Annotated in this window: 51 protein-coding genes, 1 tRNA gene and 1 riboswitch (1 of these 53 cut by a window edge); of the genes, 28 read left to right on the top strand and 24 right to left on the bottom strand. The window is 63.9% G+C overall.

Features of this window, described 5'->3' with window-relative positions; all coding sequences use genetic code 11:
• Positions 1 to 85 precede the first annotated feature (85 nt).
• Both EJ070_RS04810 and EJ070_RS04805 read left to right on the top strand, forming a co-directional pair.
• On the top strand, positions 86 to 724 hold the full coding sequence (locus EJ070_RS04810; protein ID WP_126090291.1) for an acyl-homoserine-lactone synthase: 639 nt from the start codon (positions 86 to 88) through the stop codon (positions 722 to 724).
• Between the two features lie 11 nt (positions 725 to 735).
• Complete coding sequence (locus EJ070_RS04805) at positions 736 to 1,482, top strand: enoyl-CoA hydratase-related protein (RefSeq protein WP_126090290.1); 747 nt, start codon at positions 736 to 738, stop codon at positions 1,480 to 1,482.
• A 76-nt stretch (positions 1,483 to 1,558) separates the two neighbouring features.
• Here the strand turns inward: EJ070_RS04805 and ppk2 are convergent, their stop codons facing one another.
• Positions 1,559 to 2,464 carry a polyphosphate kinase 2 gene (gene ppk2 / locus EJ070_RS04800; RefSeq protein WP_126090289.1) on the bottom strand — a complete coding sequence of 302 codons (906 nt, stop codon included), beginning with the start codon at positions 2,462 to 2,464 and terminating at the stop codon, positions 1,559 to 1,561.
• 194 nt (positions 2,465 to 2,658) lie between these two features.
• Here ppk2 and EJ070_RS04795 point away from each other — a divergent pair, with 194 nt between their 5' ends.
• From EJ070_RS04795 to EJ070_RS04785, 3 genes are all read left to right on the top strand, one after another.
• A complete protein-coding gene (locus EJ070_RS04795; protein WP_126090288.1) occupies positions 2,659 to 3,924 on the top strand; it encodes an ATP-binding protein in 1,266 nt (421 codons plus the stop codon).
• 108 nt (positions 3,925 to 4,032) lie between these two features.
• Positions 4,033 to 4,755: a phosphate signaling complex protein PhoU gene (gene phoU, locus EJ070_RS04790; protein ID WP_126090287.1), complete on the top strand. Its 723-nt coding sequence runs from the start codon at positions 4,033 to 4,035 to the stop codon at positions 4,753 to 4,755.
• A gap of 88 nt (positions 4,756 to 4,843) precedes the next feature.
• On the top strand, positions 4,844 to 5,854 hold the full coding sequence (locus tag EJ070_RS04785; RefSeq protein WP_126090286.1) for a magnesium and cobalt transport protein CorA: 1,011 nt from the start codon (positions 4,844 to 4,846) through the stop codon (positions 5,852 to 5,854).
• 188 nt (positions 5,855 to 6,042) lie between these two features.
• Here EJ070_RS04785 and EJ070_RS04780 read toward each other — a convergent pair whose 3' ends face one another.
• On the bottom strand, positions 6,043 to 6,561 hold the full coding sequence (locus tag EJ070_RS04780; RefSeq protein WP_126090285.1) for a GcrA family cell cycle regulator: 519 nt from the start codon (positions 6,559 to 6,561) through the stop codon (positions 6,043 to 6,045).
• 356 nt (positions 6,562 to 6,917) lie between these two features.
• Here EJ070_RS04780 and EJ070_RS04775 point away from each other — a divergent pair, with 356 nt between their 5' ends.
• The 3 genes from EJ070_RS04775 to EJ070_RS04765 all read left to right on the top strand — a co-directional run bounded on the left by EJ070_RS04775 (position 6,918) and on the right by EJ070_RS04765 (position 10,184).
• Complete coding sequence (locus EJ070_RS04775) at positions 6,918 to 8,117, top strand: aspartate aminotransferase family protein (protein WP_126090284.1); 1,200 nt, start codon at positions 6,918 to 6,920, stop codon at positions 8,115 to 8,117.
• A gap of 15 nt (positions 8,118 to 8,132) precedes the next feature.
• On the top strand, positions 8,133 to 9,044 hold the full coding sequence (gene argF, locus EJ070_RS04770) for an ornithine carbamoyltransferase (RefSeq protein ID WP_126090283.1): 912 nt from the start codon (positions 8,133 to 8,135) through the stop codon (positions 9,042 to 9,044).
• A gap of 108 nt (positions 9,045 to 9,152) precedes the next feature.
• Positions 9,153 to 10,184, top strand: a complete 1,032-nt coding sequence (locus tag EJ070_RS04765) for an Hsp33 family molecular chaperone (RefSeq protein ID WP_126090282.1) — start codon at positions 9,153 to 9,155, stop codon at positions 10,182 to 10,184.
• A 217-nt stretch (positions 10,185 to 10,401) separates the two neighbouring features.
• Here EJ070_RS04765 and apaG read toward each other — a convergent pair whose 3' ends face one another.
• Positions 10,402 to 10,794, bottom strand: a complete 393-nt coding sequence (gene apaG, locus EJ070_RS04760) for a Co2+/Mg2+ efflux protein ApaG (RefSeq protein WP_126090281.1) — start codon at positions 10,792 to 10,794, stop codon at positions 10,402 to 10,404.
• Positions 10,795 to 11,018: 224 nt separating this feature from the next.
• Here apaG and EJ070_RS04755 point away from each other — a divergent pair, with 224 nt between their 5' ends.
• Entirely contained in the window at positions 11,019 to 12,164 is a 1,146-nt protein-coding gene (locus tag EJ070_RS04755) for a ceramide glucosyltransferase (protein ID WP_126090280.1), read from the top strand.
• Between the two features lie 38 nt (positions 12,165 to 12,202).
• Here the strand turns inward: EJ070_RS04755 and EJ070_RS04750 are convergent, their stop codons facing one another.
• Positions 12,203 to 13,390 carry an O-succinylhomoserine sulfhydrylase gene (locus EJ070_RS04750; protein ID WP_126090279.1) on the bottom strand — a complete coding sequence of 396 codons (1,188 nt, stop codon included), beginning with the start codon at positions 13,388 to 13,390 and terminating at the stop codon, positions 12,203 to 12,205.
• Positions 13,391 to 13,464: 74 nt separating this feature from the next.
• A riboswitch (SAM riboswitch) is annotated at positions 13,465 to 13,542 on the bottom strand.
• Between the two features lie 146 nt (positions 13,543 to 13,688).
• Here EJ070_RS04750 and EJ070_RS04745 point away from each other — a divergent pair.
• The 3 genes from EJ070_RS04745 (at position 13,689) to EJ070_RS04735 (ending at position 17,292) form a co-directional block, all read left to right on the top strand.
• Positions 13,689 to 14,783, top strand: a complete 1,095-nt coding sequence (locus EJ070_RS04745; protein WP_126090278.1) for a 2'-deoxycytidine 5'-triphosphate deaminase — start codon at positions 13,689 to 13,691, stop codon at positions 14,781 to 14,783.
• Between the two features lie 93 nt (positions 14,784 to 14,876).
• Positions 14,877 to 15,644: an ABC transporter substrate-binding protein gene (locus EJ070_RS04740; protein WP_126090277.1), complete on the top strand. Its 768-nt coding sequence runs from the start codon at positions 14,877 to 14,879 to the stop codon at positions 15,642 to 15,644.
• Positions 15,645 to 15,987: 343 nt separating this feature from the next.
• Entirely contained in the window at positions 15,988 to 17,292 is a 1,305-nt protein-coding gene (locus EJ070_RS04735) for an IS4 family transposase (protein ID WP_126090276.1), read from the top strand.
• 57 nt (positions 17,293 to 17,349) lie between these two features.
• Here EJ070_RS04735 and araD1 read toward each other — a convergent pair whose 3' ends face one another.
• From araD1 to chvE, 4 genes are all read right to left on the bottom strand, one after another.
• A complete protein-coding gene (gene araD1 / locus EJ070_RS04730; protein WP_126090275.1) occupies positions 17,350 to 18,339 on the bottom strand; it encodes an AraD1 family protein in 990 nt (329 codons plus the stop codon).
• 207 nt (positions 18,340 to 18,546) lie between these two features.
• Positions 18,547 to 19,839: a multiple monosaccharide ABC transporter permease gene (gene mmsB / locus EJ070_RS04725; protein WP_126090274.1), complete on the bottom strand. Its 1,293-nt coding sequence runs from the start codon at positions 19,837 to 19,839 to the stop codon at positions 18,547 to 18,549.
• A complete protein-coding gene (gene mmsA, locus EJ070_RS04720; protein WP_126090273.1) occupies positions 19,836 to 21,371 on the bottom strand; it encodes a multiple monosaccharide ABC transporter ATP-binding protein in 1,536 nt (511 codons plus the stop codon). The genes mmsB and mmsA overlap by 4 nt, the downstream gene beginning before the upstream one ends.
• Before the next feature lie 187 nt (positions 21,372 to 21,558).
• On the bottom strand, positions 21,559 to 22,629 hold the full coding sequence (gene chvE, locus EJ070_RS04715; RefSeq protein ID WP_126090272.1) for a multiple monosaccharide ABC transporter substrate-binding protein: 1,071 nt from the start codon (positions 22,627 to 22,629) through the stop codon (positions 21,559 to 21,561).
• 293 nt (positions 22,630 to 22,922) lie between these two features.
• On the opposite strand from chvE, the gene EJ070_RS04710 reads away from it, so the two are divergent.
• Positions 22,923 to 23,912, top strand: coding sequence for a LysR family transcriptional regulator (locus tag EJ070_RS04710; RefSeq protein WP_126090271.1), 990 nt, complete (start codon positions 22,923 to 22,925; stop codon positions 23,910 to 23,912).
• Between the two features lie 103 nt (positions 23,913 to 24,015).
• Entirely contained in the window at positions 24,016 to 24,351 is a 336-nt protein-coding gene (locus tag EJ070_RS04705) for a protamine-2 (modular protein) (protein ID WP_126090270.1), read from the top strand.
• A gap of 105 nt (positions 24,352 to 24,456) precedes the next feature.
• Here the strand turns inward: EJ070_RS04705 and EJ070_RS04700 are convergent, their stop codons facing one another.
• A complete protein-coding gene (locus EJ070_RS04700; RefSeq protein WP_126090269.1) occupies positions 24,457 to 24,687 on the bottom strand; it encodes a hypothetical protein in 231 nt (76 codons plus the stop codon).
• A gap of 46 nt (positions 24,688 to 24,733) precedes the next feature.
• On the opposite strand from EJ070_RS04700, the gene EJ070_RS04695 reads away from it, so the two are divergent.
• Positions 24,734 to 25,234 carry a hypothetical protein gene (locus EJ070_RS04695; protein WP_126090268.1) on the top strand — a complete coding sequence of 167 codons (501 nt, stop codon included), beginning with the start codon at positions 24,734 to 24,736 and terminating at the stop codon, positions 25,232 to 25,234.
• 50 nt (positions 25,235 to 25,284) lie between these two features.
• Here the strand turns inward: EJ070_RS04695 and EJ070_RS04690 are convergent.
• Positions 25,285 to 25,358, bottom strand: a tRNA-Gly gene (locus EJ070_RS04690).
• A gap of 145 nt (positions 25,359 to 25,503) precedes the next feature.
• On the opposite strand from EJ070_RS04690, the gene EJ070_RS04685 reads away from it, so the two are divergent.
• Positions 25,504 to 25,767 (top strand): DUF6460 domain-containing protein, encoded by a 264-nt coding sequence (locus EJ070_RS04685; protein ID WP_126090267.1) that lies wholly within the window; start codon positions 25,504 to 25,506, stop codon positions 25,765 to 25,767.
• Positions 25,768 to 25,864: 97 nt separating this feature from the next.
• Here the strand turns inward: EJ070_RS04685 and EJ070_RS04680 are convergent, their stop codons facing one another.
• Entirely contained in the window at positions 25,865 to 26,767 is a 903-nt protein-coding gene (locus tag EJ070_RS04680) for a histone deacetylase (protein ID WP_126090266.1), read from the bottom strand.
• 138 nt (positions 26,768 to 26,905) lie between these two features.
• On the opposite strand from EJ070_RS04680, the gene EJ070_RS04675 reads away from it, so the two are divergent.
• The gene (locus tag EJ070_RS04675) at positions 26,906 to 28,243 is read left to right on the top strand and encodes an MATE family efflux transporter (protein ID WP_189350382.1); all 1,338 of its coding nucleotides are present in this window, start codon (positions 26,906 to 26,908) and stop codon (positions 28,241 to 28,243) included.
• A gap of 75 nt (positions 28,244 to 28,318) precedes the next feature.
• On the top strand, positions 28,319 to 28,843 hold the full coding sequence (locus tag EJ070_RS04670) for an STM3941 family protein (RefSeq protein ID WP_126090265.1): 525 nt from the start codon (positions 28,319 to 28,321) through the stop codon (positions 28,841 to 28,843).
• A gap of 37 nt (positions 28,844 to 28,880) precedes the next feature.
• On the opposite strand, the gene EJ070_RS04665 is transcribed toward EJ070_RS04670, so the two are convergent.
• A complete protein-coding gene (locus tag EJ070_RS04665; protein WP_126090264.1) occupies positions 28,881 to 29,957 on the bottom strand; it encodes a quinone-dependent dihydroorotate dehydrogenase in 1,077 nt (358 codons plus the stop codon).
• Entirely contained in the window at positions 29,954 to 30,304 is a 351-nt protein-coding gene (locus EJ070_RS04660; protein WP_189350380.1) for a DUF952 domain-containing protein, read from the bottom strand. Before EJ070_RS04660 ends, EJ070_RS04665 begins: the two co-directional genes overlap by 4 nt.
• A 114-nt stretch (positions 30,305 to 30,418) precedes the next feature.
• Here EJ070_RS04660 and EJ070_RS04655 point away from each other — a divergent pair, with 114 nt between their 5' ends.
• Positions 30,419 to 30,856, top strand: coding sequence for a hypothetical protein (locus tag EJ070_RS04655; RefSeq protein ID WP_126090262.1), 438 nt, complete (start codon positions 30,419 to 30,421; stop codon positions 30,854 to 30,856).
• A 327-nt stretch (positions 30,857 to 31,183) separates the two neighbouring features.
• Positions 31,184 to 31,843: a response regulator transcription factor gene (locus tag EJ070_RS04650; protein ID WP_126090261.1), complete on the top strand. Its 660-nt coding sequence runs from the start codon at positions 31,184 to 31,186 to the stop codon at positions 31,841 to 31,843.
• 15 nt (positions 31,844 to 31,858) lie between these two features.
• On the opposite strand, the gene EJ070_RS04645 is transcribed toward EJ070_RS04650, so the two are convergent.
• Positions 31,859 to 33,151 (bottom strand): MFS transporter, encoded by a 1,293-nt coding sequence (locus tag EJ070_RS04645; protein ID WP_126090260.1) that lies wholly within the window; start codon positions 33,149 to 33,151, stop codon positions 31,859 to 31,861.
• Positions 33,152 to 33,266: 115 nt separating this feature from the next.
• Positions 33,267 to 33,923, bottom strand: a complete 657-nt coding sequence (locus EJ070_RS04640) for an O-methyltransferase (RefSeq protein ID WP_126090259.1) — start codon at positions 33,921 to 33,923, stop codon at positions 33,267 to 33,269.
• A gap of 94 nt (positions 33,924 to 34,017) precedes the next feature.
• Here EJ070_RS04640 and EJ070_RS04635 point away from each other — a divergent pair, with 94 nt between their 5' ends.
• Entirely contained in the window at positions 34,018 to 34,653 is a 636-nt protein-coding gene (locus EJ070_RS04635) for a TetR family transcriptional regulator (protein ID WP_126090258.1), read from the top strand.
• Positions 34,654 to 34,665: 12 nt separating this feature from the next.
• Here the strand turns inward: EJ070_RS04635 and EJ070_RS04630 are convergent, their stop codons facing one another.
• A complete protein-coding gene (locus EJ070_RS04630) occupies positions 34,666 to 38,151 on the bottom strand; it encodes a NahK/ErcS family hybrid sensor histidine kinase/response regulator (protein ID WP_126090257.1) in 3,486 nt (1,161 codons plus the stop codon).
• A 237-nt stretch (positions 38,152 to 38,388) separates the two neighbouring features.
• On the opposite strand from EJ070_RS04630, the gene mscL reads away from it, so the two are divergent.
• Complete coding sequence (gene mscL / locus EJ070_RS04625; RefSeq protein ID WP_059185060.1) at positions 38,389 to 38,811, top strand: large conductance mechanosensitive channel protein MscL; 423 nt, start codon at positions 38,389 to 38,391, stop codon at positions 38,809 to 38,811.
• A gap of 101 nt (positions 38,812 to 38,912) precedes the next feature.
• Positions 38,913 to 40,079, top strand: a complete 1,167-nt coding sequence (locus tag EJ070_RS04620) for a pyridoxal phosphate-dependent aminotransferase (protein WP_126090256.1) — start codon at positions 38,913 to 38,915, stop codon at positions 40,077 to 40,079.
• 11 nt (positions 40,080 to 40,090) lie between these two features.
• Here the strand turns inward: EJ070_RS04620 and hemA are convergent, their stop codons facing one another.
• Positions 40,091 to 41,368 (bottom strand): 5-aminolevulinate synthase, encoded by a 1,278-nt coding sequence (gene hemA, locus EJ070_RS04615; protein ID WP_126090255.1) that lies wholly within the window; start codon positions 41,366 to 41,368, stop codon positions 40,091 to 40,093.
• A 391-nt stretch (positions 41,369 to 41,759) separates the two neighbouring features.
• On the opposite strand from hemA, the gene galE reads away from it, so the two are divergent.
• Together galE and EJ070_RS04605 are read left to right on the top strand one after the other, a co-directional pair.
• Positions 41,760 to 42,755: a UDP-glucose 4-epimerase GalE gene (gene galE, locus EJ070_RS04610; protein ID WP_126090254.1), complete on the top strand. Its 996-nt coding sequence runs from the start codon at positions 41,760 to 41,762 to the stop codon at positions 42,753 to 42,755.
• A 101-nt stretch (positions 42,756 to 42,856) separates the two neighbouring features.
• Entirely contained in the window at positions 42,857 to 44,107 is a 1,251-nt protein-coding gene (locus EJ070_RS04605; protein WP_126090253.1) for a D-amino acid dehydrogenase, read from the top strand.
• A 279-nt stretch (positions 44,108 to 44,386) separates the two neighbouring features.
• Here EJ070_RS04605 and EJ070_RS04595 read toward each other — a convergent pair whose 3' ends face one another.
• The 7 genes from EJ070_RS04595 to EJ070_RS04565 form a co-directional block, all read right to left on the bottom strand.
• Positions 44,387 to 45,745 carry an FGGY-family carbohydrate kinase gene (locus EJ070_RS04595; RefSeq protein ID WP_126090252.1) on the bottom strand — a complete coding sequence of 453 codons (1,359 nt, stop codon included), beginning with the start codon at positions 45,743 to 45,745 and terminating at the stop codon, positions 44,387 to 44,389.
• Complete coding sequence (gene rhaM, locus EJ070_RS04590; RefSeq protein WP_189350378.1) at positions 45,742 to 46,056, bottom strand: L-rhamnose mutarotase; 315 nt, start codon at positions 46,054 to 46,056, stop codon at positions 45,742 to 45,744. The genes EJ070_RS04595 and rhaM overlap by 4 nt, the downstream gene beginning before the upstream one ends.
• Positions 46,056 to 47,057, bottom strand: a complete 1,002-nt coding sequence (locus EJ070_RS04585) for an ABC transporter permease (protein WP_126090251.1) — start codon at positions 47,055 to 47,057, stop codon at positions 46,056 to 46,058. The genes rhaM and EJ070_RS04585 overlap by 1 nt, the downstream gene beginning before the upstream one ends.
• Positions 47,054 to 48,031 (bottom strand): ABC transporter permease, encoded by a 978-nt coding sequence (locus EJ070_RS04580; RefSeq protein WP_126090250.1) that lies wholly within the window; start codon positions 48,029 to 48,031, stop codon positions 47,054 to 47,056. Before EJ070_RS04580 ends, EJ070_RS04585 begins: the two co-directional genes overlap by 4 nt.
• Positions 48,028 to 49,581, bottom strand: coding sequence for a sugar ABC transporter ATP-binding protein (locus EJ070_RS04575; RefSeq protein WP_245464818.1), 1,554 nt, complete (start codon positions 49,579 to 49,581; stop codon positions 48,028 to 48,030). The genes EJ070_RS04580 and EJ070_RS04575 overlap by 4 nt, the downstream gene beginning before the upstream one ends.
• 119 nt (positions 49,582 to 49,700) lie before the next feature.
• Positions 49,701 to 50,696 carry a rhamnose ABC transporter substrate-binding protein gene (rhaS, locus tag EJ070_RS04570; RefSeq protein WP_042637283.1) on the bottom strand — a complete coding sequence of 332 codons (996 nt, stop codon included), beginning with the start codon at positions 50,694 to 50,696 and terminating at the stop codon, positions 49,701 to 49,703.
• A 55-nt stretch (positions 50,697 to 50,751) separates the two neighbouring features.
• Positions 50,752 to 51,561, bottom strand: a complete 810-nt coding sequence (locus EJ070_RS04565; RefSeq protein ID WP_126090249.1) for a DeoR/GlpR family DNA-binding transcription regulator — start codon at positions 51,559 to 51,561, stop codon at positions 50,752 to 50,754.
• A gap of 188 nt (positions 51,562 to 51,749) precedes the next feature.
• Here EJ070_RS04565 and EJ070_RS04560 point away from each other — a divergent pair, with 188 nt between their 5' ends.
• From EJ070_RS04560 to ggt, 3 genes are all read left to right on the top strand, one after another.
• Positions 51,750 to 53,852 (top strand): bifunctional rhamnulose-1-phosphate aldolase/short-chain dehydrogenase, encoded by a 2,103-nt coding sequence (locus EJ070_RS04560; RefSeq protein WP_126090248.1) that lies wholly within the window; start codon positions 51,750 to 51,752, stop codon positions 53,850 to 53,852.
• Between the two features lie 149 nt (positions 53,853 to 54,001).
• The gene (gene rhaI / locus EJ070_RS04555) at positions 54,002 to 55,294 is read left to right on the top strand and encodes an L-rhamnose catabolism isomerase (protein ID WP_126090247.1); all 1,293 of its coding nucleotides are present in this window, start codon (positions 54,002 to 54,004) and stop codon (positions 55,292 to 55,294) included.
• 235 nt (positions 55,295 to 55,529) lie between these two features.
• Positions 55,530 to 56,253 carry the 5' end (the start) of a gamma-glutamyltransferase gene (ggt, locus tag EJ070_RS04550; RefSeq protein ID WP_126090246.1) on the top strand. It continues 1,016 nt past the right edge of the window, so the window shows 724 of its 1,740 coding nt (coding positions 1–724); the start codon lies at positions 55,530 to 55,532; its stop codon lies off the right edge, out of view.

Genomic DNA, 56,253 nt, shown 5'->3' with positions numbered 1-56,253 from the left:
GGCCTAGAAATTCTTGCCTACGCGATCGCGTAATATTTTCGGGAAAGCCCGGCCGTATCTTCCTCTTAAGCCCAGGAGACGGCTAATGCTTTTTTCCCTTACCACTCAGGAATTGATGGAGCGTCCCGACCTTTGGGAAGCGGTCCATCGCCTGCGCCACAGGATCTTCGTCGAGGAGATGGGATGGACCGATCTCGATCGCCCGGACGGCCTCGAGATCGACCAGTTCGACCATGAGGAGGCCGAACATCACCTTGTCATCCGCAACGGCGAACTCGCCGGCTACCAGCGCATGCTGCCGACGACGCGGGCGCATCTTCTGACCGACGTCCTGTCGGATCTCTATGAAGGGACGCCCCCGTCGGGGCCAAATGTCTGGGAGCTTACCCGCTATGCCGTGGCGCCGGGCTTTCGCGACGGGAAGCGCGGGGTTTCGACGGTCGGCACCGAGCTGATCGCCGGCTTCGTCGAATGGGGCCTCAAGCGCGGCGTCAACCAGGTCATCATCGAATTCGAACCGATGTGGGTGCTGCGGGCGCTGCAGCTGCACTTCCTGGCGACGCCGCTCGGCTACCAGCGCACCTATGGCAACCAGCAGGTCGTGGCGACGCTGCTCACCTTCACCGAGCACACGCTGAATGTGGTGCGCCAGCGCCGCAATCACTTCCTGCCGGTGCTGAACAGGGGCTATCCCGGCCAGCTCGGATTGCGGCAGGCTTCGTGAGGGAGGTGGTCATGAGCTTCCATCCCGAACCGGAACTGCGCGGCCACACGCTGGTCGTCACGGTGTCCTCGCATGACGGCCGGCCGGTGCTGGACAGGCATGCCTATGCGAGCCTCGCCCGGACCTTCCACGAGGCCGCCGTCAATGACGACGTCCGCGTGGTCGTGCTGCGCGGCCTCGCCGGCTGCTTCTGCCTTGGCGGCGACTTCTCGGAGTTCCTCGACGCCACCAAGCACAAGCAGCTCATCGCCGCCGTCACCGACATGTTCCGCATGCTGGCGACGTTCCCCAAGCCCGTCCTTGCCTGCGTGGACGGGGATGCCGTCGGTGTCGGCTGCACCATTCTGTTCCACTGCGACATGGTGATTGCTTCGAGGGGCAGCACTTTCAGGGTGCCCTTCGTCGATTTCGGCCTCGTGCCGGATGCCGCGACCAGCATCCTGGCGCCTCAGAAGCTCGGCTATGCCGGCGCCTTCCGGTTCTTCTGCCTGGGCGACACGCTGGGCGTCGAGGACGCCAAGGCGCTTGGCCTTGTCGGCGAGATCGTGGAAGGCAGCGCGGAGGAGATGGCCCTGGCGCGGGCAAGGCAGCTCGCCAAGAAGCCGGTTGCCGCGCTGCTGCAGACGCGCGGTCTGCTCAAGGGCGATACGGACGTTCTGTGCGACCGCATCGACCATGAGATATCGCTGTTCCAGCAGGCGCTCCAGGACGACGCAACGCTGAAGCGGCTGCAGCGGATCGCCCGCCTGGCCGCCTGAGCACTCTCGTAAAAAGCTCAGCGCCGCGCACCCCAAAGATGCGCGGCGCTGTAACGTTTGGCGGGCGCCGGTAAAGTTATTTCTCCAGGAACGACGGCCCTTCGCCGATGATCTTCTTGTCCTGCTTGCCGATGGCATCGAGATCGCGCCCGTCATAAGGCAGCGACAACAGGATCCGCTGGATGACGGCAAGCCGCGCGCGGCGCTTGTCGTTGGCGCGCACGACGATCCAGGGCGCGAACTCCTTGTGGGTGCGCTCGACCATCCGGTCGCGCGCCTCGGTGTAGTCGTCCCATTTGTTGATGCCGGCGATGTCGATCGGCGAGAACTTCCAGTTCCTCAATGGCGACCAGCGGCGATCATGGAACCGTTCGAGCTGCGTCTCGCGGCCGATGTTCAGCCAGAATTTGAAGAAGTGGATGCCCTCGTTGCAGATCATGCGCTCGAAATGCGGCGTCTCGTCGAGGAATTTCTCGCACTGCTGCGGCGTGCAGAACCCCATGACCGGCTCGACGCCGGCGCGGTTGTACCAGGAACGGTCGAAGGTGACGAACTCGCCGGAGGTCGGGAAATGATCGACATAGCGCTGGTAATACCACTGCCCAAGCTCCGTCGGCGTCGGCTTGGTCAGCGCCACGTTGCGCGCCGTGCGCGGGTTCATGTACTGCCGCAGCACGAAGATCGTGCCGCCCTTGCCGGCCGCGTCGCGTCCCTCGAACAGCGCCATCACCCGCTTGCCCGTAGCCTGCAGCCAGGTCTGCGCCTTGACCAGCTCGATCTGAAGGCACTCGAGCTCCTTATCGTAGTCCTCGCTGTTCATCTTCTTGTCGTAAGGATAGCCGCCGGCGGTGAGCTTGTTGGCCTCGATCCAGTCCGGAAGCACCGGGTTGTCGATGTCGAACTCGCGGTCCTTGCCGCCGATCTTGATCTTGATCGGTCCTGAGGCAGGCGCCGTTTCGGCTTGTTCCTTGGCTTTTTTCATCGAGACGAACCCTTTCCGGCTTGCGGACTCATGCTATGGAGCCTCTGCGACGCCGCGTGTCCGTCCGGACGCAATGACGCCGTAGCATGTTGATTTTGCGCATGAACCATTGCGAAAATCGATCCCGATTTTCAGGGCCATGCGCAAGGCTGGTCAAAGGCGATATCCGCTGGCCGGCTAACCGGGGGTAGCGCATGGTCGATACGGGCGCAGAGCGAAAAGGCGCGATGGAAGCCATCGTCGCCCGGCTGCGCCGCCGCCGCTGGTTGCTGGCCGCGGCCGTCGTCGCGATCTTCGCCGTCCATGCTTTCGGCGGCATCTCGGTCTATGTGCCGCTGCTGGCCGTGATCTTACTGGTCGCAGCCGCAATGCTGCCCGCCGATGCCGAACGACAGTCCGCCGACGTCGCGGCGGCGATCGAGGCTGGCGGCCTGCAGCGGCTCTCCGGCGAATATCTTGCGGCGGCCGTGGCCGATCCGCTGATCATCTTCGACCACGCCGCCACCATCGTTCACGCCAATGCGGCTGCCTTCGCCGCCTTCGGCGGGCTGGCGCCCGGCATGTCGCTGTCGCTCAAATTCCGCGCGCCGGAAATGCAGGCCTTGCTGGACGGCATCGTCTCGGGAACCGTTGCGTCCGACGTCGTCGACTACACCGAAAAGCTCCCCGTGGAGCGGACATACCGGGTGAGCGCGTCCTCGGTCGGCCATGCCACCGACCTCTATGTGCTGGTGTTCAAGGATCAGAGCGAAGCGCGCCGCATCGACCGCATGCGCGCCGACTTCATCGCCAATGCCAGCCACGAGCTGCGCACGCCGCTCGCCTCGATCGCCGGCTTCATCGAGACATTGCGCGGCCCGGCGCGCAATGATCCGGCGGCGCGCGACCAGTTCCTGCAGATCATGCAGAACCAGACGGGCCGCATGGCGCGCCTGATCGACGACCTGCTGTCGCTGTCGCGGCTGGAGATGAAACCCTATCTGAAGCCGGGAACCGAGGTCGACCTTCGCCAGACCATCGACAGCGTCATCGATTCGCTCGGACCCCTGGCCAGCGAGAACGGTCTCGTCATCGAAAGGGACTTCATCGATGGCCCGATTTCCGTGCCCGGCGACCGCGACGAGCTGTTCCAGGTTTTCGAGAATCTCCTGGAGAATGCCTGCAAATACGGCCAGTCGGGCGGACATGTTACAGTCTCCATCGCCGGCAGCGAGGACGGCCCGGACGCAGGCATCGACGTCACCATAAGAGACTATGGCCCCGGCATTGCCGAGGAACATATTCCCCGCATCACGGAGCGCTTCTACCGCGTCGATGTGGAAAACAGCCGGACCCAGAAAGGCACCGGCCTTGGCCTTTCGATCGTCAAGCATATATTGACCCGTCACAATGCAAGGCTGTCGATCAAGTCGGAAGTCGGCAAGGGCGCGGCGTTCACGGTTCATTTGCCGGCTCATTGATCCTATATTGGTTGGCAACCGGCAATTTCTTCTTTCTGTCATCCGGTTCGCGTATCAGCGACAGATTGGGGGAACGCACCAGCCGGCAGAAACCGGGAAGGCATATCCATGCAATCCGTCCACATTGTCAGTGCCTATGACGAAGAGCTGAAATTCCTGTCGAAGCGCATCGCCGCCATGGGCGGGCATGCCGAGCGCATGGTCGAGCAGGCGGTCGCCGCAATGGTCAACGCCGACCAGGGTCTCGCCCAGAAGGTCATCCAGGATGATATCGTCCTCGACGAGGGACAGCGCGAGATCGACGACAAGGCGATCGTGATCATCGCCAGGCGGCAGCCGATGGCGACGGATCTGCGTGAGATCGTCGGCGCGATCCGCATCTCGGCCGACATCGAGCGCGTCGGCGACCTCGGCAAGAACGTCGCCAAGCGCGTGGCGGCGGTCGACGGCCGCCAGCCGAACAGCCTGTTCCGCGGCCTCGAGGCACTGGCCAATCTGGCCCTGACGCAGCTCAAGGAAGTGCTCGACGTCTACGCGTCACGCTCGGTCGAGAAGATCGGCTTCGTGCGCGACCGCGATGACCAGATCGACGCCATGTACACCTCGCTGTTTCGCGAGCTCTTGACCTACATGATGGAAGATCCGCGCAACATCACACCCTGCACGCATCTGTTGTTTTGCGCCAAGAACATCGAGCGGATCGGTGACCACGCCACCAACATCGCCGAAACCATCTATTACATCGTCACCGGCGACCAGATGCCGGCCGATCGGCCGAAGGGCGACAAGACCGACCAGGTGGTGTCCCCGGGCTCGGTACCGGCTAAGTGAACAGGCGGCCCCTCGAACAGCTCGCTGATTTAGGCTAGGCTGCTCCAGGTGCGGCGATTTTGTCAGTCGCTGTCTCGGGAGGTTTGCGATGGAGCAAGTTCGAAACCTGACCCCGGTCCCGCAGCCGACATCCGGCATCATTGCCTCGAGCGTCTATTCCGCCGGCAAACGCATCGCCGACATCACGGTCGAAGAGGCCGGCGAATGGGCGACAAGGCCCGGCCATGTCGTCTGGATCGGCCTTCTCGAGCCCGACCGCAATCTGTTGCTCAGGGTGCAGGCGCAGTTTCATCTGCATGATCTGGCAATCGAGGATGCCGAGCATCCGCATCAACGGCCGAAGATCGAGCAATATGGCGACGCCTTGTTCATCGTCGCCCGCACGGCCCAACTGATCGAGGGCCGCGTCACCTTCGGCGAGACGCATCTCTTCGTCGGCACCGGCTACATCGTCAGCGTCAGGCATGGTCCCTCGACCTCCTACGCCGCAGTGCGTCAGCACTGGGAAAGCTGCCCGTCTTCGCTCGCCAAGGGCGAGGATTTCGTCCTCTATGCCATTCTCGACTTCATCGTCGACAATTACATGCCGGTTCTCGAGCAGATCGAGGACGAGGTCGAGCAGATCGAGGACAAGGTGCTGCTGAAGCCGATGACCGGCACAGACATCGAGCGCCTCTACATGCTGCGCCGCGATCTGCTCAGGCTGCGCAACGCGGCGCTGCCGCTGGTCGAGGTCTGCCGGCGGCTGACCAGCGCCGAGCTGCCGCAGATCCATCCCGCCATGCATCCGCTGTTCCGCGACGTGACCGACCACATCCGCACCGTACAGGAAAAGATCGACAGCCTGCGCGAGGTCCTGGCCTTCGCCTTCGAAGCGAGCCTTCTGGTCGGACAAAGCCAGGAAACGGCGATCTCCAAGAAGCTCGCCTCATGGGCAGCCATTCTGGCTGTGCCGACGGCCTTCGCCGGCATCTACGGCATGAACTTCACCGACATGCCTGAACTGAGGATGGAATACGGCTACCCGACCGTGCTGGTGGCGATCACGCTGATCTGCTCGTTCCTGTACTGGCGCTTCAGGAAGAATGGGTGGCTGTGAAAAAGCAAATAGCGAATAGGGAGTAGCCAATAGCGACAAAAGAAGCTTGCGCCGGGCTCCAATACCGACACTGTTCTATTCGCTATTCGCTATTCGCTATTCGCTATTCGCTATTCGCTATTCGCTATTCGCTATTCGCTATTCGCTATTCGCTATTCGCTATTCGCTATTCGCTATTCGCTATTGGCTCAGCGGCTTCTGCGCCTTTCCGCCGCCGGCTGGAACGCGACGCGGGCGTGATATTTGCAGTACGGCCCGGTCTCGGCGGCGTCGTTGCCGCAGAAGCTGAAGTCTTCCGACAGCGGATCGCCATTCGGCCACTTGCAGGTGCGCTCGGTCAGCTCGACGAGCTGCAGGTTGCGCGAGATCGGCACCACCACATTCTCGACCGGACGGATATAGTGGCGCGCCACCGGCTCCGCGTCGAACTGCACCTGCAGCGCGGTCGCGCCGATCGAGGCCGTCACATGACGTGCAGCACTTGCCGCGCGAGCCACCGATTTCTGCATCGAGGCTCCCTGCGACGCTTTCTTCTGCCGCGCCGGCGCTGCGGTCGCGCGGCCGCGGCCCGAGAGTTTCAGGCGATGCACCTTGCCGATGACGGCATTGCGGCTTACCCCGCCGAGCTGTGCGGCGATCTGGCTGGCGCTGAGACCCTCCGACCACAATTTCCTGAGAAGTTCGACCCGCTCGTCAGTCCAGTTCATGAGACCGCGCTCCTGCTGAGGCGTACGGCAGTCAGAATCCTTTCCCGACCCGACTCCCGCCGGGCAAACAACACCACATGTACCGGGTGATTAGATCCGCCGCACGAAATCTAGTTATTTCTCGACTACAAATACCTTATGCGCTGACTCGGTGACAAGAGTCCCCAGGGCAACACGATTCGGTTTTTTCGGTTTTCCCCAACTTGCCTGACCGCTCATGAGCCGGCGTGCCGTCGGAGGCTTGCCGCGCGCTTCTGCGCGACGTTTTCGTTGACTTCATGGCCGAAAAACACGATAAGCCGCAAAGGCCGCCGCTTTGGCGGCTTTTTTGATTTCCGGTTCCGGAGACGCATATAATGAGCGGTTCGGCGCTTTACGAGACTTTTGCTCGCGCACCCCTGGCTTTCGACCGCGGGGAGGGGACCTGGCTGGTCACCGACAAGGGCGAGCGATATCTCGATTTCGCCGGCGGCATCGCCGTGAACTCGCTGGGCCACAGCCATCCGCATCTGGTCGCGGCGCTCACCGAGCAGGCGGCCAAGCTGTGGCACGTCTCGAACCTCTATGAGATTCCGGAGCAGCGCCGGCTGGGCGAACGGCTGGTCGAGGCGACCTTTGCCGACAAGGTGTTCTTCACCAATTCCGGCGCCGAGGCGCTGGAATGTGCGATCAAGACGGCGCGGCGCTACCAGTTCGTCAACGGCCACTCCGAGCGCTTCCGCATCATCACCTTCGAGGGCGCCTTCCACGGCCGCACCCTGGCGACGATCGCCGCCGGCGGCCAGTACAAATATCTCGAAGGCTTCGGGCCGAAGGTCGAGGGCTTCGACCAGGTGGCGTTCGACGACATCGACGCCGCCGAAAAGGCGATCACGCCGGAGACCGCGGCGATCCTGATCGAGCCTGTGCAGGGCGAGGGCGGCATCCGCCCGGTGCCGACGCAGTCGCTGAAGCGTCTGCGCCAGCTCTGCGATCAGCACGGCCTGCTTCTGATCTTCGACGAGGTCCAGTGCGGCATCGGCCGTACCGGCAAGCTGTTCGCGCATGAATGGGCCGGCGTGACGCCTGACCTGATGGCGATCGCCAAGGGCATCGGCGGCGGCTTCCCGATAGGCGCCTGCCTCGCCACCGACGAGGCCGCAACCGGCATGACGGCTGGCGTGCACGGCACCACTTTCGGCGGCAATCCGCTGGCGATGGCGGTCGGCAACGCCGTGCTCGACGTCGTGCTGGCCGACGGCTTCCTCGAGGATGTTCAGCGCAAGGCGCTGCTTCTGAAGCAGGGCCTTGCGTCGGTCGCGGACGAATTTCCCGATGTCATTGAAGGCATCAGGGGGACGGGCCTGATGCTTGGGTTGAGATGCGCCATGCCCAACACCAAGGTCAACATGGCGCTGCGCGACCAGCACTTGCTTGCCGTGCCGGCCGGCGACAACGTCATCCGCCTCTTGCCGCCGCTCACCGTCAGCGACGCGGAGATCGGCGAGGCACTGAAGCGCATCCGTGCCGCTGCCAAGGGCTTGACCGACGCGATTGCGGCCGAAGCCGCGAAGTAATCCTGGAATTTGCCGATGAACGTTCGCCACTTCACCGACCTGTCCGCCGTTTCCGCGGGCGACCTGCGCTTGATGCTGGACGATGCGGTGGCGCGAAAGACCAGGCTCAAGGCCGGCGAGCGGACGAAACCGCTCGAGGGCAAAGTGCTGGCGATGATCTTCGACAAGCCGTCGACGCGCACGCGTGTGTCCTTCGATGTCGGCATGCGCCAGCTCGGTGGCGAGACCATCATGCTGACCGGCACCGAGATGCAACTCGGCCGTTCCGAAACCATCGCCGACACCGCCAAGGTGCTGTCGCGCTATGTCGACGCCATCATGATCCGCACCACCTCGCATGACCGGCTGCTGGAGCTCACCCAGAACGCGACCGTTCCGGTCATCAACGGGCTGACCGACGACACCCATCCCTGCCAGCTGATGGCCGACATCATGACCTTCGAGGAGCATCGCGGTCCGGTGGCCGGCAAGACCTTTGCCTGGACCGGCGACGGCAACAATGTGCTGCACTCGCTGCTGGAAGCCTCGGCGCGGTTCCGCTTCAATCTCAACGTCGCGGTGCCGGAGGGCAGCGAGCCGTTCGAGAAATATGTCGACTGGTCGAAGGCCAATGGCGGCAAGGTCAGGTTCGCGCGCTCGGCCGAAGAGGCGGTCGACCAGGCGGATTGCGTCGTCACCGACAGCTGGGTGTCGATGGGCCAGGAGCATCGCGCCCGCGGCCACAACGTCTTCCTGCCCTATCAAGTCAATGCCGCGCTTATGGCCAGAGCGAAGTCCGACGCGCTCTTCATGCATTGCCTGCCGGCGCATCGCGGCGAGGAGGTCACCGACGAGGTGATCGACGGACCGCATTCGGTGGTGTTCGACGAGGCCGAGAACCGGCTGCACGCCCAGAAGGCGGTGCTGGCCTGGTGCCTGGGCGCTTGACCGGGGCTGGCTTGATCCGGGCCAACTTGATCTGGGGATACGTGATGCCTATTTGCGGGCCATCACTGAAATCGAACGCGCTTGGACGCATGCGGCCCGTGGGGCGGCATGGCCGCGCCCTGGAGCTTTGTCATGTTGGAAACCCGTCCTTTGGCTGAACATCAACCCAGACTCGGTGAATTCGGCTATGCCGGCGACGACCATGTCGTCCCCTACGAGGTCGCGCCGCTGGACGTGCGCGGCCGCACCGTGCAGCTCGGGCCGATGCTCGACGCGATTTTGAGTCGCCACGACTATCCCGAGCCGGTCGCTCGCCTCTTGGCTGAAGCTTGCGTGCTGACCGTGCTGCTCGGCACCTCGCTGAAGTTCGAGGGCAAGTTCATCCTGCAGACCCGCACCGACGGGCCGGTCGACATGCTGGTGGCGGACTTCACCACGCCGGATGCGCTGCGCGCCTATGCGCGTTTCGACGCAGACCGGCTGCAGGCGCTGGCCGCCTCAGGCGAGATCTCGCAGGAGAAACTGCTCGGCAATGGCGTGTTGGCGCTGACCATCGATCAGGGCGCGCACACGCAGCGCTATCAGGGCATCGTCCAGCTCGACGGCACATCGCTCGAAGACGCCGCGCGCACCTATTTCCGCCAGTCGGAGCAGATCCCGACCGATCTGAGGATGTCGGTGGCCAAGCTGGTGACGCCGGGCCCCGGCGGCGCGCGCGAGCAATGGCGCGCCGGCGGCATCCTGGCGCAGTTCCTGCCGCAGTCCCCGGAGCGCATGCGCGTGCCCGACATTTCGGGCGGCGACGGCGATCCGCGCGACGTGGCGCACGAGCCGGCCGACAATTCCTGGCAGGAATTGCTGGCGCTGCTCGGCACCATCGAGCCGACGGAGCTGATCGACCCTACGGTGGGCGCCGAACGGCTGCTCTACCGGCTGTTCCACGAGCACGGCGTGCGCGTCTTCCGCAGCGTTCCTGTCGCCGACCAGTGCTCCTGCTCGCGCGACAAGATCCGCGGCATCCTCGAAGGCTTTTCGGCCGAGGAGATAGAGCAAAGCACCGAGGATGGCGGTATCCACGTCGCCTGCGAGTTCTGCTCGACGCAGTACGACTTCGATCCGGCGGATTTCGCGGCCGAGTGAATGCCCTTCCTTCTCCCCGTCACAATACGGGGAGAAGGTGCCGGCAGGCGGATGAGGGGCGGCGCCTGCATTGGCCGTACCAGCGCCCCTCGCTCTGTTCGAAAGAAAATCTCAAAAGCTTGGCGCTGCCCCTCATTGCCCTGCCAGGCATTTCTCCCCGTATAGTGACGGGGAGAAAGATGCCGTCGCGGAGGATTTCGCCAATCGCCCGACTGCCCTAGTTCACCGTACGCCTTGTCCCAGGCATGTCGAGGGAGAAGGCGGGGATGGCGACATCGAACGTCTCGCCGCGCCCGTTGCGCATCGTGTAGTGGCCGACCATGATGCCGGATGGCGTCGAGAGCGGGCATCCCGACGTGTACTGATAGCTGTCGCCGGGGTTGAGCTCCGGCTGGTCGCCGACGACGCCCGCGCCGCGCACTTCCTCGACGCGGCCGCGCCCGTCGGTGATGTGCCAGTAGCGCGACAGAAGCTGCACGAACTCGTTCGACCGGTTGTCGATCGTTACCTGATAGCCCCACACATAGCGGTTCTCGGCCGGATCGGAACGATCCTCCAGATAGAACGGCCTGACCTGCACTTCGATGTTGCGCGTCACGGCGCGATACATGGGCCACTCCGGTTGCCGCGGCAGGAAATAATTTGTCGCTCTCCGCGGTTTTAGCAACGAAGCGCCGTCTGACCTGCCGACCTTCCGACGCACGTGCAGATAAACAATGTCATTTAAGTGACACATGACAATGTTGGTGTGCGCAAACCGTGCGAGCGACTCGGCCGCGCGCTGTCGACTGATGAAACGGCCGCGGGCGGCCTGTCCGGAGTGACAAGATCTCCATGGAACTGAGTTTCGCAGCCGCCTTTGCCTCGTCAGCCCTTCTTTTCTCCAATCTCGCCAGCATCCTGCTCGCCTCGTCGCGGCTGAAGGCGCCTCGCGTCATCCCTACGCCCGCCGGCAAGCAGCCGCCGGTCTCCATCGTCGTGCCGTCACGCGGCGTCGAGCCGTTCACCGAGGAGACGCTCGAGCGCGCCTTTTCGCTCGACTGGCCGCGCTATGAGCTGATCTTCTGCGTCGCCAACGTAGAAGACCCCGTGGTCAAGCTGATCAATGCCGCCATAGGGCGTCATCCCAAAGTCCCGGCGCGGCTGTTCGTCGGCGATGACAGGATCAGCGCCAACCCCAAGCTCAACAACTGCGTCAAGGGCTGGCAGGCGGCCCGGCACGATTGGGTGGTCCTTGCCGATTCCAACGTGCTGATGCCCAAAGACTATGTCCAGCATCTGATGGCGGCCTGGCGGCCAGATACCGGACTCGTCTGCTCGACGCCGATCGGCTCGCGGCCGGACGGCTTCTGGGCCGAAGTCGAATGCGCCTTCCTCAACACGCTGCAGGCGCGCTGGCAGTACGCCGGCGAAGCGCTTGGCCTTGGCTTCGCGCAGGGCAAGAGCATGCTGTGGAACAAGCCGATGCTCGACGCAAATGGCGGTATCCAGGCTTTGGCCGCCGAGATCGCCGAGGACGCGGCCGCGACCAAGCTGATCAACGGCCTGGGACTGCGCGTCAATCTCGTCGCCTCGCCCTTCGAGCAGCCGCTCGGCCAGCGCCGGCTTGCCGAAATCTGGTCGCGCCAGGCGCGCTGGGCGCGGCTGCGCCGAGTCACCTTCCCGCTGTTCTTCGCGCCCGAAGTCCTGACCGGCGTGGTTGTGCCGCTGATTTTCGCGCTGGTCGCGGCGGCAAGCGCCGGTGTCAGCCTCCCCACCGCGGCGCTTTGCGTGCTGGCGATCGCCTATGTGCCGGAATGCCTGCTCGCCTGGTCCAAGGGCTGGTACCTGTCGCCGCGCAGCGTCACTGCGATGATCGTGCGCGACCTGATGCTTCCCGCCATCTGGGCGCGCGGCTGGCTGGGCGGCGCGGTCGAGTGGCGCGGCAACGCCATGACCATCCGCACCAAGGCGATGACCGAGCTGGAGGAGATCGCCTGAGCCGCGCCCAGGCGATCTCGTCATCAGCCTGCAATCCGCTACTTTGCCGCTTTCAGCGCCTGTTCGACGTCGGCCAGCAGATCGTCCGTATCCTCGAGGCCGACCGACAGCCTGAGCGTGCCAGGCCCGATGCCGAGTTCGGCGCGCGCCTCGTCGCTCAGGTTCTTGTGCGTCGTCGTCGCCGGATGGGTGATGAGGCTCTTGGCGTCGCCGAGATTGTTGGAGATCAGCACGATGTCGAGCGCGTTCTGGAACGCGAAGGCCGCCTGCTTGCCGCCCTTGACGTCGAGACAGATCAGCGTCGAGCCGCCCGACATCTGCTTTTTGACGATATCGGCCTGCGGATGGTCGGCCCGCCCCGGATAGATGACGCGGGCGATCTCCGGCCGGCCGGCCAGGAAATCGGCGATCTTGCCGGCGCTCTCGGTCTGCTGGCGCACACGCAGCGGCAGCGTCTCCAGGCCCTTGAGCAGCGTCCAGGCGTTGAAGGGCGACAGGCTCGGGCCGGTGTGGCGGAAATAGTCGTGCAGGTTCTCGTCGATCCACTTCTTGTCCGACAGGATGACGCCGCCCAGACAACGGCCCTGTCCGTCGATATGCTTGGTCGCCGAGTAGACGACGATGTGAGCGCCGAGCTGCAAGGGCTTCTGCTGCAGCGGCGTTGCAAAGACATTGTCGACGACCAGCCGCGCGCCGATCGAATTGGCTAAAGCGGCGACCGCGGCTATGTCGACCACCTCCAGCGTCGGATTGGTCGGGCTTTCCAGGAAGAACAGCTTGGTGTTCGGCCTGACCGCCTTTTCCCAATTGGCGATGTCGGTGCCGTCGACCAGCGTCGCTTCGATGCCGTATCTGGGCGCCAGCGTCTCGACCACCCAGCGGCAGGAGCCGAACAGCGCGCGGGCCGCCACGATGTGGTCGCCGGCCTTGACGCTGCACAGCAGCGCCGCGCTGACCGCCGCCATGCCGGAGGCGGTGGCGCGGGCGTCTTCCGCGCCTTCCAGCGCGCACATGCGCTTCTCGAACATGTCGACCGTCGGGTTGGCGTAGCGCGAATAGATGAAGCCGGGCTCCTCGCCCTTGAAACGGGCTTCGGCCGCCTGGGCCGTTTCATAGACATAGCCCTGGGTGAGATACATCGCCTCGGCGGTCTCGCCGAAGCCGGAACGCAGCGTCCCGCCATGCACGAGTGCCGTCTGAGGTTTCCAATCGCGCGTTTTGCTCATCGCCCTAATTCCACTCGCAAAGAACAGTCCAAACACAAAAAAAACCGGCCGCGATGTCGCAACCGGTCCATACGGCCTTGCGGCCAACGGTCCTTTAGCGACTTGTTTAACGTGGCTGCAAGCCGACCGGCCAAATCACCACGGGATAACGACCCTTTAGACCCGCGCCGCGCTTGCGTCAATTGCCGGCTTGATTAAGAGGTTTGTACCAGGCAGATACCGCAGACCGTTTGCGGTTTTGCGGCAAGAGCCTGCAAAAGAACCACGCACTTGCCCGGCCTTCGATCGGAGCCAGACCTTGCGGCAGACAGGCATTCTTCCGGACCAGGACATCGCGGCGCTGTTCCAATCGGGTGCGCTGAAGTCGCCGCGCGCGCTCGACACCAACCAGATCCAGCCTGCCAGCCTCGATCTCAGGCTGGGCGACACGGCCTTCCGCGTGCGCGCCTCCTTCCTGCCCGGCCCCGATCATCTGGTGGCCGACAAGCTCGACCGGCTGAAGCTGCATGAGTTCAGCCTCGCAGAGGGCGCGGTGCTGGAAACAGGCTGCGTCTACATCGTGCCGCTGCTCGAAAGCCTGGCGCTGCCGGCGCAAGTGTCCGCTTCGGCCAACCCGAAGAGCTCGACCGGACGGCTGGACATTTTCACGCGCGTCATGACCGACCGCGGCCATGAGTTCGACAAGATCGCCGCCGGTTACCATGGCCCGCTCTATCTCGAGGTCAGCCCGCGCACTTTCCCGATCGTCGTGCGCGCCGGCTCGCGCCTGTCGCAGATCCGCTTCCGCATCGGCAACGCGGTGCTGTCGGAGAAAGAACTGCGCGAGCTTCACCGGGCCGAGATGCTGGTCGCCACCGAGCCGCCCAACATTTCCGGCGGCGGCATCGCGCTCTCCATCGACCTCGACGGCGACAAGGACGGTCTGGTCGGCTATCGCGGCAAGCATCACACCGGCCTCGTCGATGTCGACAAACGCGCCGCGCAGGACGTCGTCGATTTCTGGGAGCCGATCTACAAGAGCGGCGCCGGCGAGCTGGTCCTCGACCCGGACGAATTCTACATCCTGGTCAGCCGGGAAGCGGTGCATGTGCCGCCGCTCTATGCCGCCGAGATGACGCCTTTCGATCCGCTGGTTGGCGAGTTCCGCGTCCACTATGCTGGCTTCTTCGACCCGGGCTTCGGCCATTCCGCCGCCGGCGGCAGCGGCAGCCGGGCAGTGCTCGAAGTGCGCAGCCACGAGGTGCCGTTCATCCTCGATCACGGCCAGATCGTCGGGCGCCTGGTCTACGAGCACATGCTGAAGCGGCCGCGGGCGCTCTACGGCAGCGATCTCGGCTCCAACTACCAGGCGCAGGGGCTGAAGCTCTCCAAGCATTTTCGCGCGGCGCGCTGATCCGCGCTGCGATCAGGCTGTGCTTGCTCAGCCTCGCGCGCCATGCTTGGCTGCGCTTCACCGGCTCCAGAACCTGACTGAGGGAGAACGAAAATGCAGATATCCAGATGGATCGTATCGGCAGCGGCGGCCGCCGTGCTGGCGCTTGGCGCCGGTTCCGCGATCGCAGCGGAAAAGATCAAGATCGGCACCGAGGGCGCCTATCCGCCGTTCAACACCATCACCCCTGACGGCAAGGTCGAGGGCTTCGACATCGACATCGCCAATGCGCTCTGCGCGCAGATGAAGGTCGAATGCGAGATCGTCACCCAGGACTGGGACGGCATCATTCCGGCGCTGCAGGCCAAGAAGTTCGACGCCATCATCGCCTCGATGAGCATCACCGAGGAGCGCAAGAAGCAGGTCGCCTTCACCCACAAATACTACACCACGCCGCTTGCGCTGGTTGCCCCGAAGGACAGCCCTCTCACATCCACCGATCCGGCCGCATTGGCCGGCAAGACGGTCGGCGCCCAGGCCTCGACCACCCAGGCCGACTATGCCCAGGACGCCTATGGCAAGGCCGGCGCTGAGGCCAAGCTCTACCCGACCCAGGAGGAGGCGATCACCGATCTCCAGAATGGCCGCCTCGACGCCGTCATCTCGGACAAGTTCGTGCTAGTCGACTGGCTGAAGAAGGCGAGCGACGGCTGCTGCAAGCTGGTCGGCGACGTCAAGGGCACCGAGACCGAGGCCGGCATCGCCGTGCGCCTGGAGGACACGGCACTGCGCGACAGGCTGAACGCGGCGATCGACGCCATCGTCGCCGACGGCACCTACAAGAAGATCCAGGCCAAGTATTTCGACTTCGATATTTATTGAGGTTGAAGCTGCCGCGCGCCTTACCTTCTCCCCCTGTGGAAGGTGGCCTCGCGAAGCGAGGTCGGATGAGGGGTGTTCCAGGGAACGCCAACGCTTCGCTTCGCTGGAACACCCCTCATCCGTCTCGGCGCTTACGCGCCAATCCACCTTCTCCCACAAGGGGCTAGCGTGCGCACACATTTGCTTCGTGCTGTGGTCAAGCGTGAAGAGGCGCCGTCGGAAAATGGCTTGAAGCGGTTGAATTGTATGTGATTCTGTAGCCGCCATTGTTGATTCTGGAGGTTTTGACGATGGCTTCGTTGCTTGGCTACTTCGGCGACCTGCGCCTGCAAAAAAGGGGAGCATGGTTCTGGAGCGCATGTTTGCGCGTGTCAGCACGGGCATGCGCCGGCTGGCCGACACGCGCGCCGAGAAGGTCGCATTCACACGCCTGTTTCGCAATCGCCACGTGAGCACGCAAGAGATCATCCGCACGGCGGCGGCGCGAACCGCCGAACTGGCCGCCGGCCGCCACGTGCTGATCATCGAGGACAGCAGCGAGATCAACTATGAAGCCAAGGCTTCGCGCAAGCGCGGCCTCGGTCGTGTCGGCAATGGCACCGATATCGGGCTGTTCGTGCATCCGGCGTTGGCCGTGGATGCCGTGGACGGCTCGGTCCTTGGCCTTGCAGGCGCCACGATCTGGCGGCGCGAGGCAGAGAAGGCGGATGACTACCAGGCGCTGCCGATCGAAGCCAAGGAAAGCCACAAGTGGATCGGCACCGCCAAGGCGGCATGCCAGGCGCTGACCGACGCGCCGCAGATGACGGTGATCGGCGACCGCGAGGCCGACATCTACGAAGTGTTTGCAAGGCTGCCCGACGAGCGCACCCATGTGCTCATCCGCGCTGTACGGGATCGGGCCTTGGGCACGCGGGGCGAGCGCCTGTTCGGCGCGATCGCCAAGACGCCGGAAGCCGGCCGCATTGCCTTCGAACTGCAGGCCCGACCCGGCCGGCCGGCCCGCACCGTCGAACTGGCCGTTCGCTTCACCGCGGTGAGCTTGCGCCAGCCCCGCCTTGGCGCCGACAGCCGCGATCCGCGCGAACTCACGCTCAACATGGTGGAAGTGCGTGAGATCGATCCACCTTCGGCCAAGGACGCGGTGATCTGGCGGCTGTTGACCACCCACAGCGTCGAAACGCTCGCCGATGCCTGCCGCATCGTCGACCTGTATCGCTCGCGTTGGAGCGTCGAACAGCTGTTTCGGACCGTGAAGTCGCAGGCCATCGATCTGGAGGAAAGTCTCATCGCCGACGGCGATGCACTCGAACGTCTGGCCGCCACCGCTCTGGTCGTCGCCACCAAGGTCATGCAACTCGTACACGGGCGTGGTTCGCCGGGCCAGCGCTTCCAGGCCGCACACCTCTTCGATCCCACCGAGATCACCGTCCTGGAAGTGCTCATCGCCAAGCTTGAAGGCAAGACCCAAAAGCAGAAGAACCCGCACCCCACGCACACGCTCGCCTGGGCCGCCTGGTGTATCGCCAGGCTCGGAGGCTGGAACGGCTACGAAAAGGAACGCCCGCCAGGGCCCATCACCTTCACCCACGGCCTCAGACGCTTCAACGCCATCACAGACGGCTTCGTTCTGGCCTCGCAAAAATGAGCCCGAAGCAAATGTGTGCGCACGCTAGCCCACAAGGGGAGAAGGGAAAGCCGCCCCTCACAACGCCTTCACCGACACCTTCACCGGCTTTTCGATCTCGAGCGGGTTGCGCAGCGGCAGGCCGAAATCCTTGGCCTCGATCTCGAACACGTCGCCGGCCTCTGTCCTGATGCCGTCGGCGAAGGACAGCGTCGCGGTGCCGAACATGTGCACATGCACGTCGCCGGGCTGGCGGAAGGCCGAGTACTTGAAATGATGGTGCTCGAGATTGGCGATGGTGTGCGACATGTTCGCCTCGCCCGACAGGAACGGCTTTTCCCAAAGCAGCTTGCCGCCGCGCCAGATGCGCGATGCGCCCCGGATGTCGGCCGGCAGGTCGCCGATCAGGATTTCCGGTCCGAACGAGGCATTGCGCAGCTTGGAATGGGCGAGGAACAGATAGTTCACCCGCTCGGTCACGTGGTCGGAAAACTCGTTCGATAGCGTGAAGCCGACGCGGAACGGCGCGCCGTCGTCGCCGATGACATAGATGCCGGCGATCTCGGGCTCCTCGCCGGCGTCTTGCGCGAAGGAGGGCGACATCAGCGCGGCGCCGGGCGCAATCGCCATGGTGCCGTTGCCCTTGTAGAACCATTCCGGCTGCACGCCGATCTCGCCCTTTGGCGGCTTGCCGCCTTCCAGCCCCATGCGGAACATCTTCATGGAATCGGTAAGCTGCTCTTCGCCGTCGCTGAGCTTCTTGTGCATGGAATCGCGCGTCGCGGCGGAACCGAGATGCGTCAGTCCGGTCCCGGTAAGGTGGAGATGCGCGGGATCGGGATGGTTGATCGGCGATACCAGGCGTCCCTTCTTGTAGGCGGCGTCGAGGTCGACCGTCTCGCCGTAGCCCTTGCGCTCGATCAGCGCTACGAGGCCGGTGCCGGTGCGCGCCGCCTCCATCGCCAGCGAATAGACGCTGCGCGCGCCGTTGATGACCCGGGTCTTGCCGCCGCTGCGGGCAACGACGCGGATCGTCTCGGCGTCGTCGAGGATCTGGGAAATCAGCATGATGAGCCCTCTCTCTTTTGTCTTGGCCCGGCTGCCGATGGGCAAACCCTGACCGGCGCGGCCCGGAACCGATCCGTGCCACGGTTGAAACTCTTCGTCCGGATTGCGCTCGCGAGTGTGGTCCTTCAGAGGACTTCTGACGCCGACGGGTTGCCGGCAGCTCCGCGATCTAGAACCCGTATGCCTCCTAAATCCTCGCTCCCGGCCTTAAGCCTTGTTCTTGTTGTAGACGTCGAAGATGACGGCGCCGAGCAGCACCAGGCCCTTGACCACCTGCTGCCAGTCGACATTGACGCCCATGATCGACATGCCGTTGTTCATCACGCCCATGATGAAGCCGCCGACCACGGCGCCGATCACCTGCCCGACGCCGCCCATCGCCGAGGCGCCGCCGATGAAGACGGCCGCGATCACGTCGAGCTCGCTGCCGAGGCCGGCGGCCGGCACGGCCTGGCCGAGGCGCGCCGCGATGATCAGGCCGCCGAGCGCCGACAGCACGCCCATGTTGATGAAGACCAGCAGCGTCAGCCTTTCGGTGTTGATGCCCGAAAGTTGTGCCGCCTTGGCATTGCCGCCCATCGCATAGATGCGGCGGCCGATGGTCATGCGCTTGGTGACGAAGACGAACAGCGAGATGAGCACGCCCATCACCAGCAGCACCACCGGCAGGCCCCTGTAGCTGGCGAACTGGACGACCAGGAACAGCGCCAATGCGCTGCCGACCAGCGTCTTGATGACGAACAGCGGGAAGGGCTCGGCCTCGTAGCCATGACGCTCACGCTTGCGGCGGGCCCTCAGCCCGAAATAGGCATAGGCCAGAACGGCGATGAGGCCGAGCACGATCGTCGTCATGTGCAGCGTAAGCCCGCTGCCGACGATGGTCTTGCCGGCGGCATTCACCGTCGGCGGGATCAGCGTCAGCGGCCCGATCACGTCCGGAATGAAGCCCGAGCTCAGCGCTTTGAAGCCGTCCGGAAGCGGTCCGACCGACGAGCCGCCGCCCAGCAGCGCCTGGCAGATGCCGCGGAAGATCAGCATGCCCGCCAGCGTCACGATGAAGCTCGGTATCCGGTGATAGGCGATCCAATAGCCTTGCGCCGCGCCTATGAGGGCGCCCACGATCAGGCACACGATCGAGACCACGAGCGGGTTGCTGAATATTCCGAGCGGCCAGATGACCATCATCATCGCCGCCAGCGCGCCGATGAAGCCCGCCACCGACCCGACGCTGAGGTCGATATGGCCGGAAACGATGACCAAAAGCATCCCCAGCGCCATCACGATGATGAACGAGTTCTGCTGCACCAGGTTGCTGAGGTTGACCGGTTTGAACAGCGTTCCCGAGGTCGTGTACTGGAAGAACAGCATGATGACGATCAGCGCGATGATCAGGCCGTATTCGCGCAGGTTCGTCGTCAGCGCCGAGACGGCGACGCGCGGACCCTGCTTGACGTCTTCGGCAGCGCCGGTCTGCGGTGCGGGAGCGCTTTCTGTGCTCATGATGCTTTTTTTCCTTCTCCGCGAACGATGGCTCGCATGATCTTTTCCTGGCTGGCGTCACTTGCCGCCATTTCGCCGACGATGCGCCCTTCGTTCATGACATAGATGCGGTCGGTGATGCCGAGCAATTCCGGCATTTCCGACGAGATGACGATGATCGCTTTGCCCTCGGCGGCGAGGCGGGCGATGATCGTATAGATTTCGTACTTGGCGCCGACGTCGATGCCGCGCGTCGGCTCGTCGAGGATCAGCAGCTCCGGGTCGGCGAACAGCCATTTCGACAGCACCACCTTCTGCTGGTTGCCGCCCGAGAGATTGCCGGTCAGTTGGTAGACGCTGGAGGCGCGGATGTTGGTCTTCTTGCGATAGTCGTTGGCCACGCTCATTTCGCGCATGTCGTCGATGACGCCGCGGCTCGAAACGCCGCCAAGGTTGGCGAGCGTCACATTGTGCTTGATATGATCGATGAGGTTGAGGCCGTAGGTCTTGCGGTCCTCGGTGACATAGGCGATGCCATTTGCCACCGCCTTGCTCACCGTCGAAAGATCGACGGGCTTGCCTCGGTGCAGGACCTCGCCGGTGATATGCCGGCCGTAGGAGCGCCCGAACAGGCTCATCGCGAATTCGGTTCGGCCGGCGCCCATCAATCCGGCGATGCCGACCACCTCGCCCTTGCGCACATTGAGGTTGACGTTCTTGATCACCTGCCGCTCGGCATGGATCGGGTGGAAGACCGACCAGTCCTTGACCTCGAAGACCACCTCACCGATGTTCGGCTCGCGCGGCGGGTAGCGGTCGTCGAGCGACCGACCGACCATCGAGGTGATGATGCGGTCTTCGCTGATGTCGTTCCTGGGCAGGGTCTCGATGGTGCGCCCGTCGCGGATCACCGTGACCTTGTCGGCGACGCGGTTCACCTCGTTGAGCTTGTGGGAGATCAGGATCGAGGTCATGCCCTGCCGCTTGAACTCGAGCAGGAGGTCGAGCAGCGCCTGGCTGTCCTTCTCGCTGAGCGAGGCGGTCGGCTCGTCGAGGATCAGGAGCTTCACTTCCTTGCTCAGCGCCTTGGCGATCTCGACCAGCTGCTGCTTGCCGACGCCGATATTGGTGATCAGGGTCTTGGGATCTTCCTTGAGGCCCACCTTTTTGAGCAGGGCGCCGGTTCGCTTCTCGTTGGCGTTCCAGTCGATGACGCCGTAGGTGGCGTGTTCGTTGCCGAGGAAGATGTTTTCCGCGATCGACAGCATCGGCACCAGGGCAAGCTCCTGGTGGATGATGACGATGCCGATATGCTCGCTGTCATGGATGCCCTTGAAGTGGCATTCCTGGCCGCGGAAAATGATTTCGCCCTCATAGGTTCCGGACGGATAGACGCCCGACAGCACCTTCATCAGCGTTGATTTGCCGGCGCCGTTCTCGCCGACGATGGCGTGGATTTCTCCTTCTTCGACGCTGAGGGTGACGTTCGACAGCGCCTTCACGCCGGGGAACGTCTTGGTGATGTCGCGCATCTCCAAAATCGTCGAGGCCATCAGGAATTCCACTCCCTGGCGCATGCCTTCCCTTTGGAAAGCATCATGCGCGAAATCAACATACTGCAGCCTTGTCCGCGCCGCGACGGCGCATGGCACTGCAGAAGCCGGCAAAAACAATACCGGGGTCGCTTCTGAACGAAAAGGGGCCCTGCGTCGCGCAGGACCCCTCGTTTTCCAAGCCGGATTACTTCAGCTCGTCGGCCTTGATGTAGCCGGAGTCGACGACCTGCGCCTGGTAGTTCGACTTGTCGACGTCATGCGGCGTCAACAGGATCGAGGGAACGACCTTGACGTCGTTGTTGTAGGTCTTGTCGTCGAGGCCGTCGGGCTTGCCGCCGGAGAGCACCTTGTCGACCAGCTGCACGGTGGCCTTGGCCAGCTCGCGGGTGTCCTTGAACACCGTCGAATACTGCTCGCCCGAGATGATCAGCTTGACCGAGGCGGTCTCTGCGTCCTGGCCGGTCACGATCGGCCAGGGCTGTGCGTCCGTGCCGTAACCGACGGCGCGCAGCGAGGCCGTGATGCCGCGCGACAGGCCGTCATAGGGCGACAGAACGCCATCGACGCGGCTGCCGTCCGAGTACTTGGCCGAGAGCAGGTTGTCCATGCGGGCCTGCGCGGTGGCGGCGAGCCAGCGCAGCGTGCCGACCTTGTCCATGCCCATCTGGCCGGACTTGATCTTGATCGAGCCGTCGTCGATCAGCGGCTGCAGGACGGACATCGCGCCGTTGTAGAAGAAGAAGGCGTTGTTGTCGTCGGGCGAGCCGCCGAACAGTTCGACGTTCCATGGCTTGGTGTTCGGGAAGCGCTCCTTGAGGCCCTTGACCAGGGAATTCGCCTGGATCACGCCGACGCCGAAATTGTCGAAGGTGGTGTAGTAGTCGACGTTCGGGGTCTTCTTGATCAGGCGGTCATAGGCGACGGTAACCACGCCGGCATCATTGGCCTTCTGCAGCGCATCGGCCATGGTGGTGCCGTCGATCGAGGCGATGATCAGCGCCTTCGGGCCCTTGGTGATTTCATTTTCCAGCTGGCTGAGCTGGTTCGGAATGTCGTCCTGCGCATACTGCAGGTCGACCGTGTAGCCGAGCGCTTCGAGCTGGGACTTGACGGCGTCGCCGTCGTTGATCCAGCGCTGCGAGGTCTTGGTCGGCATCAGCACGCCGACGATACCCTTGTCGGCGGCGTGTGCCGAATAGGTCATGGCAGCGACGCCAAGGGCCGCGACGGCGGCCAGTGTCTTGATGATCTTCACATTACTCTCCCTGGTTGATGGACGCGACACCTCGGGGCTTCGCGGGCCGCGCAGCCGAGCAGGAGCGCGGTCGCGCCTCTGTCGGCTTTATCGATCTCCGGTATCCTCCCAATCGGCCCCGCGACGCAGTTTCAATCGATACGATTTTGCTCGTTGCCGACCGTTGCGCCTCGGAACGCGCGAAGGGTGGGTTCCTTTGACATAACTGTCAAATGCGATCTTTGGTGGTTGCTATACCGAAACCGGTATGGTTTAGCATGCGGCAGGAAGCTGGCGAAAAGGCTGGAAGATCCATGGCAGCGTTACGCGATCCTGATGCGATTTCAGTAACTTACGAGAAGATCCCGGGAGACGGTGAGCCGCTCCTGCGCAGCGGCCTGAGCCTGCGCCATATGCGCATGATCGCCGCCCTTGACGATCACGGACGGGTGAGCGCCGCCGCCCAGGTCATGAACATCTCCCAGCCGGCCGCCTCGCGCATGATCGCCGAGATGGAGGCGGTGCTCGCGGTCAAGTTGTGCGAGCGGCTGCCGCGCGGCGTGACGCTGACCCCTTACGGCCAAGCGCTCGCCCGGCGCGCCCGCTCGATCCTGCTCGAGATGCGCGAAGCGGACCGCGAGATTTTGGAGCTCAAGGCCGGCAAGGGCGGCTCGGTGTTCCTCGGCGCCGTGACCGCGCCGGCAATCGAACTGGCCGTGCCGGCGATTCGCGAGATTCGTCGCCTCTACCCGCGCATCGAGATCACCATGCAGGTCGAGACGTCGAACGTGCTCGCCCGCGAGTTGATCGCCTCCCGCCACGACTTCATCATCGCCCGCATTCCAGACGACCTCAATCCGCGGCTGTTCGAATCGCGCGTCATCGGCATCGAGAAGGCCTGCCTGATCGTGCGCAGGGGCCATCCGCTTGCCAGCGGCAAGATGGTCGGTCTCGAGGAGACGGCCGCCTATGACTGGGTGTTCCAGTCCGGCGGCTCGCCGCTGCGCCAGGCGATGGAAAGCAATTTCCTGAACCGCAACATCCCGCTTCCCGACCGCATCCTCAACACCTCCTCGCTGCTCTTGACGCTGGTGATGGTGGCGCAGTCCGATGCCATCGCCCCGGTTTCGGTCCAGGTGGCCAAGTTCATCCAGAGCGCCGACGGACTGGCCGGCGCAATCGACGTCGTCCAGACCGAGTTCGACATCGAAGTCAGGCCCTACAGCCTGATAACGGTCAAGAACCGCGTGCTCTCGCCGGCGGCCAAGATGCTGCACGACTTCATCCTGCGCGAAGTGGGATAGGGAACGAGAATGCTACCTGCGCGTTCAAACCGATCGGCAGCGCGCTGGAGCCTGTTCCGGGTGAGGGGTGAGTTGTCGATGCTCAACAGCTCGGGAGGTTTTGATGGAACGTCGGTTGTTTCTGACTGGAATGCTTGGCGTTGCGGGGGCAGCAGCACTTGCAAGCCTCGCCGGACCAAGCAAGGCAGTCGCCGGTATTCCGGGCGGCAACGGAATCCTAGATGAGCTCGACAAGCCGGATCCAACCGTCTTCGAGGACGGGGAGGATAAAGCCGAACTGGAGCAGGTTTACCATCGTTATTGGCATCATGGGTATTACGGCCGTCGTCGCCGCAGGCGGCGGCGCGTGTGGAGACGGGTTTGCCGCCGCTATTGGCGCCATGGCTATTGGCGTCGCCGCTGCTGGCGTGAACGCGTCTGGATCGGCATCTGGCTCTAGGGGGCCATAGCGGTTCAGCCTTTTGAAAGAGGCGCTGATCCGCTCCAAGCAGTTCCAGGCAATTCCGGACGGGAAATCGCTGTTTCCTGGAATTGTCTCACCAACTCAACAGCCGGCCATCGCAAGGTGGCCGGCTTCCGTTTCACCATAATCGCGCGATTGTTCTCCTGCGGCAGCCCAGTCCGTCATGCTTGCGGCGACATGCGCTTGTTTCACGCTTTCGATGAACGTGATGGCTCCTTTCGGAATGCGGTCGAAAAGCGCCTTGATTTTCCAGAAACCCTGCTGTTGAGAGAGAGCGGGCAGTGGGCGGACCTGGAAGTTCGATGTTTTCAAAGCTGCCTGTTGTTAACCATCTCGATGTTAGCCTTGGTCTCGCTGGATGAGCGAGGCCAACAAGATGTACGCCGATCCTCAGCGGATTGGGTGGAGATTGATAGCCAGGGCGATAGCTTTATTCGCCGCTTTGCTGACAACGCTGCCCGCGGATGCGGAGACGGTGCGCGGCAGTCCCGGCGGCCAGATCATAGTTTTCGCCTTGCACGTTGCCAAACTGCGAGCCGCCGACGAGCCGGTGGCCTTCGACGGCGCGTGCGACAGCGCCTGCACGCTCTATTTGTCCCTGCCTGCCGACCGGCTCTGCGTCACCCCGCGCGCCTCCTTCGGTTTCCACCTGCCCTATGGCGTAGGCGCTGAGCAGAACGCAGTCGCCGCCGATTACCTGATCTCGCAATATCCCGACTGGGTGCGGCAGTGGATCGGAGAGCACGGCGGCCTGTCGCGCACCATCGTGCGGATGGAAGCCGACGAGGCCGCAAAGCATCTCCCCCCATGCGGGACTCTGGCACAAGCCACGACAATCGCGTTCGCCTCCAGCCGCTGAAGGACACTCTGCTCTGATCGCGGCGGGTGCGCCGGCATTGTTGTGTGGCATGGAGCGGGTAGCGGGAATCGAACCCGCGCGTTCAGCTTGGGAAGCTGACAAGCTACCATTACATCATACCCGCGCAGCAGCCTCGTTACCATGACGGCGGGGCCTCAAGCAATCGGCAAAGCTGCATCCGCGGCCGCTCTGCTTGATGCCGCACGACCGAGTGCGTATTTCTGAAGTCGCGCTGCCGAATCGGGGCAGCTTGAACCCGGAGAACGGCCTTGTCCGCACTGACACGCTTCCTCGGCGATACGCTACTCAGGGTGCTCGTGAAGCTGCTGGTGGTTTCCTTCCTCGTCGGCCTCGTCATGCACGCCTTCGGCTGGTCGCCGATGGACGTCTTCTACGGCATCCGCCAGTTCTTCATCGATTTGTGGAATCTCGGCTTCCACGCCATCGACCGCTTCCTGGGCTATATCCTGCTCGGTGCCGCGATCGTCGTGCCGGTCTTCATCCTGCTCAGGATCGCCAGCTATCGAAAATAAAGCGTGATCCCGAACCGAAGGACCGCGAAGCGAAAAGTGGTTGCCGGTTTTTGTTTCGCTGACCCCGGCCCGGAAAAGATCATGCTCCAATTGATACTCAGGCGTAGCGGGCCGCGGCCTCGAACAGGATGGCGTGACGCGCGGCAAGGGCCGGCACATCGGTCGAATAGCCGCCGCCGATGACCCCGCACAGCGGAATGCCGCGGGCCTTGAAATGGGCGATCACCATCTCGTCCCGGGCACGCAGGCCTTGGTCGGAGAGCGCCAGCCGGCCAAGCCTGTCCTCGGCATGGACATCCACGCCGGCATTGTAGAAGACGATATCCCAGCGCCTTGCTTCCGATAGTTCCGGCAGGATGGCGCCGAGCCGATCGAGATAGGCGGCATCGCCGGTGCCGTCGGGCAAGGCGACATCGAGGTCGGAGGCGATCTTGCGCAGCGGATAGTTGCGCTCGCCATGCATGGAAAAGGTGAAGGCGCGGGGTTCATCCTTCAGGATGTCCGCCGTGCCGTCGCCCTGGTGCACGTCGAGATCGACGATCAGGATGTTTTCGACGGCGCGCTCCGCAAGCAGCGCCAGCGACGCGACGGCTACGTCGTTGAAAGTGCAGAAGCCGGCGCCTTGCATGCGCCGGGCGTGATGGCTGCCGCCGGCGGCGTTGCAGGCTATGCCGTGTCTCAGCGCCAGCCTTGCGGCCAGCACCGTGCCGGCGGTGGCAAGCTGTGCCCTGAGCGAAACGCGCTGCCCGACCGGAAAACCGATCTCGCGCTCGATCTTTTCCGGCACTTCGCAAGCCAGCACCTGGTCGACATAGTCTTCAGCATGCGCCAGCTTCAGCCATGCCGGCGGCGCCGGCTCCGGCGTCGAAAGCGCGTCCTGCACGGCCAGCCCACAGTTCCGCAAAGCTTCCATGAGCAGCGGATATTTGCTCATCGGAAACCGGTGGTTGACGGCAAAGCCGGCGTCGTAGTCGGGATGGTGGACGATCTGCAAGGGCATGATGAGGGCGGCCTGCGCCAGTCTTCCTGCGCCAGTCCGGGAATTCGGTTGACCGCCGCTGGATGGCGATTGCACGGCAGCCGCAAACTGGGGCACATCGGCCGTGCGATCAAGCCGCAACGAGCGAGGCAGCAGTCCTTGGACAAGGGCGCGACCCAGATCAACGCCAGATCCTTCATCGTCACCAACCGATCGGTGCTGGCGATTGCCGGGCCGATGACGCTCGCCTATCTGACGACGCCACTGCTCGGCATCGTCGATACCGCGGTGGTCGGGCAGTTCGGCGACGCGGCCCTTCTCGGCGGCTTGGCGGCGGGAGCGCTGGTCTTCGACGTCGTGTTCACCACCTTCAACTTCCTGCGCTCCGGCACCACCGGCCTTGTTGCACAGGCCTTCGGGCGCGGCGATCCGTTGGAGGAGCAGGCGGTGCTCTGGCGGGCCGTGCTGATCGCGGTCGTCGCCGGCGTCGTGCTTGCGGCACTTGCGCCGCTCTTTGCCGTGGCCGGCCAGTGGTTCATGGGCGCCGAGCCGCGCGTCAGTGCCGCGATGTCGGTCTATATCCGCATCAGGCTGCTCGCCGCGCCCTTCTCGCTCGTCAACTACGCCATACTGGGCTACGTGCTGGGGCGCGGCGAAGGCGGGCTGGGGTTGATGCTGCAGGCGGTGCTCAACGGCATCAACATCCTGCTTTGTTTCCTGCTCGGCCTGGAGCTCGGCTGGGGCGTCGCCGGTGTTGCCTGGGCGACCGTCACCGGCGAGTTCCTGGCGATGCTGCTCGGCCTTGCCATCGTGCTTGCGCGGTTCCGCAAGCTGGAGCGGCCGTCGCGCCGGCGCATCCTCGACCTGCCGGCCTACAGGCGCATGCTGTCGCTCAACCGCGACATCATGATCCGCTCCTTCTCGCTGCTCGCCGCCTTCGCGTTGTTCACCAGGCAGGGCGCGCAGTTCGGCACGGTGACGCTCGCCGCCAACGCCGTGCTGATGAACTTCTTCCTCGTCGCCGGCTATTTCCTCGACGGTTTTGCCACCGCCGCGGAGCAGCTTGCCGGCCGCGCCATCGGCGCGCATGCGGCGACGCCCTTCCGTCAGGCCGTGCGGCTGACCTTGATCTGGGGTTTCGGTCTCGCTGGCGCCGCCAGCCTTGTTCTGCTGACCGCCGGTGCCAGCCTGGTGGCGCTGGTGACCACGGCGCCGGAGGTCCGCGCGGTCGCCGACACCTATCTGCCCTGGGCCGCCTTCACGGCGCTGAGCGGCGTGCTGGCGTTCCAGATGGACGGCGTCTTCATCGGCGCCACCTGGTCGCGCGACATGCGCAACATGATGCTCGTGTCGTTCCTCGCCTTCAGCGCCGCGCTCATCACGCTGGCGCCGGCCTTCGGCAACAGCGGCCTGTGGGCGGCACTGCATGTCTTCCTGCTGGTGCGTGGGTTGAGCCTGCTCGCGGTGCTGCGGCTCAGGGTGCGCACGGCATTTTAGCCGTTTCTGTAGAAAGGGGAGCTAGATTGTTCTATATTGCTAGAGTTGCGGGTGTCTAGCATATAGGGGGAAACAATGAGCGGGGAGCTTCAGCAAGTAGAGCCTATGATCATAAAAGGGTCACGCACGAAAGGATTTTTATGCCTCGTCCCAAGCGCAGCCTTTGTTTGGCTAGGAGCTTATTTGATCCGGGATTATATGAATAAACCAATATTCGCGGCGCTCAAAATGATTGTGGCGGGTTCGCTTGGCATATCCTTCTTTGGGCTGTGCTCACTGATTTTCGCCTGGTTGATCATCCGGCCGCACTTTTTAATCTTGGATGGCGGCGGGTTCACGGTTGGCGGCGGTCTTATTCGGACGCCATTCAAAATTGCCTGGCAGGATGTTCAGGGTTTCCATATCCGCAGGCAGAGACGATCTAAGGCGGTCGGGTTTCGCTTCGAACCTAGCGCCAAGCCCCGATCTGATGGGAGACCCAGAATTGAGGGTGGTCTCCCCCGGGGCTGGCGTCTATCAACGGAAAAGATGGTCGAGACCCTGAATTCCTACCGGCTGCAGGCGTTGCATGGTGAGCTGAGTCAGTCCTCGACCAGCTGAGTGAGTTCGCTTTGGAGATGCCGCTCGGAGCGGCTTCCTAAAGTGATCTAGCGGCCCAGGCGTCAACTCTGCTGTCGCGTAGCTCACGCAGCGAAGTCAGTCTTTCCCTTTCCACAAACCGCGCCATGCCGGCAACGATGCGGCCAGGCAGCGCCGGGCCGGCATAGATCATGCCGGTGTAGAGCTGGACCAGGTCGGCGCCGGCGCGGGTCTTCTCCAGTGCGGTTTCGGCCGAGTCGACGCCGCCGACGCCTATGATGGCCATCTCCGGGCCGAGCAGCTTGCGCATCCGGGCGAGCACCGCGGTCGAGCGCTCGAACAGCGGTTTGCCCGACAGCCCCCCGGTTTCGCCTGCAAGACTTGCGCTGCGCAATCCAGCCCGCGAGAGCGTCGTGTTGGAGACGATGACCCCGTCGATCTCTTTCTCGATGACCTCGGCGGCGACGTCCTCCAGCTCCGCCTCGGCGAGGTCCGGCGCGATCTTGAGGAAGATGGGCGGGTGCGCCGCCGCTTTCGCCCGTGCCGCCATCACTCGCGACAGGAGCTCGCCGAGCTGCTCGCGCGCCTGCATGTTGCGCAGGCCCGGCGTGTTGGGCGAGGAGATATTGACGGTGAGGTAGCTGGCGTAGGGCGCGAAGCGGGCCACCCCGCGCTCATAGTCGCCGATGCGGTCGGCGCTGTCTTTGTTCGCGCCGATGTTGACGCCGACGATACCCTCGCGCCCCTTGCGCGCCGCAAGGCGCTTTTCGGCGGCAGCGTGGCCTTCATTGTTGAAGCCCAGCCGGTTGATCACCGCTTCGTCCGCGGTCAGCCGGAAGATGCGTGGCTTCGGGTTGCCTCGCTGCGGCAGCGGCGTGATCGTGCCGACCTCGGCGAAGCCGAAGCCGAGCTTGAGCAGCGCGTCCGGCACCTCGGCATTCTTGTCGTAGCCGGCCGCCATGCCGAGCGGGTTCGGGAAATCGAGCCCGCAAAGGCTGACCATGAGCCGCGCGTCTCGCATGGGAGGTGAGGCAACCGGCAGGCCGCATCTCAGTACCGCAATCGACATGCCATGCGCGGTTTCCGGATCGAATGAGAAAAGCAGTTTCTGGCCGATCCGGTCGAGCAGGCTCATTCGCCCTCCAGCGCTGAAAATTGATGCGAGCCATCCGCGCCGAGCGGCAGCGGCTTAACCCAGAGAACGGCATCGAGGTCGAGCGGAGCGTAAAGGTGCGGGAACAGCGCGCCTCCGCGCGACACCTCGTATTTCAAGGCCGTGCCCAGCTTTGCTTCGTCGATCGCGATCAAAAGCAGATCCGCCTGGCCGGCGAAATGCTTGGCGGCGGTCTCGCGCACCTGCGCCGCGGTCGAGAAATGGATGAAGCCGTCGGCAATGTCGATCGGCGCTCCAGTGAAGCGGCCGTTCCGCTCCGCTTCGCGCCACATGGCTTCAGGAGCGATCTTGTAGATAATCTGAGACATTGTCGCGCTATAGTCCGAACGAACCATGGGGGAAAGGGTACTTCCGAACTCTTCCCCATTTCAGGCGCAAACCTGTCATATTCTTGGCTCAACGGCTCATGGAGGATAAACAACATGCGTCTGCAGCATATCGTGATTTCGGCGGCGCTTTGCTCGCTGGTTGCGGCGTCGGCCTATTCCGAGGAGACCGACCGTTACCGGCTGGAAAAGTCGGCCAACGGCTATGTCCGCATGGACACCCAGACCGGCGCCATGTCGATCTGCGAGGAGCGCTCCGGCCAGCTCGTCTGCAAGATGGCGGCCGACGAGCGCGCCGCCTTCCAGGACGAGATCGACCGGCTGCAAGGTTCGGTGAAGGCGCTCGACGAGCGCGTCGCCAAGCTCGAGAATTCGCTCTCCGCCCAGCTTGAATCCAAGCTGCCCAGCGAGGAGGATTTCAACAAGACGATGAGCTACATGGAGCGCTTCTTCCGCAGCTTCATGGACATCGTCAAGGACATGGACAAGGAGAACGGCGACGGTGGCGCCAAACCCGCTCCGCAAAAGACCTGAAATGCCCTGAGCAATTCCAGGAAAAGTGGGTAGCGGTTTTCCGTCCGGAATTGCGACAAGACAAAGAGAGCAATTCCAGGAAAAGTGCGTAGTGGTTTTCCGTCCGGAATTGCGACGACAAAGAGAGCAATTCCAGGAAAGTGCGTAGCGGTTTTCCGCCCGGAATTGCGCAAAAATCAGAGCGGTTCTGTGTTTCCGTGAAAAAGACCGCTCTGGGGAAAAATCTCCGCGCGGCCTTTGCCGCTTGAAAATGCGCCGCGCCGCCGCATAATCGTTCCGATCCCGCAAAAAGCATTATAATCAGCGATGGGATCCGGGGAGGAATATTTGCCGTCGGGCTACACTTTCGTCATTGCCGACGATCATCCGCTGTTTCGCGGCGCGCTGAAGGAGGCGCTTGCCGGCCTTGGCGACGTCGCCGCCATCCATGAGGCCGGCGATTTCGAAAGCGCCAAGGCGCTCGTCCTTGCCAATGAAGACATCGACATGGTGCTGCTCGACCTGTCGATGCCGGGCGCCAGCGGCTTGTCGGGTCTCATCTCGCTGCGCGGCATCCATCAGTCGGTGCCGCTGGTGGTGGTGTCGGCGCACGACGATCCCGTCACAATCCGCCGCGCGCTCGATCTGGGCGCTTCCGGCTTCATCTCCAAATCGGCCAGTATGGAGGAGATACGCAACGCGGTGCAGGCTGTGCTTGCCGGCGACATCGCCGCGCCCGCCGGGGTCGAGCTCGGTGTCGAGCGCGATCCGGAAATCTCCGACCTGATCAAGCGGCTGCAGGCGCTGACGCCGCAGCAGACGCGGGTGCTCGGCATGCTGGCGGAAGGCCTGCTCAACAAGCAGATCGCCTATGAACTCGGCGTCTCCGAAGCCACCATCAAGGCGCATGTCTCCGCCATCCTGCAGAAGCTCGGCGTCGACAGCCGCACCCAGGCGGTCATCCAACTCTCCAAGATCGGCGGCGACCCGCTGCAGCCGGTGGGCTGAGGCCGGACTTCGGCATCAGGATTGCTCCTCCGTTGCCGGGCTTGTTGACCAGGTCGTTGATCTCTCGGGTCCGCCGGATTCCGCATCGAAACCTGCACCCGAAAAGTTGCGCGCTCTTCCGATCGCGACGCCGAGGCCGAGCGACGCGATCGCCACCAGCGGGATGCCGGCGATCCAGGGCAGCCGCGGCGCGAGCGCATAGAGCGCGGTGCCGATCGAAGGTCCGAGCGAGTCCTTGAGGTCGACCGCCACCGACGAAGCCGCCATGTAGGAGGCGCGCCGTGCTGCGGGTGCGAGTGCATTGACGGCAGTCGGCACGAGCGGCCCGACCAGCATCTGCGCCACCGAGCAGAGGCTCACCGCGGCAATCAGCGACAGCATCGCCGGCGACGCCGCGAGCAGGACAAAGGCGGCAATGGTCGAGAGGCCCGCGCCCACCGTCAGCCAGAGCGCGGATCGCGCCTCGGCAAAGCCGCTCACCAGCATCTGCAGGCCGACCGTCAGTGCCGCCGCATAGGCAAACAGCGTGCCGACGCCGGACGGGCTGAGCGTGTCGGCATCCTGCGCATAGAGCGGGATCACGGCCTCGATCCAGTTGCCGGAAATCTCGAACAGCACGACCCAGAGGAGCAGCTTCGCCAGGCGGCCGTCGCGGAAGGCCGGCAGCAGCGCCGACAGGCCCTCTTCTTCTTCCTCGTCGTCCTGATCGCCGGCTGCGTGAGCTCCGCTGCCGATCGTCTCCGCGAGCGCTATCAGCATCACGGTGCCGCCCAGGATGAGCATGCCGCCACCGGCGAGGAACACGGTGCTGAGCGATATGAGCGCGAGCAGGGCGCCGCAGGCCGGTCCGAGGATCTGCCCGGCGCTCGAGCTCACACGCGCCATGCTGAACCAGCGCGGGTGCGCGGAAGGCTCGGTCACATCGGCGATCGCGGTGAGAATCGTCGGATGGAGCACCGACTCGCATATGCCGGTCAGGATGAGCACAACGGCAGTGGCGACAACACCATGGACGAAAAATAGGGCGATGAAGCCGCATCCGACGCCGAGCGATGAGAGAATCAGCACCGGACGGCGGCCGACCCGATCGGCAATCCCGCCGATGAGCGGCGCCGCAATCAGCTCTCCGCCCGCATAGCAACCGAACAGCAGGCCGATCGCGCCGACTGGAATGCCGGCCTCTCTGCTGGCCCAGAGCGGAAAGAACGGCACCAGCGCGCCGTCGGCGAAACCGGCGCAGAAGAAGAGGAACAGGCCGAGCAGCGCCGGGCGCGGCAGCCCGCGCCAGGAGGACGAAAATGTGGTCATGATGTCACCTACGCGTCAAAGGCCCGAAGGCCGGGATGGCGCGTTGGCTGACGTGAACGCCTACGGCCGCTCAACGAGCAGCGTGAGTAGTTGGTCTGCTTGTGCCGGGTTTTGGTCAGCCGAGCCGCATCGACAGTTCCACGTCGTCGCCGAACGACGTCGACAAGTAGTCGCCTGTCGGCGAGCGCACCCGCTCCAGATATTCGGGAGAGAAGTCGGCGTTGTCGGCGATGACCAGCGCGCCTGGCCTCAGTCGGCTCTCGACCAGGCTAAGGATCTCCGGATAGAGCGCCTTGGCGCCGTCAAGCAGCAGGAGGTCTATCCGGTCCGGCAGGTCCCTGGCCAGCGTCTCCAGCGCGTCGCCTTCGCGGATCTCGACAAGATCGAGAAGGCCGCCGTCGGCGAGATTGGCCTTGGCGCGTACCACCTTGGAGGGCTCGAACTCCGTCGTGATAAGGCGGCCGCCGCCATTGTCCCTGAGCGCCGCGGCAAGGTAGAGCGTCGAGATGCCGAACGAGGTGCCGAACTCGACGATGATGCGCGCGCCGGTGCTGCGCGCCAGCATGTAAAGCAGCGTGCCGGTCTCCGGCGAAACCGCGAGCCAGAGGTCCTTCAGGCTGCCGTAGAAATTGAGATATTCGGTCTTGCTGCCGAGGAGGCGCGCCCGTTCCTCCCGCGAGTACTGGACTATCGCGGGGCTGGTCGCCGCGGCGGCTTCGTTGAACAGGCGGGCGAGCAGCGGCGCGAGCGGGGTTCCGGTAAGGGTCGTCATGGCTGTCTCCAGTCGGGAACAAATGCTTTCTTGTGTCGTCCGAAAAAATACGAATAATCCTTCAGGTTTCCAATTCGCATTCCCGAGCGCGGCCATGATCCAACGCCCAAGCCCTTCAATTTCCACCCGAAAACAGCCCAAACAGGCCCGCGCGACGGAGCTCGTCGCGGCGATTCTGCAGGCAGCTGCTCAGGTTTTGGCGAGCGAAGGCGCGCAGCGTTTCACCACCACGCGCGTGGCCGAGAAGGCCGGCGTCAGCGTCGGCTCGCTCTATCAATATTTCCCCAACAAGGCGGCGCTTCTCTTCCGGCTGCAGAGCGACGAATGGCGGCAGACGACCGATCTTTTGTGTGACATCCTCGAGGATGTCGAAATCCCGCCGCTGGAACGGATACGCACGCTGGTGCATGCCTTCATCCGCTCCGAATGCGACGAGGCGGCGGTTCGTGGTGCGCTGGACGATGCAGCACCCCTCTATCGCGACGCGCCCGAGGCGCAGGAGGCAAGGGCCACGGCGAACGGCACGGTTGAGGCCTTCATGCGAGAGACGCTGCCCGAAGCCGCGGATGATGCCCGCGCCATGGCCGGCCAACTGATCATAAAAACTCTCAGCGCCATGGGGGCCGACTTTTCGGAAAACCCGCGAACAGAGGCTGAGATCGAAGATTATTCCGACGCCCTTGCCGACATGTTCTGTGCCTATCTCAGGAGTCTGGGGCACCAAGGATAGGCAGGAAGAGGATCACTCCGCCGCCGGCGCCAGCGCCCTGACCCTTGCCATCATCGAGCGCAGCACGGCCGGCTTCAGCGGCTTGTTGACCACCGGAACGTCGAGCCGGCCCGCAGCAGTGCGCACCTCGCTGGAACGGTCGGCGGTGACCAGCACACAAGGCAGGTCCTGGCCATAGGCGGCGCGCAGCTTGGCGATCGCGTCGAGCCCGGTGCCGCCGTCGAGATGGTAGTCGGCAAGCACGATATCGGGCCTTCGCGCGCCCGGCCGCAGCAGATCGTCCGATCCGGAGGCCGTCTCGACGCTGCAGCCCCAACCCTCGAGCAGCAGCCGCATGCCATCGAGGATGCGCGCGTCGTTGTCGATGCACAGCACGTTCAGCCCGGCAAGCGTGGAGGCCGCGCGTGCCGGCGGCTTCCCGACCTCGCGCGGTGGCGCCGCGACCGCCGCCACCGGCAGGATCACGGAGAAGCGCGTGCCCTTGCCGGGGTTCGAGTAGATGCGGATTTCGAGCCTCAGCACCCGGGCGATACGGTCGACGATGGAGAGGCCGAGGCCAAGCCCTTCCGCCTCGCGCGCACCTTCGTCCAGCCGCGTGAATTCGTGGAAGACCGTGTTCAGCTTGTCGCCGGCAATGCCGATGCCGGTGTCGATCACCTGGATCTCGGCCAACTCGCCGCGCCTTCTGACACCGACGAGGATGCGGCCCTCGCGCGTGTATTTGATGGCGTTGGAAACGAGGTTCTGGATCAGCCGCCGAAGCAAGTTGCGGTCCGTCATGACGCCGAGCGATGACGGCATGATCTCGAGTTCCAGCTTCTTTTCGGCGGCGAGCGGGCGAAAATCGTTGCCGATCTGGCTGAGCAGCCCGCCGAGGCTGAAGGCGGTGTCCTCCGGCTTCAACGCGCCGGCGTCGAGCCGCGAGATGTCGAGCACGGCGCCGAGGATGGTCTCGACCGATTCCAGCGAGGACTCGATGTTGATCGCCGCCTTGCCGGCCGGCCCCTTGCCGGCCTTCTCGATCAGCGACGAGCAATAGAGCCGGGCGGCGTTGAGCGGCTGCAGGATGTCGTGGCCGGCGGCGGCGAGGAAGCGCGTCTTGCTGAGGTTGGCTTCCTCGGCCAGCATCTGCGCCTGCGCCAGTTCCTCGTTGACGCGGGTGAGCTCCGCAGTACGGCTCCTGACCCGCTGCTCCAGCGATTCGTTCGCCCGCTTCAGCGCCAGGTCCTGCTCGACGCGGCCGGAAATGTCGGCATAGGTGGCGACGATGCCGCCGTCGGGCATCGGGTTGGAGCGCAGTTCCAGGATGCGGCCGCTGGTCTTCAGCTCCATCTGCCAGGGGCTGACGAAGCTGGTCAGCCGGTTGAGCATCGCCACGCGCTGGTCGGCGGGGATGTCGCCGCGCTCGGCGAGATGGCGCAGAATCTGGTCGAGCGAGACGCCGACCTGGCCCATCTCGTCCGGCAGGTCGAACAACGCCCGGTATTGCCGGTTCCAGCAGATCAGCCGGAAGTCCCGGTCGAAGACCGTGATCCCCTGTTCCATCTGGTCGAGCGCGATCTGCAGCAGGTCGCGATTGTGCTGCAGCGCCTCGGTGGCGTCGTCGAGCAACCGGAAGGCATCCTTGGAATCGCGATCGTTGCGGCGGAAGAGCAGCGACATGATCAGCCGCGCCGAGGACGAGCCGACCGCGCTCGCCAGCAATTGCTCCGAGAAGCGGATGACGTCCATGCTGGCCTGTTCCTTGCCATGCAGGGAGACGTTCGCGTTCTTCTCGAAGGACTGGAAGGAACGCTCGGTGCGCTCGACGCCGAGATAGCGGGAAATCGTGTCCTTGAGGTCGTTGACGGTGACGGCGGTGCGGAAGCGGCGCAGGCTCGGCATCGGGCCTGCCTCGCGCGGCACGAAGATCGCCGCCTGGATGCGCTCCAGCGGCACGGAAGCCCGGGACAGCGATCCCAGCACGAAGAACAGCGTGTTGATCGACAGGCTCCACAGCACGCCGTGGTTCAGCGGCTCGCCGACCGTGCCGAACAACGCTTGCGGCCTGAGCGCCTCGAAGCCGAACAGGCCATGGACGACGATATCGGAGCCGGGACCGACGAGCGAAGGGAGCAGCAGCGTGTAGCCCCAGACCGCGATGCCGGCGACCATGCCGAGCGCGGCGCCCCGGCCGTTGGCGCGGCGCCAGATCAGCCCGCCGATCAGCGCCGGCGCGAATTGCGCGATCGCGGCAAACGACATCAGTCCGATCGAGGACAGCCGCGCGCTGTTGGTGCTCTCCCGGTAATAGAGGAAAGCGATGAACAGCATGATGAAGATCGACGCCCGCCGCACGTTGAGGATCAGCGTCGACCAGTCCTCGTTCTGCGAAGAGGTGGTCTTGAGCAGCCGGCGCACGAACAGCGGGATGACGAGGTCGTTGGAGATCATGATCGACAGCGCCACGCTCTCGACGATGACCATTGCGGTCGCCGCCGACAGGCCGCCGATGAAAGCGGCCATGGCGAGCACATCATGGCCGCTGAGCAGCGGCAGCGACAGCACGTAGAGGTCGCTGCTCGTCTTGGTGCCCACCAGCGACAGGCCGGCAAAGGCGATCGGCAGCACGAACAGGTTGATCGCCACGAGGTAGAGCGGGAACACCCAGGTCGCGGCGCGCAGTTCCGCCTCGCTGCGGTTCTCGACGATGGTGACGTAGAACTGGCGCGGCAGCATCAGGATGGCAAAACCGCTCAAGGTTGTCAGCACCAGCCAGGTGGCCAGAGAGGTGTTGTAGCCCATGGCCTCGCGCACCTCGGCATTTGCGGCGAGCGTCGCCAGCATGTCGCCGGGGCCGCCGAAGATGAGGAAGGTCACCATCAGGCCGATGGCGAGGAAAGCGGCGAGCTTGACCACGGTTTCGACCGCCACCGCCAGCACCAGCCCATCCTGGTGCTCGGTGGCGTCGGCGTGGCGTGTGCCGAACAGCACCGCAAACAGCGCAAGCAGCATCGCGACCACCAGCGAGATGTCGCTGACGAACGGATCGAAGGAAGGCGGCGATCCGGTATAGTGTTCGATCATCAGGCTGACCGAGCCTGAGATCGCCTTCAGCTGCAGCGCGATATAGGGCACGGCGCCGATCGTGGCGATCAGCGTCGCGATCGCCGCGACGATGAAGCTCTTGCCGTAGCGGGCGCCGAGGAAGTCGGCGATCGAGGTGATCTTCTCGCTTTTCGCCAGCCGTACGATGCGGTTGAGCAGCGGGAAGCCGAACACGAAGACCAGCACCGGTCCCGTATAGATGCCGAGGAATTCGAGGCCACGCTCGGAGGAGAGGCCGACCGAGCCGAAAAAGGTCCAGGAGGTGCAGTAGATGGCGAGGCTGAGCGCATAGATGAAGGGCCGCGCCCGTCCGAGCCCGGCTGCCACCGAGCGCCGATCGCCGACGCTGGCGATGGCAAAAAGCAGCGTCACATAGGCGATCGCGATGATGACGACGAACCAGCCTTGCACGGTTCGAACTTCCTCCCTGACCGATGCTCCACACCGGTTCGGCTAGACGCAACCACAGCTTGGAGCCCGAGTCCATCGCGGCTTTCGCCGCATATGTGCCTGACGGCGCGGCTTAAACACAAACCGGGATTTCGCCCTTTTTCCGGTTTTGCAACCGGGGGTTTTTGTTATTGTGATCTTGGGTCGGCGCCGGAGAGCCGGGGCGGCAGCGCGGCCGGTCATGGCTAGGAGGGTCGAATGCTGAAAGAGTTCCAGGAATTCATTTCCAAAGGCAATGTGATGGACTTGGCCGTCGGCGTCATCATAGGCGCTGCTTTCGGCAAGATCGTCGACTCGCTGGTCAACGACATCATCATGCCGATCGTCGGGGCGATTTTCGGCGGTCTGGACTTCAACAATTATTTCTTTGGTTTGTCCTCGAACGTCCATTCGGCTGCGCTGGCCGACGCTAAGAAAGAAGGCGCCGTTTTCGCCTATGGCAGCTTCATCACCGTTGTGCTGAACTTCCTGATCCTTGCCTTCATCATCTTCCTCATGGTCAAGGCCGTGAACAATCTGCGCAAGCGCTTGGAGCGTGAGAAGCCCGCCGCTGCGGCGGCACCGCCGCCGGCCGATGTCCAGCTTCTGACCGAAATCCGTGACCTTCTCGCCAAGAAATAACCCTTACAGATACTCTGGACCAAAACCCCGGCCGCTTGCGGCTGGGGTTTTCTGTTCGGCGATCTGGTAAGAGCGCGGAAAAGACGACCACGGATTTGCCCATGACCTTGATTCAGACCCTGCGCGCCGAAGCCCGCGCCGCACCCGAAAGCGGCATTGTCGCCGTCGTCAACCATGGCCGCCTGCGCGAAGGCCTGATCCCGCTCTGGGCCGGCGAGGGTGACCTGCCGACGCCATCCTTCATCAGCGATGCCGCCGCCCGCGGTCTCGCCAATGGCGAGACCTTCTACACCTGGCAGAAGGGCATTCCCGAGCTCAGGCAGGCGCTCGCCCGCTATTACGCCAGGCATTTCGGCAAGCACTTCGCCGAGGAGGAGTTCATCGTCACCGCTTCCGGCATGCATGCCATCCAACTTGCCATCGACGCGATTGCCGGCAGCGGCGACGAAGTGATCTATCTGTCGCCGGCCTGGCCGAATTTCGCTGCTGCCGCCGGGGTCGCCGGTGCCGTCCCGGTTGCGGTCGTGCTCGATCGGTCCGGCAATGGCTGGTCCTGCGATGTCGAGAAGATCGCGTCGGCCATCACGCCGCGCACCAAGGCGCTGTTCATCAACACGCCGTCAAACCCGACCGGCTGGACCGCCGACAGGGAGACCCTTCAAGCGATCCTCGATCTCGCCCGCGCGAAGAACCTCTGGATCATCGCCGACGAGATCTATTCGCTGTTCCACTATGGCCATGGCCGGGCGCCGTCCTTCCTCGACGTCGCCACGGGCGAAGACCGCATCCTGTTCGTCAACAGCTTCTCCAAGAACTGGGCGATGACCGGCTGGCGTGTCGGCTGGATCAAGACCCATCCCGCGCTGCAGCAGGTGTTCGAGAACCTGATCCAGTATTCGACCTCCGGCGTCGCTCAGTTCATGCAACGCGGCGCGGTCGCAGCGCTTGACGAGGGCGACGGCTTCATCGTGAGCCAAGTGGAACGGGCACGCGCTGCGCGCGATCTCGTCTGCGATATCCTGGGTGCCACCGGCAAGGCACGCTTCACCGTGCCGCAAGGCGCTTTCTATCTGTTCTTCACGGTCGACGGCATCACCGATTCCCGCACCGCCGCCTTCGACATCGTCGACAACGCCAATGTCGGCCTGGCGCCCGGCACGGCCTTCGGCCCCGGCGGCGAGGCCTTCCTCAGGCTATGCTTCCACCGCCGCCTCGATCAGCTCGAGGAGGCGGCAAATCGCCTGGCGAAATGGATGAAGACGGTGTGAGGCAGGCGGCTTCAGCCGCCTGACTTCGGCACCAGCAAAGGAACGATGCGGTCGCTCTTGGCGAGGACGGGACGGCCTGAGGTGGCATAGGGAATGCCGAGCGCATCCCAGGTCTCGACCAGCGCGTCCTGCAATTCGGCGATCAGCGCGTCGGAATGGAAGGGTGTCGGCGTGATGCGCAGCCGCTCGGTGCCGCGCGGCACCGTCGGATAGTTGATCGGCTGGATGTAGATGCCGTGGACGCCGAGCAGGCGGTCGCTGGCCATCTTGCACAGCTCCGGATCGCCGACCAGCACCGGCACGATGTGGGTGGCCGATTCCATCACCGGCAGCCCGGCCGCGGCGAGCACCTGCTTGGTCCTGGCTGCCTGGCGCTGCTGCGCGTCGCGCTCGGCCTGCGAGCGCTTCAGATGCCGGATCGAGGTGGTGGCCGCCGCCGCGATCGCCGGCGGCAGCGCGGTGGTGAAGATGAAGCCCGGCGCATAGGAGCGCACGGCGTCGATGACGGCGCTGGCGCCGGCGATGTAGCCGCCCAGCGTGCCGAAGGCCTTGGCCAAGGTGCCCTCGATGATGTCGATGCGGTCGGCCAGCCCCTCGCGCTCGGTGATGCCGCCGCCGCGCGCCCCGTACATGCCCACCGCATGCACCTCGTCGATATAGGTCATGGCGTTGTAGCGCTCGGCGAGCTCGACGATCTGCCGGATCGGCGCGATGTCGCCGTCCATCGAATAGACGCTTTCGAACACGATCAGCTTGGCGCGCTCGCGGCCCGCCGCCTGCAGCAGGCTTTCCAGATGCGCGACGTCGTTGTGGCGGAAGATCTTCTTCTCGGCGCCCGAGCGCCGCACGCCCTCGATCATCGAGGCATGGTTCAACTCGTCCGAGATGATCAGGCAGTTGGGCAGGAGCCTGGCAATGGTCGAGATCGAGGCCTCGTTGGAAACGAAGCCGGAGGTGAAGACCAGCGCCGCTTCCTTGTCGTGCAGGTCGGCCAGCTCATGCTCGAGCTCGACCAGCGGGTTGGAGGTGCCGGAGATGTTGCGGGTGCCGCCGGCGCCCGAGCCCATCTTGCCGGCCGCGGTCTGGAAGGCGGTAATCACATCGCCGTTCTGGCCCATGCCGAGATAGTCGTTGGAGCACCAGACGGTGATTTCCTGGGCGCGGCCGTTCGAGCGCCAGATGGCGCGCGGGAACTTGCCCACGATGCGTTCGAGATCGGCGAAAACCCGGTAGCGCCGCTCCGCATGGAGCTGGTCGATCGCGTCTTCGAAGAACCGCTGGTAATTCATGTCGGCTTCCCAATTTTGCGCCGGATCATAGTCACCGGCCTGATGCGCGTCCACCGGACCAAACCGGTCAAAATGCCACGCCCCGGGCCTGTTCCTAACGCTGCCGGATCGTGGCCTATTCCTCCAGGATGTGTGAACGAGGGTGTGAACCAGTTTTGTTTCGGTACGATGCCTCGGGCGGGAGGAACTGTTACAGACTTAACATTCAGGGAGGCTAATGCATATCGCCCAAAAGTGCACAGCGGTTTTGGGGGAACGACATGCATCAAAACAAAACTTAAAGCGCGTCGACTGTATCCATTTCGACGCGCTTTAATGGGCTTGCGGCGGGGTTTCCAGCACGGTGGCTGTTGAGACAGTTTCCGATAAATCTTGATCAGCGAGGTGGATGATGACGGTTTTGGTAACAGGCGGTGCCGGCTATATCGGCAGCCACATGGTCTGGGAGCTTCTCGACGCCGGCGAAAGCGTCGTCGTGCTCGACCGGCTTTCCACAGGCTTCGAATGGGCGGTGGCGCCCGAGGCGAAGCTCGTCGTCGGCGACGTCGCCGACCGTGAGCTGGTCGGCCGGATCATCCGGGAAAACAAGATCGACGCCATCATCCACTTCGCGGGCTCGATCGTGGTGCCGGAATCGGTCGCCGATCCGCTCGGCTATTACGAGAACAACACCTGCAAGACCCGCACGCTGATCCAAACCGCGGTACGTGAGGGCGTGCCGCATTTCATCTTCTCTTCCACTGCCGCCGTCTATGGCGGCGCCGGGCTGGAACCGGTGCGCGAGGACGCGCGCCTGGCGCCTGAATCGCCCTATGGCCTCTCCAAGCTGATGAGCGAATGGATGCTGCGCGATGCCGCCATCGCGCACGATATCCGCTACACGGCGCTGCGCTACTTCAACGTCGCCGGCGCCGATCCGAAGGGCCGCACCGGTCAGTCGACGCCGGGCGCCACGCATCTGATCAAGGTCGCCTGCGAGACCGCGCTCGGCAAGCGGCCCTTCATGCAGGTCTTCGGCAACGACTATCCGACGCCGGACGGCACCTGCATCCGCGACTACATCCATGTCAGCGATCTCGCGGCGGCGCACCGGCTGGCGCTGCAGCGGCTGCGCGAAGGCGGCGAGAGCCTCGTCGCCAATTGCGGCTACAGCCACGGCTATTCGGTTCTCGAAGTGATCGAGAGCGTGCGCCGCGCCTTCGGCCATGATTTCGATGTCCGCATGGGTGACCGCCGTCCGGGTGATGCCGCCGCAGTCGTCGCCAATTCCGAGCTTGCCCGCAAGGAGTTCGGCTGGGCGCCGCAGCGCGACGACCTCGACCAGATCGTCAAGGATGCGCTGGCCTGGGAGCGCATCCTGACGGGCAAGAACTCCGTTCGAAACTGACCTGTTGGGCCAAGGGCTCGTCTGGTCCGTTTAGACGCGGTATTGAGGCTCATGCAGTGGTGCGTAAACGCGCGCTGTTGGAATGATCCTTGAGGGACGGCATGAAGGTTTTGGTGCTCGGGGCGGGCGTCGTTGGCACGGCGGCCGCTTACTATCTGGCTAAAGACGGCCATGAGGTGACGGTCATCGAGCGCCATGAAGCGGCGGCGCGCGGCACCAGCCAGTCGAATGCCGGTCTTGTCTCGCCAGGCGACGCCACCGCCTGGGCTTCGCCCGCGGCGCTGAAGACCTTCCTGCGGGCGCTGTGGAACCACGACCTCGGCATCAAGGTCAGGCTGCGCCTCGATCCCTATTTCTATGCCTGGAGCCTGCGTTTCCTGCGCGAATGCACGGCGACGCGCCTGCGCGCCAACACCGACGTCAAGCTCCGGCTCGCGCTCTATTCGCGCGATTGCATCAACGCGCTGTCGGACGCGACCGGCATCCAATACGACGAGCGCAAGAAAGGCATCCTCTACTTTTTCCGCTCGCAGAAGAGTTTTGACACCGGCGCCGACAATTACCGCTATCTCGGCGAGCACGGCCTGCCGATCGAGATCGTCGGCCGCGACCGTCTGGCCGAGCTGGAGCCGGGCCTCGCCGGCGTGAAGGGCAAGATCGCCGGCGGCATCTATTCGCCGATCGACCAGACGGGCGATTCCAAGCAGTTCGTCGACAAGCTTGCCGCCTACGCGGCCGAGAAGCTCGGCGTCAGATTCCTGTTCGGCACGACCGTGCAAGGCCTCGATATCGAGGGCGATCACGTGCGCGCGGTGATGACCTCGGCCGGCCCGGTTACAGGCGACGCCGTCGTCATCTCCATGGGACCGGAAAGCGGCCTCATCGGCCGCCGCTACGGCATCGACCTGCCGGTCTATCCGGTGAAGGGTTACACGGCGACCATCCCGCTGGAGGACGAGAGCAAGGGCCCGACCATGGGCGGCGCCGACGAGGACCGGCTGATCGGCTATTCGAGGCTGGGAAACCGGCTGCGGATGTCCTCGACGGCGGAATTCACCGGCTTCGACCGCGCGTTCAAGCCTCGCGATTTCAGAACCATTCTGGAGACCGGCAAGGACCTTTTCCCCGGCGCCTTCGACGAGAAGAAAGCTGTATTATGGGCAGGCCTGAGGCCGATGATGCCGAATTCCGTGCCCATCTTCGGCCAGGCGAAATACCGCAACCTCTATCTCGATACCGGCCACGGCCATCTCGGCTGGACCATGGCCTGCGGCTCGGGAAAATTCCTGGCCGACCTCGTCGCCGGCCGCAAACCTGAGATCGATCCGCAGGGGCTGCTTTACGCCAATTGAGGGCAATCATCTTAGCAGTGATAACTTGCGGCATGTTTGGCGAGTCGCCAATTGCCGAGGCAGGCGCTGCCCCTCATCCGCCTGCCGGCACCTTCTCCCCGTTAAGTGACGGGGAGAAGGGGGCTAGCCGAAACGGCTGCGCACTGTTCTGCATCGCTGGCGATTGGCGAAATCGTCGAGACAGCGTCTTTCTCCCCGTCACTATACGGGGAGAAATGCCCGGCAGGGCAATGAGGGGCGGCGCCGACCGTCAGATAATGGCAAGCATCTGGGCGCAGATCATGTCCCGACGACCTGCTGCCACGATCGCGCGTAATCGTGCCAAGCCGGATCGGCGGATGGTTCGGTCAGCTCGCCTTCGCTCATGACGTTAGCGCTATCCGATGCGAGCAGCGCCGCGCCGATGCTGGTCCCGGTCGATGTCTCCGATGCGATGACCGGCCTGCCTGTCGCTGCCGCCAGCATGCGGATGAAGAGCCGGTTCTGGGCAAAGGGCCCCTCGACCGTCGTCGGTCCGTCGCCGCCGATCAGCTCGAGGCAAGTCGCGGTCATCAGCGCCAGATAGAAGGAGATGGCGACGAAGCGCTGGCCGGCGCTCAACGCCTCGGCATTATGCCATTGCGCGGCGCGATGCGGAAACGGTCCGGAGCCCTGTTGAGTGGAAGGCAGCAGCAAGGCCTGTCGCGCAAGCACGGCGGCGACATCGTCCTCGTCCCAATCCACCGGCTGGCCCCCGGTCAACAACGAGAATTCGCGCCCGCCCATGAAGCGGGCCGAAGGCACGGGGTCGCCGAGCGCGTTGACATTGACCAGCGTGTCGCGCGCCGGGTCGAGCTCGACCTTCCTGCCGCCGACGGCCATCGACACCACCCAGGTGCCGGTCGAGACGACGGAAAAAGGCGGCCGATCGGACAAAAGATGCGGCAGCAGCGAGGCGTTGGAGTCGTGCAGGCCGCAAAAGACGGGAGTCGCGGGGTCGAGTCCGGTCTGTTGCGCGATCGCCTGCAGGATCGGCCCCAGTCGGTCTCTTGCCGGCCGCACCGGTGCCATCAGCTGGCGCCAGCCCATCTGGTCGACCAGCGACGAATAGTCGGCCTGCCAGGGGTTCCAGAGATCGGTATGGCAGCCGAGCGATGTCACTTCGTTAGCGGCGACACCGGTAAGCCGCAGCGCCCAGTACTGCGGATACATCAGGATCGCGGCGGCGCGCGCGAACTCGGCAGGAAAGCGCTTCTGCTGCCAGAAGAGCTGCGCGCCGATGTTGAGGCCGGCCGGCAGGCGCGGCGTGCCCGTCTCGGCAAAGGGCGGACGGACCGCATCATAGTTCTGCGCAAGTTCATCGGTGCCGGTGAATTCATAGTCGATCGCCGGAAGCGCAAGCCCGCCTTCGGCATCGACCAGCACCGCGGTCGCGCCATGGGTGGTGATCGAGATGGCGTCGATGGGCTGCTCGCGGTGGAGGTCGGAGAGGCTTTCGAGGATGAAGGCCCACAATCGCTCGACATCGTGATGCGGGTAGGGGCCGTCCGCGATGACGGCATTGGCCGTGCGGCGAAGCGCTACTTCGGCCATGCGCGCGAGGTCGACCAGCGCCAGCTTGGCGTTGGTCTTGCCGATATCGATGACGGCGACAATCATGCCATATGGAACATTGTTTCCAGCGGCACCGCCACCGGCTCGTTGTCGGGTTTGGTCTCCATGACGTCGGCCATATGCGCCCACCAGCGCTGCATCACCGGATGCTTGGGCAGATCGGCCATGCCGTGATCGCTGCTGCGCCACAATACCCCGAACAGGATGTTGGTCTCCTCATCGAGATGGATCGAATAATCGGAGACGCCGGCCTGCTTCAAAAGCGCGACCAGCGACGGCCAGATCTCTTCATGGCGCCGCTTGTATTCGGCCTTCATGCCGGAGTTGAGCTTCATCTTGAAGGCGTATTTCTCCATCAGGCGAAGCGTCCTTCGCGCAGGCGGCGCCACACGATGGGCAGCGCGATCACGATGATCAGCAATAGCCCGATGAAGATCGACATGACGATGCCCGGCACGTTGAGCAGGCCGAGTCCGAACGTCACCAGCCCCATGATGAAGGCGGCGAGCACGACGCCCAAGATGCTGCCAGCGCCGCCGAGGATCGAGACACCGCCCAGCACCACCATGGTGATTGCTTCCAGCTCATAGCCCTGCGCGATCGAGGGCCTTGTCGAGCCGAGCCGCGAGGTGATCAGCACCGAGGCGATGCCCGACATCAGCCCGGTCAGGCAGAACAGGATGAATTTTATGCGGCCGACGCGCACGCCGGAGAACTGGCAGGCGACCGGATTGTTGCCGATGGCAAAGACCTTCCGGCCAAAACTCGTGCGATGCAGCACGAACCAGTAGATGAGCGCCGCGACGAGGAACAGCGCCAGCTCGAACGAGAAAACCCACCAGACATAGCCCTGGCCAAAGAACGCAAAGCTCTCCGGATAGCCCTTATAGGCCTGGTCGCCGAGGATGATGAAGGCGATGCCGCGGAACAGGCTCATCGTACCTATGGTGACGACGATGGAAGGCAGACCGAGCCGCGTCACCAGCAGCCCGTTGAAGGCGCCGCAGCCCAGCCCGACAACGACGCCGATTGCCACCAGCACCGGCGTGCCGGCGCCGGACTGCACCGCCATGCCCATCATGGTCGAGGCGAGCGCCACGATCGCCGCGACCGAAAGATCGATCTCGCCGGAGATGATCAGCAGCGCCATGGCAAGCGCGATCAGGCCCTTTTCTGTGAAGTTGAAGGTGAGGTCCGACAGCGACCATGGATCAAGGAAATAGGGCGAGGCGAAGCTGTTGACCGCGAAGATGAGAACCGCGATGACGACGAGCAGCGCCTCCCAAGAGAAGATCGCGGAAGAGAGCGGCTTGTCGAGCCGGTCCGGTATGCGGCGTGGGTGAGGAGTGTCGCTCATGCCGCTTCCGCCTTTCTCAGGATGATGCGGCCCTGCCGGCGCTCGCCGCGCGCGTTGAGCACCACGGCCAGGATGATGGCGCTGCCCGAGATCGCCATCTGCCAGAAGGGCGAGATGTTGATGACCGGCAGCGCGTTGGAGATGATGCCGAGAAACAGCGCCCCTAGCACCGCGCCGCCGACCGAGCCGATGCCGCCGGCGATCGAGATGCCGCCGATCACGCAGGCGGCGATGATGTTGAGCTCATAGCCGTTCGCAACCTCGACCGAGGCGATCACATAGCGCGAGATCCACAAGTATCCGGCGAGCCCGCCGATCATGCCGGAAATGCAGAAGACGATGAACTTGGTGCGGCCGACATCGATGCCGGCATAGACCGACGCGGTCGGATTGACGCCGATGGCATGGATCGAGCGGCCGATCTGCGTGCGCGTCATCACCAGGAAGAACAGCGCGATGACTATGATAGCGATCCACGACAGCACCGGCAGGCCGAGGAAGGCGGCGCGCTGGAAGTTGATGAAGTCCGGGCTCATCTGGTCGGCATTGACCCAGGCGCCGCCGGACACGACGAAGGTCGCGCCGCGATAGATGGTCAGCGTGCCGAGCGTCACCACGATCGAGGGGATGTTCAGCCGCCACACCAGGAAGCCATTGATGGCGCCGAGCACCAGCCCGACGAACAGTGCGATGGCGATCAGCACCGGGATCGGGATCGCCGGATGCGCGGCGTTGAGCATCGCCACCACCATGCCGGTGAAGCAGAGGTTGGACGCCATCGACAGATCGATCGAGCGCGTCAGGATCACCACCATCTGTCCCAGCGCCAGGATCATCAGGATCGAGGTGTCGTTGAACACCTGGCGCAGATTGGCCGGGTCGGCAAAGCCAGGGAAGCGCGTGGAAATCAGGCCGATCAGCACGGCGATGCCGGCAAGCAGCCAGATCTCGCGGTATTTGAGGAAGTTCTTCATGCCGCGATCCCCGCTGCGGTTCGCACCAGCGTTTCGGCGTCCAGCCCCTTGTTGTCGTAGACCGAAGCGATGCGGCCCTCGCGCATGACCACGACCCGGTCCGACATGCCGAGGATTTCGGGCAGCTCGGACGAGACCATGATCACAGACAGGCCTTGCGCGACGAGCTCGGCCATGAAGCCGTGCACGGCGGCCTTGGAGCCGATGTCGATGCCTTTGGTCGGCTCGTCGAGGATGATCACTTTGGGCGTCGTGGCCAGCCATTTGGCGATGACCACCTTCTGCTGGTTGCCGCCGGAAAGCGTGCCGACGTCCTGGCTGAGCGATGAGGCGCGCAGATCGAGCCGCTCGGTGTAGGAACGGGCAAGCGAGAATTCTTCCGCGAGCCTCAGCACACCGGATTTCGAGGTGCGCGCAAGCGAAGGCAGCGATACGTTCTGGAAGATCGGCAGGCCGATGACCACGCCCTGCTTGCCGCGCTCTTCCGGCACATAGACTATGCCGGCCTCGATGGAATCAGCCGCTGATTTCGGCGCGATTGAGTTGCCGTCCAGCGAGATGGTGCCTCGGCTGGTGCGGGTGATGCCGGCGATCGCCTGCATCACCTCGCTGCGCCCGGCGCCGACCAGCCCGTAGAAGCCGAGGATCTCGCCCTTGCGCAATTCGAAGCCGATGTCGTCGAACTCCGTCGGATGCGACAGGCCGGAGACCGCGAGCACCGGCGCGCCGATCTTCGGCTTGCGCTCAGGGAAAATGTGGTCGACGTTGCGGCCGACCATCATGCGCACGATCTCGTTCTGGCCGGTGTCCTTGAGCAGGCCTTCGCCGACCATCTCGCCGTCCCGGAAGACGGTGTAGCGGTCGGCGATGCGGTAGATCTCATCGAACTTGTGGCTGATGAAGAGCACCGCCTTGCCTTCGCTCTTCAGGAATTCGATCAAGAGGAAAAGCTCTTCGATCTCCTTCATCGAAAGTGCGGCGGTCGGCTCGTCCATGATGACGATGCGCGCATCGATCGACATCGCGCGAGCAACGGCAACGAGGTGCTTGTTGGCGATGCCGAGGTCCTTCAGCCGCGTGTCGGCATCGATATGGCCGGCGCGCATCGTCTCCAGCACCTCGCGCGCATCTTTGCGCATCGTGCGCCAGTCGATGGTGCCGAGGCGGGTGCGCGGCGCATGGCCGAGGAAGATGTTTTCGGCGACCGATAGGTCGTCGAACAGCACGGTCTCCTGATGGATGGCGGTGATGCCGTGGCCGAAGGCGGCGTGCGCGCTGGGCAGCGTCGTGGCCTGGCCGTCGATGCTGATTTCGCCGGTGTCGGGTTGGTAGATGCCGGTCATGATCTTGACCAGCGTCGACTTGCCGGCGCCGTTCTCGCCGATCAACGCCGTGACTTGTCCGGGATAGAGCGACAGGCTGACATTGTGCAGCGCGCGCACGCCCGGGAAACTCTTGGAAATGCCTAACAGCGTCAGGCGCGGAGCCTTACCCTCCCCCTTGTGGGGAGGGTCGCGAACGACGTGAGCGGGGTGGGGGTTGTCTAGCATATCAAGTTAAGGTCCTGGTGCATGGAGATGTCGCCACCCCCCACCCCGTCTCGCCGGCTTTGCTTCGCAAGACCGTCTCGCCGACCCTCCCCACAAGGGGAGGGTACTGGCGTCCGAGATCAATAGATCTTGGAGAACTTCTCGATGTTGGTCTTGTCGAACTGGAAGGGCGGAGCCATCGCAGCCGAGTTGGTGTCGTCGAGCGTCACCTTGCCGACGCGGCCGATCGACAGCGTGGCGCCGGGCTTGGCCTCTTCCTTCTTCACTGCGAGGTCATGGGCCAGATAGATCGCCGAATAGCCAAGGTCGATCGGGTTCCACAGCGCCACCGCCTGGCTGGCGCCGTTGTCGATGAACTTCTTGAACTCGGACGGCAGCGCCAGGCCGGTGACGTTGACCTTGCCGATCAGGTTCTCATCGGTCACCACCTGCGCCGCGGCGACGACACCGACGGTGGTCGGCGCGATGATCGCCTTGAGGTTCGGATAGGACTTCAGCAGGCCCTTGGCTTCATCGGTGCTCTTCGCCGAATCGTCGTCGCCATAGACGGTGGCGACCAGCTTGATCTTCGGGAACTTCTCCGGCAGCACCTTCTTGGCCGCTTCGATCCAGGCGTTCTGGTTGGTCGCGGTCGAGGAGGCCGAGAGGATCGCGACGTCGCCGCCTTCCGGCAGGTAGTCGGCGGCGAGCTTGATGATGGTCTCTCCGATCAGGCCGGTGTCGGACGGGTTGAGGTGGAGTTGGCGGCCTTCCTTGGCGACGCCGGAGTCCCAGGAGATCACGGTGATGCCGCGATCCATCGCCTTCTTCAACACCGGCACCAGCGCGTCGGCGTCATTGGCCGAGACGGCGATCGCGTTGACCTTCTGCGCGATCAGCGAGTTGATCACCTCGATCTGCGCCTCGGCGGTCGCCTTGGTCGGGCCGGTGTAGATGACGTCGACGTCACCCAGCTCCTTGGCCGCTTCCTCGGCGCCCTTGTTGGCGGCGTCGAAGAAGCCGTTGCCGAGCGACTTCACGACCAGCGCGATCTTGACGTTCTCGGCATAGGCGGCATTCACGAACATGGCGGCGGAAAAGGCCGCCGTTACCAGCAGTTTCTTCAAAAAGCTCATCGAATATCCTCCCTTGAGCGTTGCATTCCATCGCCGCTGCGGGCGTGAGTTCACCTCAGGCCTGCAGTGAAGATTCTTCCTTGTTGCTTGACTGTTTGCTGGCGACGATCAGCGCCACGCCTGCTGTTTCCAGCATCTTGGCTTCGCGGTCCTCGACGCCGTCGTCGGTGATCACCGTTGCGATGCGCGACAGCCCGCACAGGATCAGGCTGGAGCGCATGCGGAATTTCGAGGAATCGACCAGCACCACCAGCTCGTCGGCCTGGTCGATCAGTTTCTGCTCGGCCTGGATCAAGAGCGGGTCGCCCTCCATCAGCCCGAGCGGTCCCAGGCCTTGAGCGCCCATGAACATGCGGCGCGCATAGAAATTGCGCGTCACGTCATTGTCGAAGGGCGACAGGATGATGTTCTGCTCGCGGTAGATCGTACCGCCCGACAGCATCACCGTGTTCTTCGAATGCTTTAGCAGGTGCTCGGCGATCGGGAAGGAATTGGTGAAGATCGGCATGCGGCGCCCGGTCAGGAAATGCACCATCTGGAAGGTGGTGGTGCCGCCATTGATGATGATCGGCTCGCCATCCTTGCAAAGGTTCACCGCTTCCCGCGCGATCGCACGCTTCTGCGCCGCGTTCAGCGTCTCGTTGACGGAAAAAGGCCGGCCGGCAAGGCCGATGAACTGCGGCGGCGAGATCGCCTCGGCGCCGCCGCGCACCCGGCGCAGGCGCTTTTGCACGTGGAGGGCCGCGATGTCGCGCCGGATCGTTGCCTCGGAGGAGTCCGTCAGCTCGACCATTTCCTGCACCGTCACCACAGGTTTTTCCTGGACGGCGGACAGAATGATCCTGTGGCGCTCTTTTTCGTGCATGGTTCCTCCCTGCCAGGCCATCAGGCACTAGAAAACGCGCAGTGTCAATCATTTCCGATCATATAATTTCATTGTGCAGTGCAATATGATCGATATTGATCGTTTGTGATTGACAAGCGGACCACTTGCGTAGACATTCCCGGCGAGAAAAGAGGAGCGCACGGTCCGCGCTTCAAGGGAGGATACCTATGCTCGACAAGCGCTCCGGCTCGCGCCTCGCCAATCTGTGGGACGATGCAAAAGCCGAAGGGATGAGCGGCCCCGAGCTCCTGGTCTATCGCTCGAACACGCTCGGCTCCGACAAGCGCGTCACCAACTATGGCGGCGGCAACACCTCGTCCAAGGTCTGGCAGAAAGACCCGCTGACCGGCGAGGAGGTGGAAGTCCTGTGGGTCAAGGGCTCGGGCGGCGACAGCGCCTCGATCAAGCTTGACGGTTTCGCCACCTTATACATGGACAAGCTGCGCTCCATTAAGGAGCTCTATCGCGGCGTCGAGCAAGAGGACGAGATGGTGGGCTATCTGCCCCACTGCACCTTCAACCTCAATCCGCGCGCCGCCTCGATCGACACGCCGCTGCATGCCTTCGTACCCAAGGCTTGCGTCGACCACATGCATCCCGACGCCATCATCGCCATTGCCGCCGCCAAGGATTCGAAGGCGATTACGAAAGAGATCTTCGGCGATGCCATCGGCTGGCTGCCGTGGAAGCGGCCGGGCTTCGAGCTCGGCCTGTGGCTGGAGAAATTTTGCCTCGAAAATCCGGACGCCAGGGGCGTCGTGCTCGAAAGCCATGGCCTGTTCACCTGGGGCGACACGCCGAAGGAGTGCTACGAAACCACGATCTCGGTGATCAACCAGGCGATCGACTGGTTCGAGCGCAAGTCCCAAGGCAAGGCGATCTTCGGCGGCGAGGTGGTGAAGTCGCTCGACGCGCCGGCCCGCCGCGCCATTGCCGCCAAGCTGATGCCGCGGATCCGCGGCCTCATCTCCGACAAGAGCCACAAGCTCGGCCATTTCGACGACCAACCGGCCGTGTTGGAATTCGTCAATTCCAGGGACCTGCGGCCGCTGGCGGCGCTGGGCACCTCCTGCCCGGATCATTTCCTGCGCACCAAGATCCGGCCGCTGGTGATCGAGTTCGATCCGAAGAACCCGGATGTCGACGCCGTCATCGCGCGCCTCGCCGACGACATCGCCGAATACCGTGTCGGCTACCAGGCTTATTACGACGCCTGCAAGCACGCGGACTCGCCTGCCATTCGCGATCCGAATGCGGTTGTCTATCTGATGCCGGGCGTCGGCATGTTCACCTTCGCCGGCGACAAGGCCACGGCGCGCATCTCCGGCGAGTTCTACGTCAACGCCATCAACGTGATGCGCGGCGCCTCGACCGTCTCGTCCTATGTCGGTTTGCCGGCGCAGGAAGCTTTCGACATCGAATACTGGCTGCTCGAGGAAGCAAAGCTGCAGCGCCTGCCGAAGCCGAAGGCGCTGGCCGGCCAGATCGCGCTGGTCACCGGCGGTGCCGGCGGCATCGGCCGCGCCACCGCCAACCGGCTGCTGCGCGAAGGCGCCTGCGTGGTGCTTGCCGATATCGACGAGGCGGCGCTCGCCAGCGCCAACGAAGAACTCTCGAAGGCTTATGGCAAGGACTTCGTCCGTCCGGTACGCATCGATGTGACATCGGAAGATCAGGTGACTGCGGGATTCGCTGAAACTTCGGTCGAATTCGGCGGCGTCGACATCCTGGTTTCCAATGCCGGCCTGGCCTCTTCGGCGCCGATCGAGGAGACGACGCTGGCGCTCTGGAACAAGAATATGGACATCCTGTCGACCGGCTATTTCCTTGTTTCGCGCGAGGCTTTCCGGCTGTTCCGCACCCAGAAGATCGGCGGCAACGTCGTCTTCGTCGCCTCCAAGAACGGCCTTGCCGCTTCGCCCAATGCCGCTGCCTACTGCACGGCCAAGGCGGCCGAGATCCATCTCGCGCGCTGCCTCGCGCTCGAAGGCGCGGAGGCGCAGATCAGGGTCAACGTCGTCAATCCCGACGCGGTCCTGCGCGGCTCCAAGATATGGAGCGGCGAGTGGAAGGAACAACGCGCCGCCGCCTACAAGATGTCGACCGACGATCTCGAGGAGCATTACCGCTCGCGCTCGATGCTGAAGCGCTCGGTCTTCCCGGAAGACATTGCCGAGGCGATCTACTTCTTCGCCTCCGACATGTCGGCCAAGTCGACCGGCAACATCGTCAATGTCGACGCCGGCAACGCGCAGAGTTTTACGCGGTAACTTTTACCCTCCCCCTTGCGGGGAGGGTCGGCAGGCAATCGCCGCGAAGCGGTGAGTGCTTGCCGGGGCGGGGGGACCCCCACCCGGCCCTACGGGCCACCCTCCCCACAAGGGGGAGGGTAAAGCCGCACTTTCGGGAGGAAACAGCAGTGTCCGAATTGATCATCTCGGCTGACGTAATCGAAAAGAGCAACGCCGCGCGAAAAGCCGACCTCGAGCGCGACTATGCCTCGCTTGGCGAGCGCCTGGACCGCTGCGGCATTGCCATCGACGCGATCCGCGACAAGGTCGAAGAATTCGGCGTGGCGATCCCGTCCTGGGGCGTCGGCACCGGCGGCACGCGCTTTGCCCGCTTTCCCGGCGCTGGTGAGCCGCGCGACATCTTCGACAAGATCGAGGACTGCGCCGTCATCAGCCAGCTGACGCAGGCGACGCCGACGGTCTCGCTGCACATCCCTTGGGACAAGGCCGACCCAAACCGGCTGAATCAGGCGGCGTCCCGCTTCGGCCTCGGCTTCGACGCCATGAACTCCAACACCTTCTCCGACGCCAGGGATCAGAAGCTCTCCTACAAATTCGGCTCGCTCTCGCATACCGATGCCGGCACGCGCCGGCAGGCTGTCGAGCACAATCTCGAATGCATCGAGATCGGCAAGACGCTCGGCTCGAAGGCGCTGACGGTGTGGATCGGCGACGGCTCGAACTTCCCCGGCCAGGTCAATTTCGCAAAGGCCTTCGAGCGCTATCTCGATGCGATGCGCGAAATCTATGCCGGCCTGCCGGCCGACTGGCGGCTGTTCACCGAGCACAAGATGTACGAGCCAGCCTTCTATTCGACCGTCGTGCAGGACTGGGGCACCAACTACATCATCGCCAAGGAGCTTGGCGACAAGGCCTACTGCCTGGTTGACCTCGGCCATCACGCGCCCAACGTCAACATCGAGATGATCGTGTCGCGGCTGATCCAGTTCGGCAAGCTCGGCGGCTTCCATTTCAACGATTCCAAATATGGCGACGACGACCTCGATGCCGGCTCGATCGATCCCTACCGGCTGTTCCTGGTCTTCAACGAGCTGGTCGATGCCGAGCTTTCGGGCGCGAAAGGATTCAATCCCGCGCACATGCTCGACCAGAGCCACAACGTCACCGATCCGATCGAGAGCCTGATGCTGTCGGCGGTCGAGGTGCAGCGCGCCTATGCGCAGGCGCTGCTGGTGGATCGCAAGGCACTGGAAGGGCTTCAGGAAGAGAACGACGCGCTGATGGCGACGCAGACACTGAAGGCGGCTTACCGCACCGATGTCGAGCCGATCCTTGCCATGGCGCGGCTCGGGACCGGCGGCGCCATCGATCCTGTCGCCGCCTATCGCGAGGCCGGCTACCGGGCGAAAGTGGCGGCGGAACGGCCGGCGGTCGCCAGTGGCGGCGGCGGGATTGTCTGAGTCCCCCTCTCCGGCCTCTTCGCGGCCACTTTCTCCCCGAGGGGAGAAGAGGCGGGTATCAGCATTGGGGACCTCCTCTCCCTTTGGGGAGAGGTCGGATTGCCCCGAATTGCTCTTCACAATTCGGTTGGCAATCCGGGTGAGGGGGCTCTCGCAGACGCTTCTTCAATTATTGTTGGACTAACGCGCCCCTACGGTCTTTCCTAGGCGTCCCCCACGCCCCTGGAGCCCCGCCATGCATCTCACCCGCCGAACGCTGATCGCCGTCAGCCTTTCGCTCACCTTCGCCTTCGCACAATCAGCAATTGCCTTCGCCGCTTCGCCCGCTCCGGCCAAGGGCGAGCATGGCATGGTGGTGACCGCCCAGCATCTCGCTACCGAAGTCGGTGTCGAGGTGTTGAAGAAGGGTGGCAACGCGGTCGATGCCGCTGTCGCGGTCGGCTATGCGCTGGCCGTCGTTTATCCGAATGCGGGCAATATCGGCGGCGGCGGTTTCATGACCATTCGCCTGAAGGACGGCCGCTCGACCTTCATCGATTTTCGGGAGCGCGCCCCGCTCGCCGCCACCAAGACCATGTATCTCGACAAGGACGGCAAGCCGATCAAGGGCGCCAGCCTCGACGGTTATCTCGCGGTCGGCGTGCCGGGCTCCGTGGCCGGCTTCGAGCTGGCGCGCCAAAAATACGGCACGCTCCCCCGGCAGGACCTGATGGCGCCGGCAATTGCCTATGCCAAGGACGGCTTCGTCCTCAACCAGGGCGACGCCGCTTCCTTCGCGAGCAAAGCCGACCGGCTGGCCAAGGATCCGGCCGCGGCAGCAATCTTCCTCAAGCCCGACGGCAAGCCTTACGCCGCCGGCGAGCGGCTCCCGCAGCCGGACCTCGCCGCGTCGCTTTCGGCGATTTCCGAGAAGGGACCAGACGCCTTCTACAAGGGCGCAATTGCCGACGCGATCGTCA

The sequence above is a fragment of the Mesorhizobium sp. M1E.F.Ca.ET.045.02.1.1 genome, assembly GCF_003952485.1.
Lineage (GTDB): Bacteria > Pseudomonadota > Alphaproteobacteria > Rhizobiales > Rhizobiaceae > Mesorhizobium.
This window is presented reverse-complemented; position numbering and strand designations above follow the sequence as displayed.

What these genes read in the sequence shown, in the direction of transcription:
- EJ070_RS04810 (WP_126090291.1), top strand. Translation starts at nt 86, where the DNA reads ATGCTTTTTTCCCTTACCACTCAGGAATTGATGGAGCGTCCCGACCTT.
- EJ070_RS04805 (WP_126090290.1), top strand. Translation starts at nt 736, where the DNA reads ATGAGCTTCCATCCCGAACCGGAACTGCGCGGCCACACGCTGGTCGTC.
- ppk2 (WP_126090289.1), bottom strand. Translation starts at nt 2,464, where the DNA reads ATGAAAAAAGCCAAGGAACAAGCCGAAACGGCGCCTGCCTCAGGACCG.
- EJ070_RS04795 (WP_126090288.1), top strand. Translation starts at nt 2,659, where the DNA reads ATGGTCGATACGGGCGCAGAGCGAAAAGGCGCGATGGAAGCCATCGTC.
- phoU (WP_126090287.1), top strand. Translation starts at nt 4,033, where the DNA reads ATGCAATCCGTCCACATTGTCAGTGCCTATGACGAAGAGCTGAAATTC.
- EJ070_RS04785 (WP_126090286.1), top strand. Translation starts at nt 4,844, where the DNA reads ATGGAGCAAGTTCGAAACCTGACCCCGGTCCCGCAGCCGACATCCGGC.
- EJ070_RS04780 (WP_126090285.1), bottom strand. Translation starts at nt 6,561, where the DNA reads ATGAACTGGACTGACGAGCGGGTCGAACTTCTCAGGAAATTGTGGTCG.
- EJ070_RS04775 (WP_126090284.1), top strand. Translation starts at nt 6,918, where the DNA reads ATGAGCGGTTCGGCGCTTTACGAGACTTTTGCTCGCGCACCCCTGGCT.
- argF (WP_126090283.1), top strand. Translation starts at nt 8,133, where the DNA reads ATGAACGTTCGCCACTTCACCGACCTGTCCGCCGTTTCCGCGGGCGAC.
- EJ070_RS04765 (WP_126090282.1), top strand. Translation starts at nt 9,153, where the DNA reads ATGGCCGCGCCCTGGAGCTTTGTCATGTTGGAAACCCGTCCTTTGGCT.
- apaG (WP_126090281.1), bottom strand. Translation starts at nt 10,794, where the DNA reads ATGTATCGCGCCGTGACGCGCAACATCGAAGTGCAGGTCAGGCCGTTC.
- EJ070_RS04755 (WP_126090280.1), top strand. Translation starts at nt 11,019, where the DNA reads ATGGAACTGAGTTTCGCAGCCGCCTTTGCCTCGTCAGCCCTTCTTTTC.
- EJ070_RS04750 (WP_126090279.1), bottom strand. Translation starts at nt 13,390, where the DNA reads ATGAGCAAAACGCGCGATTGGAAACCTCAGACGGCACTCGTGCATGGC.
- EJ070_RS04740 (WP_126090277.1), top strand. Translation starts at nt 14,877, where the DNA reads ATGCAGATATCCAGATGGATCGTATCGGCAGCGGCGGCCGCCGTGCTG.
- EJ070_RS04735 (WP_126090276.1), top strand. Translation starts at nt 15,988, where the DNA reads ATGGTTCTGGAGCGCATGTTTGCGCGTGTCAGCACGGGCATGCGCCGG.
- araD1 (WP_126090275.1), bottom strand. Translation starts at nt 18,339, where the DNA reads ATGCTGATTTCCCAGATCCTCGACGACGCCGAGACGATCCGCGTCGTT.
- mmsB (WP_126090274.1), bottom strand. Translation starts at nt 19,839, where the DNA reads ATGAGCACAGAAAGCGCTCCCGCACCGCAGACCGGCGCTGCCGAAGAC.
- mmsA (WP_126090273.1), bottom strand. Translation starts at nt 21,371, where the DNA reads ATGGCCTCGACGATTTTGGAGATGCGCGACATCACCAAGACGTTCCCC.
- EJ070_RS04710 (WP_126090271.1), top strand. Translation starts at nt 22,923, where the DNA reads ATGGCAGCGTTACGCGATCCTGATGCGATTTCAGTAACTTACGAGAAG.
- EJ070_RS04705 (WP_126090270.1), top strand. Translation starts at nt 24,016, where the DNA reads ATGGAACGTCGGTTGTTTCTGACTGGAATGCTTGGCGTTGCGGGGGCA.
- EJ070_RS04695 (WP_126090268.1), top strand. Translation starts at nt 24,734, where the DNA reads ATGAGCGAGGCCAACAAGATGTACGCCGATCCTCAGCGGATTGGGTGG.
- EJ070_RS04680 (WP_126090266.1), bottom strand. Translation starts at nt 26,767, where the DNA reads ATGCCCTTGCAGATCGTCCACCATCCCGACTACGACGCCGGCTTTGCC.
- EJ070_RS04670 (WP_126090265.1), top strand. Translation starts at nt 28,319, where the DNA reads ATGAGCGGGGAGCTTCAGCAAGTAGAGCCTATGATCATAAAAGGGTCA.
- EJ070_RS04665 (WP_126090264.1), bottom strand. Translation starts at nt 29,957, where the DNA reads ATGAGCCTGCTCGACCGGATCGGCCAGAAACTGCTTTTCTCATTCGAT.
- EJ070_RS04660 (WP_189350380.1), bottom strand. Translation starts at nt 30,304, where the DNA reads ATGTCTCAGATTATCTACAAGATCGCTCCTGAAGCCATGTGGCGCGAA.
- EJ070_RS04655 (WP_126090262.1), top strand. Translation starts at nt 30,419, where the DNA reads ATGCGTCTGCAGCATATCGTGATTTCGGCGGCGCTTTGCTCGCTGGTT.
- EJ070_RS04645 (WP_126090260.1), bottom strand. Translation starts at nt 33,151, where the DNA reads ATGACCACATTTTCGTCCTCCTGGCGCGGGCTGCCGCGCCCGGCGCTG.
- EJ070_RS04640 (WP_126090259.1), bottom strand. Translation starts at nt 33,923, where the DNA reads ATGACGACCCTTACCGGAACCCCGCTCGCGCCGCTGCTCGCCCGCCTG.
- EJ070_RS04635 (WP_126090258.1), top strand. Translation starts at nt 34,018, where the DNA reads ATGATCCAACGCCCAAGCCCTTCAATTTCCACCCGAAAACAGCCCAAA.
- mscL (WP_059185060.1), top strand. Translation starts at nt 38,389, where the DNA reads ATGCTGAAAGAGTTCCAGGAATTCATTTCCAAAGGCAATGTGATGGAC.
- EJ070_RS04620 (WP_126090256.1), top strand. Translation starts at nt 38,913, where the DNA reads ATGACCTTGATTCAGACCCTGCGCGCCGAAGCCCGCGCCGCACCCGAA.
- hemA (WP_126090255.1), bottom strand. Translation starts at nt 41,368, where the DNA reads ATGAATTACCAGCGGTTCTTCGAAGACGCGATCGACCAGCTCCATGCG.
- galE (WP_126090254.1), top strand. Translation starts at nt 41,760, where the DNA reads ATGACGGTTTTGGTAACAGGCGGTGCCGGCTATATCGGCAGCCACATG.
- EJ070_RS04605 (WP_126090253.1), top strand. Translation starts at nt 42,857, where the DNA reads ATGAAGGTTTTGGTGCTCGGGGCGGGCGTCGTTGGCACGGCGGCCGCT.
- EJ070_RS04595 (WP_126090252.1), bottom strand. Translation starts at nt 45,745, where the DNA reads ATGATTGTCGCCGTCATCGATATCGGCAAGACCAACGCCAAGCTGGCG.
- rhaM (WP_189350378.1), bottom strand. Translation starts at nt 46,056, where the DNA reads ATGGAGAAATACGCCTTCAAGATGAAGCTCAACTCCGGCATGAAGGCC.
- EJ070_RS04585 (WP_126090251.1), bottom strand. Translation starts at nt 47,057, where the DNA reads ATGAGCGACACTCCTCACCCACGCCGCATACCGGACCGGCTCGACAAG.
- EJ070_RS04580 (WP_126090250.1), bottom strand. Translation starts at nt 48,031, where the DNA reads ATGAAGAACTTCCTCAAATACCGCGAGATCTGGCTGCTTGCCGGCATC.
- EJ070_RS04575 (WP_245464818.1), bottom strand. Translation starts at nt 49,581, where the DNA reads ATGCTAGACAACCCCCACCCCGCTCACGTCGTTCGCGACCCTCCCCAC.
- rhaS (WP_042637283.1), bottom strand. Translation starts at nt 50,696, where the DNA reads ATGAGCTTTTTGAAGAAACTGCTGGTAACGGCGGCCTTTTCCGCCGCC.
- EJ070_RS04565 (WP_126090249.1), bottom strand. Translation starts at nt 51,561, where the DNA reads ATGCACGAAAAAGAGCGCCACAGGATCATTCTGTCCGCCGTCCAGGAA.
- EJ070_RS04560 (WP_126090248.1), top strand. Translation starts at nt 51,750, where the DNA reads ATGCTCGACAAGCGCTCCGGCTCGCGCCTCGCCAATCTGTGGGACGAT.